52 protein-coding genes (1 of these 52 cut by a window edge) are annotated in these 56951 nt (G+C 59.0%); 26 read left to right on the forward strand and 26 right to left on the reverse strand.

Features of this window, described 5'->3' with window-relative positions; genetic code table 11:
• The 3 genes in view from zwf to QQF73_RS07735 are tightly spaced (at most 30 nt apart) and all read left to right on the forward strand, a layout consistent with a single transcriptional unit that may run on beyond the window.
• Positions 1–99, forward strand: the 3' end of a protein-coding gene (gene zwf, locus QQF73_RS07725) for a glucose-6-phosphate dehydrogenase (protein ID WP_219866068.1). 1377 nt of this gene lie to the left of the window's left edge; the window shows 99 of its 1476 coding nt (coding positions 1378–1476); its start codon lies off the left edge, out of view; its stop codon occupies positions 97–99.
• Positions 86–805 carry a 6-phosphogluconolactonase gene (gene pgl, locus QQF73_RS07730; protein WP_219866067.1) on the forward strand — a complete coding sequence of 240 codons (720 nt, stop codon included), beginning with the start codon at positions 86–88 and terminating at the stop codon, positions 803–805. Before zwf ends, pgl begins: the two co-directional genes overlap by 14 nt.
• 30 nt (positions 806–835) lie before the next feature.
• Entirely contained in the window at positions 836–1483 is a 648-nt protein-coding gene (locus QQF73_RS07735) for a bifunctional 4-hydroxy-2-oxoglutarate aldolase/2-dehydro-3-deoxy-phosphogluconate aldolase (protein ID WP_219866066.1), read from the forward strand.
• A gap of 4 nt (positions 1484–1487) precedes the next feature.
• On the opposite strand, the gene pyk is transcribed toward QQF73_RS07735, so the two are convergent.
• Together pyk and gap are read right to left on the reverse strand one after the other, a co-directional pair.
• Positions 1488–2936 (reverse strand): pyruvate kinase, encoded by a 1449-nt coding sequence (gene pyk, locus QQF73_RS07740; protein WP_219866065.1) that lies wholly within the window; start codon positions 2934–2936, stop codon positions 1488–1490.
• 68 nt (positions 2937–3004) lie between these two features.
• Positions 3005–4009, reverse strand: a complete 1005-nt coding sequence (gene gap, locus QQF73_RS07745) for a type I glyceraldehyde-3-phosphate dehydrogenase (RefSeq protein WP_285367804.1) — start codon at positions 4007–4009, stop codon at positions 3005–3007.
• A gap of 161 nt (positions 4010–4170) precedes the next feature.
• Between gap and edd the strand changes: the two genes are divergently transcribed.
• Both edd and QQF73_RS07755 read left to right on the forward strand, forming a co-directional pair.
• Positions 4171–5991 (forward strand): phosphogluconate dehydratase, encoded by a 1821-nt coding sequence (gene edd, locus QQF73_RS07750; protein ID WP_285367805.1) that lies wholly within the window; start codon positions 4171–4173, stop codon positions 5989–5991.
• Entirely contained in the window at positions 5988–6962 is a 975-nt protein-coding gene (locus QQF73_RS07755) for a glucokinase (RefSeq protein WP_219866062.1), read from the forward strand. Before edd ends, QQF73_RS07755 begins: the two co-directional genes overlap by 4 nt.
• 17 nt (positions 6963–6979) lie before the next feature.
• On the opposite strand, the gene QQF73_RS07760 is transcribed toward QQF73_RS07755, so the two are convergent.
• On the reverse strand, positions 6980–7714 hold the full coding sequence (locus tag QQF73_RS07760) for a nitroreductase family protein (RefSeq protein WP_285367806.1): 735 nt from the start codon (positions 7712–7714) through the stop codon (positions 6980–6982).
• Positions 7715–7794: 80 nt separating this feature from the next.
• Here QQF73_RS07760 and QQF73_RS07765 point away from each other — a divergent pair, with 80 nt between their 5' ends.
• Positions 7795–8397, forward strand: coding sequence for a uracil-DNA glycosylase family protein (locus QQF73_RS07765; protein WP_285367807.1), 603 nt, complete (start codon positions 7795–7797; stop codon positions 8395–8397).
• A 3-nt stretch (positions 8398–8400) separates the two neighbouring features.
• Here QQF73_RS07765 and glpD read toward each other — a convergent pair whose 3' ends face one another.
• Together glpD and QQF73_RS07775 are read right to left on the reverse strand one after the other, a co-directional pair.
• Complete coding sequence (glpD, locus tag QQF73_RS07770; protein ID WP_285367808.1) at positions 8401–9930, reverse strand: glycerol-3-phosphate dehydrogenase; 1530 nt, start codon at positions 9928–9930, stop codon at positions 8401–8403.
• A gap of 165 nt (positions 9931–10095) precedes the next feature.
• The gene (locus QQF73_RS07775) at positions 10096–10854 is read right to left on the reverse strand and encodes a DeoR/GlpR family transcriptional regulator (RefSeq protein WP_285367809.1); all 759 of its coding nucleotides are present in this window, start codon (positions 10852–10854) and stop codon (positions 10096–10098) included.
• Positions 10855–11060: 206 nt separating this feature from the next.
• Between QQF73_RS07775 and glpK the strand changes: the two genes are divergently transcribed.
• Positions 11061–12533 (forward strand): glycerol kinase GlpK, encoded by a 1473-nt coding sequence (gene glpK / locus QQF73_RS07780; protein ID WP_219866057.1) that lies wholly within the window; start codon positions 11061–11063, stop codon positions 12531–12533.
• Between the two features lie 267 nt (positions 12534–12800).
• Here glpK and QQF73_RS07785 read toward each other — a convergent pair whose 3' ends face one another.
• Positions 12801–14051, reverse strand: a complete 1251-nt coding sequence (locus tag QQF73_RS07785) for an ABC transporter substrate-binding protein (protein ID WP_219866056.1) — start codon at positions 14049–14051, stop codon at positions 12801–12803.
• Positions 14052–14224: 173 nt separating this feature from the next.
• Entirely contained in the window at positions 14225–15256 is a 1032-nt protein-coding gene (locus QQF73_RS07790) for a hypothetical protein (protein WP_285367810.1), read from the reverse strand.
• Between the two features lie 342 nt (positions 15257–15598).
• Here QQF73_RS07790 and QQF73_RS07795 point away from each other — a divergent pair, with 342 nt between their 5' ends.
• The gene (locus QQF73_RS07795; RefSeq protein ID WP_219866054.1) at positions 15599–16723 is read left to right on the forward strand and encodes an esterase/lipase family protein; all 1125 of its coding nucleotides are present in this window, start codon (positions 15599–15601) and stop codon (positions 16721–16723) included.
• Positions 16724–16821: 98 nt separating this feature from the next.
• On the opposite strand, the gene QQF73_RS07800 is transcribed toward QQF73_RS07795, so the two are convergent.
• The 3 genes from QQF73_RS07800 to QQF73_RS07810 all read right to left on the reverse strand — a co-directional run bounded on the left by QQF73_RS07800 (position 16822) and on the right by QQF73_RS07810 (position 20521).
• On the reverse strand, positions 16822–18195 hold the full coding sequence (locus QQF73_RS07800) for a sodium:solute symporter family transporter (RefSeq protein ID WP_285367811.1): 1374 nt from the start codon (positions 18193–18195) through the stop codon (positions 16822–16824).
• A gap of 88 nt (positions 18196–18283) precedes the next feature.
• On the reverse strand, positions 18284–20086 hold the full coding sequence (locus QQF73_RS07805) for a PHA/PHB synthase family protein (protein WP_285367812.1): 1803 nt from the start codon (positions 20084–20086) through the stop codon (positions 18284–18286).
• A gap of 75 nt (positions 20087–20161) precedes the next feature.
• Entirely contained in the window at positions 20162–20521 is a 360-nt protein-coding gene (locus QQF73_RS07810) for a phasin family protein (protein WP_219866051.1), read from the reverse strand.
• A gap of 157 nt (positions 20522–20678) precedes the next feature.
• Between QQF73_RS07810 and QQF73_RS07815 the strand changes: the two genes are divergently transcribed.
• From QQF73_RS07815 to QQF73_RS07865, 11 genes are all read left to right on the forward strand, one after another.
• Positions 20679–20999 carry a TraR/DksA family transcriptional regulator gene (locus QQF73_RS07815; protein ID WP_219866050.1) on the forward strand — a complete coding sequence of 107 codons (321 nt, stop codon included), beginning with the start codon at positions 20679–20681 and terminating at the stop codon, positions 20997–20999.
• A 27-nt stretch (positions 21000–21026) separates the two neighbouring features.
• Positions 21027–21737 (forward strand): ABC transporter ATP-binding protein, encoded by a 711-nt coding sequence (locus QQF73_RS07820; protein ID WP_219866049.1) that lies wholly within the window; start codon positions 21027–21029, stop codon positions 21735–21737.
• 4 nt (positions 21738–21741) lie between these two features.
• Positions 21742–24108, forward strand: a complete 2367-nt coding sequence (locus QQF73_RS07825; protein WP_219866048.1) for an ABC transporter permease — start codon at positions 21742–21744, stop codon at positions 24106–24108.
• A 51-nt stretch (positions 24109–24159) separates the two neighbouring features.
• The gene (locus QQF73_RS07830) at positions 24160–25365 is read left to right on the forward strand and encodes an efflux RND transporter periplasmic adaptor subunit (protein WP_285367814.1); all 1206 of its coding nucleotides are present in this window, start codon (positions 24160–24162) and stop codon (positions 25363–25365) included.
• Between the two features lie 87 nt (positions 25366–25452).
• Positions 25453–27198: an N-acyl-D-amino-acid deacylase family protein gene (locus QQF73_RS07835; RefSeq protein ID WP_219866046.1), complete on the forward strand. Its 1746-nt coding sequence runs from the start codon at positions 25453–25455 to the stop codon at positions 27196–27198.
• A gap of 64 nt (positions 27199–27262) precedes the next feature.
• The gene (locus QQF73_RS07840) at positions 27263–27880 is read left to right on the forward strand and encodes a DUF2238 domain-containing protein (protein WP_219866045.1); all 618 of its coding nucleotides are present in this window, start codon (positions 27263–27265) and stop codon (positions 27878–27880) included.
• A 32-nt stretch (positions 27881–27912) separates the two neighbouring features.
• Positions 27913–29376 carry an SLC13 family permease gene (locus tag QQF73_RS07845; RefSeq protein ID WP_219866044.1) on the forward strand — a complete coding sequence of 488 codons (1464 nt, stop codon included), beginning with the start codon at positions 27913–27915 and terminating at the stop codon, positions 29374–29376.
• A 218-nt stretch (positions 29377–29594) separates the two neighbouring features.
• Positions 29595–30395, forward strand: coding sequence for a C39 family peptidase (locus QQF73_RS07850; RefSeq protein WP_219866043.1), 801 nt, complete (start codon positions 29595–29597; stop codon positions 30393–30395).
• 53 nt (positions 30396–30448) lie between these two features.
• A complete protein-coding gene (locus QQF73_RS07855) occupies positions 30449–31459 on the forward strand; it encodes a transporter (RefSeq protein WP_219866042.1) in 1011 nt (336 codons plus the stop codon).
• A gap of 38 nt (positions 31460–31497) precedes the next feature.
• Complete coding sequence (locus QQF73_RS07860) at positions 31498–33123, forward strand: OmpP1/FadL family transporter (protein ID WP_219866041.1); 1626 nt, start codon at positions 31498–31500, stop codon at positions 33121–33123.
• 36 nt (positions 33124–33159) lie between these two features.
• A complete protein-coding gene (locus QQF73_RS07865; protein WP_285367815.1) occupies positions 33160–34221 on the forward strand; it encodes a MalM family protein in 1062 nt (353 codons plus the stop codon).
• A 10-nt stretch (positions 34222–34231) separates the two neighbouring features.
• Here the strand turns inward: QQF73_RS07865 and QQF73_RS07870 are convergent, their stop codons facing one another.
• The 3 genes from QQF73_RS07870 to QQF73_RS07880 are packed head-to-tail and all read right to left on the reverse strand — an operon-like array spanning position 34232 to position 36644.
• Positions 34232–35263 carry a polysaccharide deacetylase family protein gene (locus QQF73_RS07870; protein ID WP_219866039.1) on the reverse strand — a complete coding sequence of 344 codons (1032 nt, stop codon included), beginning with the start codon at positions 35261–35263 and terminating at the stop codon, positions 34232–34234.
• Positions 35264–35306: 43 nt separating this feature from the next.
• Positions 35307–35972: a DNA-J related domain-containing protein gene (locus QQF73_RS07875; RefSeq protein WP_219866038.1), complete on the reverse strand. Its 666-nt coding sequence runs from the start codon at positions 35970–35972 to the stop codon at positions 35307–35309.
• Between the two features lie 27 nt (positions 35973–35999).
• Positions 36000–36644 carry a TetR/AcrR family transcriptional regulator gene (locus QQF73_RS07880; RefSeq protein ID WP_285367816.1) on the reverse strand — a complete coding sequence of 215 codons (645 nt, stop codon included), beginning with the start codon at positions 36642–36644 and terminating at the stop codon, positions 36000–36002.
• 72 nt (positions 36645–36716) lie between these two features.
• Here QQF73_RS07880 and ttcA point away from each other — a divergent pair, with 72 nt between their 5' ends.
• Positions 36717–37631: a tRNA 2-thiocytidine(32) synthetase TtcA gene (ttcA, locus tag QQF73_RS07885; RefSeq protein WP_228743302.1), complete on the forward strand. Its 915-nt coding sequence runs from the start codon at positions 36717–36719 to the stop codon at positions 37629–37631.
• Between the two features lie 40 nt (positions 37632–37671).
• On the opposite strand, the gene QQF73_RS07890 is transcribed toward ttcA, so the two are convergent.
• The 9 genes from QQF73_RS07890 to ccoN all read right to left on the reverse strand — a co-directional run bounded on the left by QQF73_RS07890 (position 37672) and on the right by ccoN (position 46351).
• Positions 37672–38361, reverse strand: a complete 690-nt coding sequence (locus QQF73_RS07890) for a sulfite exporter TauE/SafE family protein (protein ID WP_219866036.1) — start codon at positions 38359–38361, stop codon at positions 37672–37674.
• On the reverse strand, positions 38361–38609 hold the full coding sequence (gene ccoS / locus QQF73_RS07895; RefSeq protein ID WP_416383192.1) for a cbb3-type cytochrome oxidase assembly protein CcoS: 249 nt from the start codon (positions 38607–38609) through the stop codon (positions 38361–38363). Before ccoS ends, QQF73_RS07890 begins: the two co-directional genes overlap by 1 nt.
• Before the next feature lie 36 nt (positions 38610–38645).
• Positions 38646–41096, reverse strand: coding sequence for a heavy metal translocating P-type ATPase (locus QQF73_RS07900; RefSeq protein ID WP_219866035.1), 2451 nt, complete (start codon positions 41094–41096; stop codon positions 38646–38648).
• Positions 41093–41608, reverse strand: a complete 516-nt coding sequence (locus QQF73_RS07905; RefSeq protein ID WP_219866034.1) for a FixH family protein — start codon at positions 41606–41608, stop codon at positions 41093–41095. Before QQF73_RS07905 ends, QQF73_RS07900 begins: the two co-directional genes overlap by 4 nt.
• Positions 41609–41655: 47 nt before the next feature.
• A complete protein-coding gene (ccoG, locus tag QQF73_RS07910; RefSeq protein WP_219866033.1) occupies positions 41656–43086 on the reverse strand; it encodes a cytochrome c oxidase accessory protein CcoG in 1431 nt (476 codons plus the stop codon).
• Between the two features lie 133 nt (positions 43087–43219).
• Positions 43220–44110 carry a cytochrome-c oxidase, cbb3-type subunit III gene (gene ccoP, locus QQF73_RS07915; protein ID WP_219866032.1) on the reverse strand — a complete coding sequence of 297 codons (891 nt, stop codon included), beginning with the start codon at positions 44108–44110 and terminating at the stop codon, positions 43220–43222.
• Positions 44107–44292, reverse strand: a complete 186-nt coding sequence (locus QQF73_RS07920) for a cbb3-type cytochrome oxidase subunit 3 (RefSeq protein WP_218634708.1) — start codon at positions 44290–44292, stop codon at positions 44107–44109. The genes ccoP and QQF73_RS07920 overlap by 4 nt, the downstream gene beginning before the upstream one ends.
• Positions 44293–44296: 4 nt before the next feature.
• Entirely contained in the window at positions 44297–44905 is a 609-nt protein-coding gene (ccoO, locus tag QQF73_RS07925) for a cytochrome-c oxidase, cbb3-type subunit II (protein ID WP_219866031.1), read from the reverse strand.
• A gap of 15 nt (positions 44906–44920) precedes the next feature.
• A complete protein-coding gene (ccoN, locus tag QQF73_RS07930; protein WP_219866030.1) occupies positions 44921–46351 on the reverse strand; it encodes a cytochrome-c oxidase, cbb3-type subunit I in 1431 nt (476 codons plus the stop codon).
• A 269-nt stretch (positions 46352–46620) separates the two neighbouring features.
• On the opposite strand from ccoN, the gene QQF73_RS07935 reads away from it, so the two are divergent.
• Positions 46621–47241 (forward strand): alpha/beta family hydrolase, encoded by a 621-nt coding sequence (locus QQF73_RS07935; protein WP_345782958.1) that lies wholly within the window; start codon positions 46621–46623, stop codon positions 47239–47241.
• On the opposite strand, the gene QQF73_RS07940 is transcribed toward QQF73_RS07935, so the two are convergent.
• The gene (locus tag QQF73_RS07940) at positions 47217–49064 is read right to left on the reverse strand and encodes a sensor domain-containing diguanylate cyclase (protein WP_219866028.1); all 1848 of its coding nucleotides are present in this window, start codon (positions 49062–49064) and stop codon (positions 47217–47219) included. The two genes, QQF73_RS07935 and QQF73_RS07940, sit on opposite strands and share 25 nt — an antisense overlap.
• A gap of 114 nt (positions 49065–49178) precedes the next feature.
• Between QQF73_RS07940 and rlmM the strand changes: the two genes are divergently transcribed.
• Positions 49179–50255, forward strand: coding sequence for a 23S rRNA (cytidine(2498)-2'-O)-methyltransferase RlmM (gene rlmM, locus QQF73_RS07945; protein ID WP_219866027.1), 1077 nt, complete (start codon positions 49179–49181; stop codon positions 50253–50255).
• On the opposite strand, the gene QQF73_RS07950 is transcribed toward rlmM, so the two are convergent.
• Entirely contained in the window at positions 50252–50542 is a 291-nt protein-coding gene (locus QQF73_RS07950) for an antibiotic biosynthesis monooxygenase family protein (protein WP_218634703.1), read from the reverse strand. The genes rlmM and QQF73_RS07950 overlap by 4 nt on opposite strands.
• A gap of 83 nt (positions 50543–50625) precedes the next feature.
• Here QQF73_RS07950 and tusA point away from each other — a divergent pair, with 83 nt between their 5' ends.
• A complete protein-coding gene (gene tusA, locus QQF73_RS07955; RefSeq protein ID WP_219866026.1) occupies positions 50626–50868 on the forward strand; it encodes a sulfurtransferase TusA in 243 nt (80 codons plus the stop codon).
• 5 nt (positions 50869–50873) lie between these two features.
• Here tusA and dsbD read toward each other — a convergent pair whose 3' ends face one another.
• On the reverse strand, positions 50874–52781 hold the full coding sequence (gene dsbD, locus QQF73_RS07960; RefSeq protein ID WP_285367818.1) for a protein-disulfide reductase DsbD: 1908 nt from the start codon (positions 52779–52781) through the stop codon (positions 50874–50876).
• Positions 52782–52939: 158 nt separating this feature from the next.
• Here dsbD and QQF73_RS07965 point away from each other — a divergent pair, with 158 nt between their 5' ends.
• The 3 genes from QQF73_RS07965 to pdxB are packed head-to-tail and all read left to right on the forward strand — an operon-like array spanning position 52940 to position 55979.
• On the forward strand, positions 52940–53530 hold the full coding sequence (locus tag QQF73_RS07965; RefSeq protein ID WP_219866024.1) for an elongation factor P hydroxylase: 591 nt from the start codon (positions 52940–52942) through the stop codon (positions 53528–53530).
• Positions 53527–54807: a DEAD/DEAH box helicase gene (locus tag QQF73_RS07970; protein WP_219866023.1), complete on the forward strand. Its 1281-nt coding sequence runs from the start codon at positions 53527–53529 to the stop codon at positions 54805–54807. The genes QQF73_RS07965 and QQF73_RS07970 overlap by 4 nt, the downstream gene beginning before the upstream one ends.
• A gap of 17 nt (positions 54808–54824) precedes the next feature.
• Positions 54825–55979 (forward strand): 4-phosphoerythronate dehydrogenase PdxB, encoded by a 1155-nt coding sequence (pdxB, locus tag QQF73_RS07975; RefSeq protein ID WP_219866022.1) that lies wholly within the window; start codon positions 54825–54827, stop codon positions 55977–55979.
• Positions 55980–56027: 48 nt separating this feature from the next.
• Here the strand turns inward: pdxB and htpX are convergent, their stop codons facing one another.
• Complete coding sequence (htpX, locus tag QQF73_RS07980) at positions 56028–56909, reverse strand: protease HtpX (protein ID WP_219866021.1); 882 nt, start codon at positions 56907–56909, stop codon at positions 56028–56030.
• Positions 56910–56951 lie beyond the last annotated feature (42 nt).

A 56951-nucleotide genomic window follows, 5' to 3' on the forward strand; every position in this document is an offset into this window, starting at 1 on the left:
GGCGAGCCGCCCAAGCGCTACGCGGCAGGCACCTGGGGGCCGGTGGCGTCAATTGCCATGATCACCCGTGACGGGAGGAGCTGGTATGAAGACGCCTGAAATTGACTTGCCTGAAGGCTTTCATGCGCACTTTGGGGACGATCCGGAACAGGTGGCGCTGGATCTGGCCAAAGCCGTGGCCGGATTTCTCCGGGAACGGCTTGCGGAAGCGCCGAGGGCCAGTCTGGTGGTGTCGGGTGGTTCAACGCCACTGCCGTTTTTCAGGGCGCTGTCGAGGGCGGACCTTGATTGGCGCCGGGTCGACCTCCTGCTCGCCGATGAGCGCTGGGTGCCGGAAGATGATCCAGCCAGCAATACGCGTCTGGTGAGGGAAAACCTGCTTCAGGGGCACGCTTCCGATGCGCACTTTCTCTCGCTCAAACAGCCGGGAGCCACTCCGCTGGAGGGGCTGGAGGCGGTTAAAGAGGAGCTGTCCTGTCTGACGTTGCCTCTCGATGTGGTGATCCTGGGGATGGGAAATGATGGCCACACGGCCTCGCTGTTTCCGGATGCGCCGGAATTGCCCAGGGCCATGGACCCTGATTGCCCGGATTTGGTTGCCGCGGCCACGCCGCCATCCCAACCTCATCAACGCATCAGCCTGACCCGGCCGCCACTGCGGGATGCCCGTTTTACTGCACTCCACCTCAAGGGCGGCGATAAGCTCGAGACGCTCAGGCGGGCGCTGGTGACGCCGGACGATGTGATGTCGATGCCGGTTCGTGGCTTTCTCAAGCCCGGCCTGAATGTGTTCTGGAGTCCCTGAATCCGTCGCAAATGTTCTCTGGAGAAGATCATGACCCAGCTTTCTGAATTCCATCGCGAGCGCGTCCAATCGGTGCTGCAGGCGTCGCCTCTGGTACCGGTAATCGCGATCAATCGCCTAGAGGACGCTGTGCCACTGTGCCAGGCTCTGGTGGATGGTGGTATCCCTGTACTGGAGATTACCCTGCGGACGGAGTTTGGCGTCGACGCGATCAAGGCGGTCCGTGCTGCCATTCCCGAAGCATGGGTCGGGGCGGGCACCGTTTCCAGTATTGCCCAGTACCGTCAGGTGGAGGCGGCCGGTGCCCAGTTCGTGATTACGCCCGGGGTAACCGAAGCCATTCTCGAGTTTGGATTAACGTCCGAAGCGCCACTGTTGCCCGGTATTGCTACCGTTTCGGAGTTGATGACGGGGTATGCTCTCGGCTACCGGGAGTTCAAGTTCTTCCCGGCAGAAGTCGCCGGCGGTGTGCCGGCATTGAAAGCCTTTAGCGGCCCATTTGGTGACGTCACTTTCTGCCCGACTGGCGGGATTCGCCGTGATACGGCCAGCAAGTACCTGGCGCTGAAGAATGTTCAGGCCGTAGGAGGCTCCTGGCTGACCCCGGACGACGTGGTTGCCGCCCGGGACTGGGCCCGGATTACAGAAATCGCGCGCGGGAGCCTGGCCGATCTGTGAGGCTTCAGCGAATGTCCGAGCCGACCCGGACTATTTTCATGGTGTTGGTGCCGCCCTGGGCGTTCACGTAATCGCCCTTGGTGATAATGACCAGATCTTCCTCGCTGACCACGCCCCGATTCACCAGCTCCGAAACCGCGAGGGCATTGGTGCGTTCGTTCGGGATCTTGGCGGAATCAAACGGGATGGTCTGAACGCCCCGGAACAGAACCACGCGATGCTGGGTCGAGTGGTGCCGGGAGAACGCGAAGATCGGCAGGCTCGACTTGATGCGGGACATCAGCCGGGGCGTCGCGCCGGTTTCGGTCATGCAGATGATTGCGGACACTCCTTCAAGGTGGTTTGCCGCATACATGGCCGACAGGGCAATGGCCTCATCCACTCGTTCCATGCTCTCGTGAATCCGGTGCTTTGACTGGTGCATCGATGGATGCTTTTCGGCCCCCAGGCAGATGCGAACCATTGCCTCCACGGCCTCTTTCGGGTAATCGCCCACGGCGGTTTCCGCCGACAGCATTACCGCGTCGGTGTAATCCATCACGGCATTGGCCACGTCCGAGACTTCGGCCCGGGTTGGCATGGGGCTGGTGATCATCGACTCCATCATCTGGGTGGCGGTAATCACCGCCCGGTTCAGAACCCGTGCCCGGTTGATGATATGCTTCTGAACGCCTACCAGTTCGGCGTCACCGATCTCCACCGCCAGGTCGCCCCGGGCAACCATTACGGCGTCGGAAGCCTCGATGACGGCATCAAGGGCGGCCTCGTCGTGAGCAAGCTCGGCCCGCTCGATCTTGGCCACAAGCCCGGCATCCGAACCGGCATCCTTCAGGAGTCGGCGGGCCGTGTGCATGTCCTCTGCGGTTCGCACGAAGGATACCGCCACGTAGTCGGCGCCCAGGCGGGCGGCAGTGACAATGTCCTGTTTGTCCTTTTCCGTGAGGGCGTCCGCTGAAAGGCCGCCGCCGCGCTTGTTGAGTCCCTTGTTGTTCGAAAGTGGTCCGCCTATGAGAACTGTCGAGGTGATGCTGTGATCGTTGATCGAGGTCACCTCCATCTCGATGCGGCCATCGTCCAGTACCAGAATGTCGCCTGGTTCGACGTCCTCAATAAGCTGTTCGTAATCGATTCCGACCTTCTCCTTGGTACCGGCCTCCTTGTCCATGGACGCGTCCAGAATAAAGGTCTGGCCGGCGACCAGGGTGACCTTGTTGTCAGTAAATCGTGCGATGCGAAGCTTCGGGCCTTGAAGGTCCGCCAGCAGGGCCACAAAACGGCCCTGGGCAGCGGCGGTTTCGCGGACCTGGCGTGCCCGGCCGATGTGTTCTTCGGCACTGCCATGGGAGAAGTTCAGTCGCGTTACGTCGACACCGGCACCGATGATGGCGGCGAGGGATTCGGGGGTGTCGGTCGCGGGACCGAGAGTGGCGACAATCTTGGTGCGCCTGAGCATGTGTGGTGTCCTTTGGTTGGTCGGGAGTGTTTCTCTAAGAATAGTGGAATACCTTGTGCCGGCCAGGATTACTGGCCGGCCTGGATAAGGGCTTTGGCGTTATCCAGCATTCGGTTCGAAAAACCCCATTCATTATCATACCAGGCCATTACCTTAACGTGACGGCCCAGCACGCGGGTGTGATTGGCATCGAACACGCTGGACAGCGCGTTATGGTTAAAGTCCACGCTGACCAGTTTCTCTGTGTTATAGCCAAGAACGGGGCTGGCTTTGGCGGCGGCCCTGACCGCATCGTTGATCTCGTCAACGGTGGTGTCCCGGCCCGCGATGAAGCCGAAGTCCACCAGCGAGACGTTGATGGTAGGAACCCGGACCGCCAGTCCGTCGAGCTTGCCGTCGAGTTCCGGGAGCACCTTGCCAATGGCGGCGGCTGCCCCGGTTTTGGTCGGAATCATGGACTGGGTAGCTGAGCGGGCGCGGTAAAGATCCGAGTGATAGACGTCGCTGAGTTTCTGATCATTGGTGTAGGAGTGAATGGTGGTCATCAGGCCGCTTTCGATACCTACGGCCCTGTGCAGGGCTTCAGCGACAGGGGCCAGACAGTTGGTAGTACAGGAGGCGTTCGAGATCACGTCATGCTCCCGGGACAGGGTATGATGATTGACGCCGTAAACCACAGTAGCGTCGGCGTCCGGGGAGGGCGCAGAGATGATCACTTTACGGGCGCCGGCCGACAGGTGGGCGCCCGCCGCGTCGCGGCTGGTGAAAAGGCCGGTGCATTCGAACACCACGTCGACATGAAAATCCCGCCAGGGCAGATCTTCCGGGTTGCGGACGGCCGAAATGGCAATGCGGTCACCATTAACTGTCAGGGATTCCGCATCGTGGCCGACCACACCTTCAAAACGACCGTGGACGCTATCATACTTGAGCAGGTGCGCATTGGTTTCAGCATCGCCCAGGTCATTGATGGCAACAACCTGAATCTGCTTTCGGTAGTCATTTTCGTAAAGTGCCCGGAGAACATTGCGGCCGATCCGGCCAAAGCCGTTGATTGCAATACGGATAGTCATCGTCCGACTCCTCGGTTGTTTGTTCGTTTGCTCTCTTGTGATGTAGTAAATATAACAACAAGAAAGCGATTTTTACACGTAATCCGGGTGAAAAACCCGAAAAAAGAAAGTAAAGTTACATCTATATAGGCATCCAACCAGTCAGTTTAATGGAGCTCATCATGCACCCGATCGTTGACAGGGTTACACGGCGAATCATTGAGCGCAGTCGATCCAGCCGACAGGACTACCTCAGCCGGATTAACGAGCTGAAGACCCAATCCCCCCATCGCAGCAGCCTTTCATGCGGCAACCTGGCGCATGGTTTTGCGGCTTGCGCTCCCGGTGACAAGGACACGCTTAAGTTCATGAACAAGGCCAACGTCGCCATCGTGTCTGCCTACAACGATATGCTTTCGGCCCATCAGCCCTATGAAAAGTTCCCGGATATTATTCGGGAAGCGGCCCACAGCATGGGGTCAGTGGCACAGTTTGCGGGTGGTACGCCGGCCATGTGCGATGGCGTGACCCAGGGGCAGCCGGGCATGGAGCTGAGCCTGTTTTCCCGTGACACCATTGCCATGAGCACCGCCGTGGCACTCAGCCACAATATGTTTGACGCCACCTTGCTGCTGGGCATCTGCGACAAGATCGTGCCCGGGCTGCTGATTGGTTCACTGAGCTTCGGCTATCTGCCGACCATCCTGGTTCCGGCCGGGCCCATGCCCTCGGGACTGCCGAATAAAGAGAAGCAGCGCATCCGACAGCTATACGCCGAAGGCAAGGTCGGCAGGGAGGAATTGCTGGAGGCCGAGAGCAAGTCCTACCACAGCCCCGGTACCTGTACCTTCTATGGCACAGCCAACAGCAATCAATTGCTGGTTGAGGTTATGGGCCTGCATTTGCCCGGTGCCGCCTTCGTGAATCCCGGAACCCCGCTGCGGGATAAACTGACCCGGGAGGCGACCGAGCAGGTTATTCGCTTGTCCAAACCCCACGGCGGCGAGCTCGGCCTGGGCGATATGGTTGACGAGAAAAGCATAGTCAATGCGCTGGTTGCTCTGCTGGTGACCGGAGGATCGACCAATCACACCATTCACTGGATCGCCATTGCACGGGCCGCGGGAATCATCATCGACTGGAACGACTACGCGGAGCTGTCCTCGGTGGTGCCCTCCATGACCCGTATCTACCCGAACGGCGAGGAAGATGTGAATGCCTTTCATGAGGCTGGCGGCACACCCTTTCTGATCCGTGAGCTGCTGGACGGCGGGTATCTGCACAACGACGTCGAGACTGTCACGGGGCATGGTCTTGACCGGTACACCCGGCACCCCGTTCTGGAGGGTGACAAGCTGGCGTGGCAGCCGGCACCGGCAAAAAGTCTGCGTCCCGAAGTGCTCAGTTCGGCAGCCGAGCCCTTTGCCCCGGACGGCGGGCTGCGTGTTCTGGATGGCAATCTGGGGCGGGGCGTTATCAAGGTGTCGGCGGTGGCGGAGGAGCACCGCAGAGTGGAAGCTCCCGCGGTGGTTTTCAATGATCAGAACGAACTGAAAGCAGCGTTCGATGCCGGCGATCTGGATAAGGACTGCATCGTGGTTGTGCGCTTCCAGGGGCCAAAGGCCAACGGCATGCCGGAGTTACATAAACTGACGCCGTATCTGGGTGTGCTTCAGGATCGGGGCTACAAGGTCGGGTTGGTGACCGACGGCAGGATGTCCGGCGCTTCAGGCAAGGTGCCCGCAGCGATTCATGTATACCCGGAGGCGCTTGACGGCGGTCCGTTGGCCCGGGTCAGGGACGGGGATCTGATCTGCCTCGATGCGCTGGCTGGGCGTCTCAGCATTGAGGTCGACCATCACGAATTTTCCGAACGTGGCTCGGAACAAGTCAACTTGAAGGGCTATCATACTGGCTACGGTCGGGAGTTGTTTGGCTGGATGCGCCGATCTGCGAGCACGCCCGAGGAAGGTGCCAGCTTTTTCTGGAATCACAACGCATGACAGCAAGTCAGTACGCCCTGGTCGGCGATATTGGTGGAACCAACGCCCGATTTGCTCTGGTCGAGCCCGGTCGAGTCCGGCCCGAGGCAATTGAGATCCTGCCGTGCGGCGACTACGGCAATCTCGATGACGCCGTGGTGAGCTACCTCGAACGCACCGGTGTGGCTGCGGTTTCCGAAGCCTGCCTGGCCGTTGCTTCGCCGGTGAGTGGTACGCGGGTGCGGATGACCAATAATCACTGGTGCTTCGATACCGACGAGATCCGTTCCCGATTTGGCTGGCAGTCGTTCAAGGTCATCAATGACTATACGGCGATGGCGCTGGGGGTGCTCCACGTTGGCTCCGAGCAGTTGGTCCATGTTTGTGGCGGCCCGGGCGATAAGCGACGGCCGCGTCTGGTGATGGGGCCAGGTACCGGCCTTGGTGTGTCGGGACTTGTGCCGCTAACCCAAGGGTGGGTTCCATTGATCACCGAGGGTGGGCACGTGGATTTTGCGCCCACGGATGATATCGAAATGGATATCCTGCGCATCCTGCAAGCCCGCTTTGGTCGAGTGTCTGTGGAGCGGATTCTGTGCGGTCAGGGGTTGTTGAATCTTTACCAGGCTCACGGGCAAATTCAGGGGGTTGCCACACCGCTGGATGCGCCGGAAAAAGTTACTGCAGCGGCACTGGCGCAAGCGGACGCCCTGGCGCGCCACGCACTGCGTCACTTCTGCGAAATCCTCGGCCGCGTTGCCGGTAATGCCGTGCTGACCTTGGGCAGCACCGGCGGCGTATACCTTTGCGGGGGTATCCTGCCGCGTATTCTGGATTTCTTTCTGGAGAGCCCGTTCAGGACCGGGTTTGAGGACAAGGGGCGCATGCGCCCACTGGTCGAGCGCACCCCGGTTTATGTGGTGACCGAGCCCTACACAGGTCTTCTGGGCGCGGCCGAGGCCCTGCGTAATCCGGAGGTCCAGGCCCTTTGACCGGACCACGGTTCTGATTACAGGTAATGAATCAGTTGCGCCCGGTCGAACCGGTACTGCTGGTTGTAAACGCCATTTTCCGCCCGTTTGCCGGCGGCCAGTACCATGGTGACCAGGCCTTTTCTCGGAATCTTCAGTAGTTTTTTCACCCGGCATTCATCGAAGCCTTCCATCGGGCAGGAGTCGTAGCCGTGTGCCCGGAGGGCCAGCATCAGGTTCTCTGCGGCCAACGCCGTCGATTTGGTGGCCCAGACTTTCATTTCATTCGCTGAATAGGGGCCCCGCGGAACAGGGCGGGACAGCCCAACCACGTACCCGGCCGCTTTCTTGGCAACGCCCAGTAAACCGAGTGGTCCCTGGTTGTAATGGATTGGGGCAATCCGGCGGTAGTATTTTTCGACAATTGGCGGGAGTTTTTCTTCGGGCCATTCCTCGACCGCACGGCGGGCGTGGTTTCGCCAGGTGTCGGTGCGGGCAACGATGGCGATCAGGACCGGAGCCGTTTTCGCCGCGTTCTGGCCCAGGCAGGCCTCGGCCAGACGGGTTTTCAGTTCCGGTGTGCGCACCACATAAAACTCCCAGGGCTGCAGGTTACTCGAGTTGGGAGCGAGTGTGGCGAGCTCGAGGCAGTCAGCCAGGACGTCGTCCGGCACCGGTTCGTTCTTGAACCGACGTATCGAGCGTCGGGTGCGTACCACCTTGCGAAACTCTTCCACATCGATATCCGGGAGAGCGCCTGCCTTAGCGTTCATAATGGTTCCTTTTGTGTTTATGTCGCACTATGGTTACGGGAAACCGAGAGCTATGCAATTGCCGGGATGATGTTTGACCGATGACTGACAATCTTGCCGACTTACCGTTCCAGGAGCTGGTCCGACGGGTGCGAGCCTGCACCCTCTGCAGCGACGTTCTGCCCTGCGGCCCCCGGCCGGTTGTGCAGCTCTCGGAGTCGTCGCGCATTCTGGTGGTCGGGCAGGCGCCCGGTCGCCGCGTTCACGACACGGGACTGCCGTTCAATGATTCCAGTGGAGACCGGTTGCGCGACTGGATGGGGGTGACGCGGGACACCTTTTACGATGAGCAGAAACTGGCTATCTTGCCCATGGGGTTCTGTTACCCGGGAACCGGAAAGTCCGGTGATCTGCCCCCGCGCCCGGAATGCGCACCGGCCTGGCGACAGGTGCTGCTCGATCGTTTACCGGATATTGCATTGACGCTGGTGATTGGTCGTTACGCCCATGCCTGGCACCTTCCGGACGGAGAGTCCTCGGTGACCGGCAATGTGAAGAACTGGAAACGCTACTGGCCGGAGGTTGTGCCAATGCCGCACCCCAGTCCCCGCAACAATTTGTGGTTACGTCGGAATCCCTGGTTTGAAGCGGTCACTGTCCCTGCACTGAGGGAGCGGGTTGCCGCGATCCTTGTAGAAGCCTGATCGTCAGGCGCTGTGATAAACGAACGTCTCGTTCGGACTCGCTGACTGTTGCCCTTGAAGGAAGCTGTTCAGGGTATCCACATCCCGCTCCGTCGCATAGAGCCCCTGCTTGGTCCGGCGCCACAGAATGTCATCGGCATCCATGGCCCATTCGGCTTCCATGAGATAGCGAACCTCGGCAGCATAGAGCGTGCCTGCGAAGTGCTGGCCGAGATCTTCCACTGAGGAGCAGTCGCGTAGGAAGGTGTAGGCGCAGGTCCCGTAGGTTCGAACATACCGGCTGATCAGGTTTTCCGGTAACCAGGGAAAGTCGTGATGTAACTGCGCCGACAGGTTTTCCTGGTTGTCGAAATCTCCTCCCGGCAAAACGGCGTTTTTGGTCCAGCGGCCGCCCGCGTTGGGAAAGAACTGGCACAGCTTGTCAGTGGCAGCTTCCGCCAGTTTCCGGTAGGTCGTAATCTTGCCTCCGAACACCGAAATCAACGGTGCCTTACCCGGTTCACTGTCGATTTCAAAGGAATAGTCCCGAGACGCTTTCTGCGCGTTCTCCTCCTCGCCGTCCATGAGCGGGCGCACCCCGGAATAGGACCAGACAACGTCATCGGCGTTGAGTTGCCGCTTGAAATGGGCGTTTACGATGTCCAGCAGGTATTCGGTTTCCTCCGGGGAAATTCGCGCCTGCTTTGGATCGCCCTCGTAATCGACGTCCGTGGTGCCCACCAGTGAAAACTGGTCTTCGTAGGGAATCACAAACACGATGCGTTCATCTTCGTTTTGCAGGATGTAGGCTTCAGTGCCCTTGTTCAGTCGCGGTAAAACGATGTGGCTGCCCTTGACCATCCGTATCATCTTTGGCGCCGGCATGGAGAGGGTTTCTCCGAAAAGCTGGCTCACCCAGGGGCCAGTTGCGTTGACGATGGTTCGGGTAGTGACGGTGGTTTCGGAGCCGTCGCGCATGTCCTTGAGCGTTACGGTCCAGTCGTTGGCGCCCCTGTCGGCCTTTACGCATTTGGTCCGGGTCATGATCCTGGCGCCGGATTGCTGTGCTTTTTTTGCCGTCAGTACGACCAGCCGGGCGTCGTCCACCCAGCCATCGGAATATTCGAATCCCTTGGTGAGCTCCGGTTTCAACGGATCGGAGCTGTCGAATCTGATCGAGCGGGAGCCCGGCAGCAGTTCACGTTTTGCCAGATGGTCGTAGAGAAAAAGACCGGTCCGTATCATCCAGGCCGGTCGCAGGTGAGGGCGGTGAGGCAGCCGGAAGCGCATGGGCCACATGATATGCGGGGAATTCCGGAGCAGTGATTCGCGCTCGGCAAGCGCCTCGCGAACGAGCCGGAACTCGTAATGCTCCAGGTAGCGCAACCCACCGTGGATCAGTTTGCTGCTGCTGGACGACGTGGCCGAGGCCAAATCGTTCATCTCACACAGAAGAACCCTGAGACCGCGCCCTGCTGCGTCCATGGCGATACCCGTACCGTTGACGCCGCCACCGACGACAACCACGTCAAAAGTGTCCTGTTCCTTAGTCATGGCTCGTCTGTCTCTCCCTCTGTGGCAAAAGTGCGGCCTCGAGTTACACACTTTTTGTTCGACTTCGAGCATTATGCGAAAGTCTAAAATATTCGTAAAGGAAAATTAAGAAAAAAAACGAAAATTCCAGGGCGGATTTCAGGGCGGTGCGAAGCCGATGGCCGATCAGACGATGTGGAGTTTCACGTTGTGTTCGGTCAACAGTTGCCGGATGTCCAGTGGGGGCTGGGCATCGGTAAAAACGTGGTTGGCCTGGGTGATGTTGCCCAGTCGGACCATGGCGTTCCGGCCAAACTTGGTGTGGTCTGCGGCGAGAAGCACCTGGTCGGAGTTGGCAATAATTGCCTGGGCCACGCGGACTTCACGGTAGTCAAAGTCAAGCAGGGAACCGTCGTCGTGGATGCCGCTGATGCCGATGATGCCGAAATCCATTTTGAACTGGTTGATGAAATCGCGGGTCGCCTCACCGACAATACCGCCGTCGCGATTGCGAACCTCGCCACCGGCAATGATGACGTGGAAATCTTCCTTCGCGGAGAGGATGGAGGCGACGTGCAGATTGTTGGTCACGATCTGGAGGTTGTTCCTGACCAGCAGGGCCTTGGCGATGGTTTCGGTGGTGGTGCCGATATTGATAAACATGGAGGCGTTGTCGGGGATCATTTCCACGAGAGCCTCAGCAATCCGTTCCTTCGCTTCCAGATCCATGATCTTGCGGGCCTGGTAAGCGGTATTGACCGTGCTCGAGTCGATGCCGGCACCGCCGTGGTGGCGGCGAAGTTTCTGTTCCTTGGCCAGTTCGTTGAGGTCCCTGCGAATGGTTTGAGGCGTTACCTTGAACTGATCGACCAGCTGCTCCGTGGTTACAAAGCCCTTCTGTTGAATCAGCTCCATAATCAGGTCCTGTCGGCGACGCTGTGCCATTCACATTACCTCAGCATTGTTAGTTGTTCTCATACGAAAATCGTGCCGCTTTCGAACATGCCCCGAGTTTAGTGTTTTTCAGGAGGTTATGCAGCTTTTGTGGCTGTCTGACCAGGCCCGGTTTGCGGATTCTTGCGATCCCGGTTGGCATTTATGTTCAAAAAGGTAAAAATACGAACAAATAAGAAAGCAAGGACGACCAGAACATGCGCCAGTACATACTTTCGATTGATCAGGGCACCACCAGTTCCAGGGCCATTCTGTTTGATCTGCAAGGCAACCCCCGTCATTCGCAGCAGGAAGAGTTCCCCCAGCATTTTCCAGCCAGCGGCTGGGTTGAGCACGACCCCGAGGATATCTGGAGTTCTGTTCAACGAACGATTGCCCGTGTTCTGGCAGACGGTTGTGAGCCCAGCGATCAGGTACTCGCCGCAGGCATTACCAATCAGCGGGAAACCACCCTGTTGTGGGACCGGCAGACCGGGGAGCCGGTGTATCGGGCCATAGTCTGGCAGGATCGGCGAACAGCCGCGTACTGTGAAATCCTCAAGAAACAGGGTGCAGAGCCTTGGGTGAATGACAAAACCGGTCTGCTGATCGACCCCTATTTCTCGGCCACGAAGATTCGCTGGATTCTGGACAATGTGCCGGGGACCCGCGAACGGGCGGAGCGCGGGGAGCTTGCGTTCGGCACCATCGACAGCTTTCTGCTCTGGCGCCTGACCGGCGGCCGGGAACACCGAACCGATGCCACTAATGCCAGCCGCACCCTGTTGTTCAATATCCATTCCCAGACCTGGGATCCCGAGTTACTGGAACTGTTCGGAATACCGGCGTCTCTGTTGCCAGAGGTTATGGACTCGGCCGATGAGTTTGGACAGGTGACCGAGGGGGGAGCTCTGAACGGTGTTTCGGTGCTGGGGATCGCCGGGGACCAGCAGGCGGCGCTGTTCGGACAGACCTGTTTTAACAAGGGGATGGCAAAGAGCACCTATGGCACCGGGTGCTTCCTCATGCTGAATACCGGCGACAAAGCATTGAGGTCGGAACACCGGTTGCTGACGACGGTGGCGTATCGGGTAAAGGGTAAACCGACCTATGCGCTCGAAGGCAGCATCTTTGTTGCGGGGGCCGCTATCCAGTGGTTGCGCGACGGGCTCCGGCTAATTGGCGATGCCTGTGAGACCGAGCCGCTGGCGGAGGGCACTCCGGTGGACCACGGCGTGTACCTTGTACCGGCGTTCACCGGGCTCGGGGCGCCGTATTGGGATCCCAACGCACGCGGTGCGATTTTTGGACTGACCCGAGATACTGGCATCCGGGAGATCGTAACGGCCGGGCTGCAATCGGTCTGCTATCAGACCAAGGATCTCCAGAAGGCAATGGAACGGGACGGTATACGTCCGGTGACGCTCCGAGTGGATGGCGGCATGGTGGCCAATAGCTGGGTGCTGCAGTTTCTCGCGGACGTTCTGGGTGCGCGGGTAGATCGGCCATCGTTGGTCGAGACCACGGCCTTGGGCGCCGCTTACCTTGCCGGTCTGCAGGCGGGGGTATACGGCTCGCTGGAGGAGCTGGCCGGGCTCTGGCGCTGTGATCGGAGCTTCGAGCCGGAGATGAGCAAAGGTGATCGCGACCGGCTCTACGAGGGGTGGACCCGGGCCGTGGAAAAGCTCTGAACGGTCCAGCCTGGCCCGGGTCCCGTGGTCGCCAACCGGCACCAATGTTCCCGACTATCCAAAGCTGGCCCAGCTGTGGTGGCAGTATATCGCCCAGGCTGCCGAACGAGAAACATCAAGGCAAATCGGTTCCCCGCCGGGAGCTCCTGAAAACCTGGGAAGCCGCTCGCCAGAGCTGATGCCCTGACTGATAGCCCGCCGCCTGTGGGACTTCCCGGGCGGCGGGTTGCCTGCCTTCTCTCTTTGGCACCAGAACCGGTGCCGTCCTCAGAGTGTCAATGGCTTGCCGGCCTGGGCACGCCGCTCTTCCCATTCGGCACGGGTCTGAGCTGCCTCGTTACCCGGCATGGAATCAATGATACTGAAGTAATCGGAACTGTACTGGTCCGCGACAACGGTGTTGCGAGGCTTGACCCTGACCACATACACGGTCTGCTCGTTCTGGTGGTCGAAATCGCGCCAGTGCTGTTCATCCTTCAGGAAAGTGTAACGGTGTCCCTCCAATGCGGCGCGGACCCGGGCCGTGTTGGTGGTACCGGCACGTTCCACTGCGTCCTTGTACTGGTAGACGATGCTGTAGGCCGATGCTGCGGCAGACGATGGCCGCATCTCGTAGCGACTCGAAAAGGCCTCGACGAATTCCTTGCCCCGAGGGTAGTTTTTCTCATACGGCGCATTCCACACCCAGGGGGCACCACCCACGATGCCTTCCATGATGGTCGGACCGACCTGGCGGGCCATCCCGAGGGTCAGGTTTGGCACCACAATCTGGACTTTGTCTTTCAGGCCCATTTCGTAGGCGACATTGAGAGCACGAACCATGTCATCGCCGAACAGCACCAGCATCAATACCTTGGCGTCGCTCGCGGCGGCTTGTTCCAGCGCCTGGCGGAAATCAGTGATCAAGGCTCGTGGGAACGGCGTCTTTACACCCGGGTGATCGCTGGTGTCCTCGGTCTCGGAGAACTTGCGCACCGATTCCTCAACGGACCAGCCCCAGGTGTAGTCGGCAGTGATGTAGAAGTACTTTTCGCCGGCGTGGTTGCGTTTGAGGTACTGACTCAGTGCCTTGGCGGTCATCCAGGCGTTGTAGGGCTCCCGGAACATGTGGCTGTGGCCCTCGCTGCCGGTGGTGGCGTTGGAGTAGGTGAGGGTGCCGAAGTAGAGCCGGTCGCGTTCCCGCGCCGCCTTACCGGATGCAATGGCCACGGCGCTGGAGACTCCACCGAAGACCATCTCCGCACCTTCCCGGTCGATCAGTTCGGCGGTATTCTTTGCGCCCTGTGCCGGCTCGCCGCGGGTGTTGCGGATCACCAGTTCCAGTTGCCGTCCCAGCACACCCCCGGCCTTGTTGATCTCATCCACCGCAAGGAAAGTGCCGAGCCGTTGTTGCAGGCCCTGGTCCTTGTAACGGCCGGTCTGGGGGTAGTTCAATCCAATCTTGAGGGTTTCTGCTGTTACCGTGGTACCTGCAAGCAACAGCAGGCAGACAGAAAAGAGTGCTTTTCTGAAGGTCATCGATGTTAGCCTCCGGCTTACCGTTCCTGTAGTCGGCGGAACGGCGGGTTATTTTTGTTCGATTGTTAACCGGAAGCTAGTGTCGGCGTTGATCCACAAGCCAACAATGGGACCAAGGTGGAAGTTTTGGTAACAAATTGTAGATCCGCAAAAAGGCCCTGAATGCCTCGCTGTCAGTTTTGGCCAAAAACCCGTTCCTCCTTGAACCGGTAGTAACCGGCGGCTTCCTCGGACCGGATAACCTCTGCCATGTCCTTGCCGAAAACGTCCTCTGTGAGTTGATCCAGCGCTTCCTGGCGTTCGGGCCCCTGATCGTACTTGTCCAGAATGGCTTCCCGTTTGGCCTGGTAACGGTCGCCCTTGCTCCAGCGTTCGTCCCGGGTGCGGTCGAGGTTGCCCCAGCGGTCGAGGGCCTCCTCGTCCATGCCCAGCTCCGACCGAATGCCGCGAAGGGTCGCGTAGCGTTCTGAGACTGGCTGCTGGTGCAGGGAAGACTGCACCGAAGGCAAGCTGAGGAACCGGTCGGTCAGTTCCTGCCGCCGGTTTTCAAGTACGCGGTTGGCTTGCTCCCCATAGGTCTGTTCGATGGCGTCGGTGTACGCCCGGGCCTTGTTGAGGGGGGTGCCTTCGACCGACTCAATACTCTGGAGCGACTGCGACAATGCCTGATTCTGCAGTTCTGCCTGCCAGATCAGCTCCGCGTCCTCTCCGAACAGTTCCCGGCGTTTGGCCCAGATGAAGTCTCGCCGCTCTCCGGGAGCCATTGCCCTCAAGGCATATCGCTCCTGTTCCATGAAGGACTGGTAGGCAAGCAGGGCGGTCAACCGTTCCCTAAGTGCCCCATGGCGGTCCGGAAACCACGTTTGCAGAAGCGCCAACAGGTTCTCATGCCAGTGTTCCGGATCAATGGTGGAGAGGTAACGGATCATCTCCTCCAGCATGCGGATCTGGGATTTCGGCTGATCCAGGTGACTGCCATAGGTCGCGAGCAACTGGTCGTGGACCTGTTCAAGTTCGGTGTTGTCGGCGTCGACCGGCATCTCCGGTGCGGGTTCGGGTGCATCCGCAATAACTGGCTGGGATTCTGGCTTGGCCGGGGAAGCGTCGGGTGTCGGTGTGCCAGCACTGGTCGCGTACCAGGCGAACGCGGCAATGCCCAACACCAGACTTGTCAGGGCCAGACCCTGGACTTTGGTCGGTTTCACGTTGACCACCTTTCGTTGTTGTTCTGTGGATCGGTTGTGTCCTTACCAGACTGCCGTGAGTTTTCGCGCGTGCCAACCTCAACCCGGAGCCTGATCCGATCAATTCTGCAGGTCGTGACTGCAGTCACACAAAGACAGCGGCAGATCAGATAGAAATGGAGTGTCTGTGGTCGCAGACGCCTCGGTATTCTGGACGGTGACGTTTTGCCGTTCGTGCCGCGAGGATTCAGGGAGAGATTCAAGGTAGATGGAAACCTACCCGTGGGGATGTCGATGACAAGGCAGCCCCCAGGCAGCAAGTACCGTGGTTAGGCTCACAACAAAAACAAGAGACTAACAACAATGAAGAACCCAAGTGCCCTGAAAAAAATCGGTGCCGTCGCGGTGTGTGCAGCCGGCATCATCTTCTCATCCCCGGTTCTGGCCCGTGACGCCAACAAGACCCAGTTTCCCGTCGTGTTTGCCCACGGTATGTCGGGCTTCGATGACATCCTCGGTTACGACTACTGGGGTGATGACTACGGCACCTTCGTGCTCGATCCCTGTGACAAGTTGTTCGAAACCAATTGCAACGGCGACATCAACGACAACCAGCGCAGTTTCGTGTCGTCGGTGACCCCGTTCCAGAGCTCGGAAGTCCGTGGCTACCAGCTGGCAAACAACATCGAAAGTTACATGGCGACGTCGGGCGCCAGTCAGGTCAACATCGTGTCGCACTCACAGGGTGGTATCGATGCCCGCAAGGCGGCCCGACTGCTGCGTGAGCGCAAGGGTTACCGGGTCGTGCAAACTCACGTCAGTATCTCCTCTCCGCATCGCGGCTCGTCTGCAGCAAAATTCATTCTGGATTATTACGCCAACTCGGTGACCGAGACACTCGCGAACTACTTCGGTGATGTGATCTACGGCAGCGGCAACGACGCAATCGCGGGCGCAAAGCAACTGGTCTATAACGATTACGACCCCAATGACGGTGTCATCACCGGCATGAAGGCGTTCAATCAGAAATATCCGTCCAGCACCAGCTACGTGGCCAACTCGGTGTCGCTGATGACCGCCCAGGATGGCAGTAGCGTAAACCCGGCGCTATGGCTCTTGTCGGAGCTGATCTATGACATTGATGGCGACGGCTATTGCTACGACGATTGCAATAACGACGGTGCCGCGGGCCAGGGCGATGGCAATCCCAATGAACGGGATGATGACGGGCTGGTAGGAATCAACAGCCAGCAGCAGGGCTATCGCATGGAGTACGCCGAATGTTGGGGCTGCCTGGATTACGTCTGGGAGCGGACCAGCCTGGGCTATGTGTCTGACATCAACCATCCCAACAGCACCCAGATGACCTCATCGGCCTATGTGATTAACCAGGATCACCTGGACGTCGTGGGTGTGGGTCCGGACACCTTCGATGAAATGGAGTTCTACGCCGCCATCACGGATTACATCGCCGATCGTGGAAACTGACATCGGTCCCAATGCCAGTTGGGGCCGGTACCATGCCGGCCTCAGCCTGGTGTGTCTTCAGCTCAAAAAGTAGACGCGACACCTTTGTGTGGGCCGGTTCAGGTCCGGCTGGAAACCGGTCGAGCCAGTGCGAGACCGATACTGGCCAGGCCGGAGCCCGCGAGCGCACCGACAAACGGCATCAGGGTGGGAATGCTGCCCGGAAAACTGGCCGCCTCGAGTCCTGCCATGACCGAACCGCCGGTAATCCAGCCGGGGAGTATGGCCCCGAGCAGGCCCGCCAGGCCGCCAAAGATGGCTGCTGTCGTGGTCATCCGGGACCACAGGCCCAACAGCACCGGCAATACGGCGGTTGCACACAGCAAATCGGCAATCAGGAACAGCCTGAGCACTGAGATACCCTGCAACGCCACCAGCACCACCGGGATCATCAGTGCGACGGTGATCCAGCGAGCGGAGGTTATGGAGAGCCCGCGTTTTTCGGTTACCGCCAGAGAGGCCAGCGCGTTCTGCAGTGTGTCCACCGAGGAAGCCACCAGGGTTATGGCGAGAATCAGGGCCGGGAGGGTCAGCCAGGCTGGCGCCTCGCCCAGCAGGGCAAAGAATGGGATCGGCGGGCTGCCAAGGTCGGCACCGCTGAGAGAGGCCAGGATGCCCAGCCCACCGACGACCGCCACCACGATAACGGTGATCAGTCCGCCCAGGGCCGCACCGCGACTCAGGCTGCCGGTATCGCGGGCCGACCAGAGTCTCTGCCAGTACCCCTGGTGAAACAGGTTTGCGGCTGTCACCGCAATGATGAGGGTGAGCGCGACGCTGAGCGCGCTGGTTGCAGGCACCTCGGGCAGTCGGGAGGTGGATAGCTCGGGGAGCTGTCCGAGGCCGATAAAGCCGACAATGGCCAGCAGGCCAATCAGCAGGAAGGCCTGCCACTGGTCGGTTACGATGCTGGCGCGCAACCCGCCCCAGGCGGTATAGATCAGGGTGGTCAGCGCGACGCCGAGCAACACAAGATTGCCGTTGATGCCGGAAAGCAGGGAGGTTATCGCCCCGATCGCCGTCAGTTCTGCAGTAAGGAAACACAGCATGTACAGCACGGAGATCAGCGAAACATAGTGGCGCACGCCGCGACCGTAACAGGCCTGGGCAAACTCTCCGATGCTGCGGCCTTCCGGCAGAAGTTGTCGGATTGCGGGCCCGCAATAGGCAAACACGATGAACGGCAATGCCGCACCGATGGCGTAGCCTGCAAGCGCCAGGGGACCGACCAGGGCGCCAACTTCCGGGGGCGCAAACAGAATCCAGCCACCCATGCCGGACGCCAGGAAAGACAGGCCCAGTGCTCTTGCACCCTGGGTATTGCGTGCGGTTACGTAGTCGTCCAGGCCGCCATCGGCGAGTCGGGCTCTCAGGCCCAGCCAGGTAAAAACGAGCAGCGCAGCGGTCAGCGCTGCCACGGTGGTATAGAGCATCCCAAATCTCCGCCGGTCACAGGGCAGGCAATAGTGCCATATCCCGCTGTCAGCGGCGAGCCCGGGGTGCTCTGAGTGATGCCACCTGTCAGGTTTTGGCGGCTTCCGCGGCCTTTATCCGAACGTAACTGCCGGGCGCCTCCTCAAGAACCTCCAGATTTCCATCCCCCGGAAACCGTGCGGTGACAGTCTCCCCGGCATACTGACCGAGCCACTCGAACCAGTGCGGCCACCAGGAACCAGGGTGGTGGTCTGCCCCGGCAAACCAGGTGTCTGCATCGGCCGGCAGGGAGTCGTTGGTCCAATAACCGTATTTCTCGCGGTACGGCGGATTCACCACCCCGGCGATATGCCCGGAGCCGGAGAGTACGAAGCGAACCTGTCCGCCATGCACCAGGGCGCCCCGGTAGGTGGCCTTCCATTTGGCGATATGATCCTGTCGGGCGGAAAGGAAGAAGGAAGGCACGTCAATCTCCCGCAGGTTGATCGATTCGCCATTCAGGGTCAGGGAGTCCGGCTCGATCAGGCGATTGTTCAGGTACATCTCCCGCAGATAAAAGCTGTGCATTCGGGCCGGAAGGTTGGTGCCGTCGGTGTTCCAGTACAGGATGTCGAACGCCGCCGGCTTTTCACCTTTCAGGTAATGGTTGGTCCAGAATGACCAGAATAGTTCGTTTTCCCGCAACAGATTGAAGGTGAAGGCCATGGCCCGGCCATCCAGGTAGCCTTTGCGCTCCAGCATCCGCTCGATTCCACGGATCGAATGGTCGTTAATAAAAACGCCGATCCCGCCCGGATCCGAGAAATCCAGAAGTGTGGTGAAGTAGGTGGCGCTGATGATGGGTTTCCGACGCTTCTTTTTCAGCCAGGCCAGTGTCGAGCCGAGCAGAGTTCCGCCGACGCAGTAACCAATGGCATTCATACGGTCCTCGCCCGTGGCCTCGGTTACCGCAGCCATGGCCTCCAGTGGGCCCTGTCGCATGTAGTCATCCCAGCCCTTGTCCCGAAGTGACGGGCCGGGGTTGCGCCATGAAATCACAAACACCGTCTGGCCCTGGTTGACCAGCCACTGAATGAACGAGTTCCGGGCGGTCAGGTCGAGGATGTAATACTTGTTGATCCACGGGGGCACGATCAGCAGAGGCTGTTTGCTCACCGTCTCTGTTGCGGGCATGTACTGGATCAGCTGCATCAGCTCATTCTGGTAGACAACCTTGCCCGGTGTCGTTGCCAGATTCCGACCCACCTCAAAGGCCGAGCGGTCGGTCATTCCGACATTGAACAGTGACGGATTCTGGCGCAGGTCCTCGAACAGCTGGCGCCCACCGTCAACGAGGTTCAGGCCCTTGCGCTCCCACGTGATTCTGAGCACCTCGGGATTGGTGACGGGGTAGTTCGAGGGCGACAGCGCGCTGGTGAGTTGGCGGGCGTAGAAGAGCATCTGATCCCGTCCACTGGGGGGGAGTCCTTCCATCTGTTCCACCCACTTGAGAAAGGCGCGGCTATTGATCAGGTAGGCCTGATGCAGGACATCAAAAGGCAAATGCCTGTGCCAGTCGTCGGCCTGGAATCGGCGGTCGTCCTTCTCCGCCTCTATCACCGGCTGCTTTTCCCTGCCGGTCAGTCGGGCCAGGGTGTAGTAGCCCAAAGCGAGATGCTTGCGGCCAAGGTCGAGTTCGGCGCTGGCGAACCGCAGCGGGTGCAGCAGGAGGTCCTCGGCCATGGTGCGGTAGGCGTCCGACATTTCCGTCAGCGTGGAAAGTGAGGCGTCGTCCATCACGCCACTGTCGCCAAGCCATTTCTCCAGCTGTTGCTGGCCTTGTCGAAAATTGGTTTCAAAACCGTTGATCAGATGGCTGGTGGTTTTGCTGAGCAGATCCAGACCGAACATAGCAGCACTCTCATTACCAAAGGCAGAACAGCCGGAGCGGGCAAACCCCGGACCGGCTGCGTTTTTAACACTGGGTCAGGCCGCGGTCTTGCCGCTGGAACCAGACTTGGATGCCGCCGGTTTGGCTTTAGCCGTTTCGGCCTTTGGGGTGTCGAAGGCTTGCTGGATCTGTTCCCGGGCCTCGGTGAAATAGTCCTGCCATGCTTTCCAGTCGGCCGTGAACTGCTCGCTCAGGGATTTCAGGGTTTCCGCCTGATCTCCGGTCAGGGTTTTCAGTCCGTCGAGATCTCGTACTTCCGAGACTTTCTTCGCCTGTTCCGTGGCGACATCCGCGTAGCGTCGGAATGCGTCCATCTGCATTTCCGCGGCCTTGCTGAACTGCTCGATCAGGGTTTCGTTGAAGCGGCTGGCTTTTTCAAACATCTCATTATTCATGCTGACAACTCCTTTGTTGGCATAACGGTTGAGTGGCTATTCTGCCCGAGCTCGCCGCGAACAAATTTGACAGGCGTCAAGCCCGTGTTCGGCTTATGCTTTAGGGTGTGGCATTAACGGTTGAATGCCTGATTTTCCCGCTGGCAGGAGGCGCCTGATGAGTAATCGGAAAGCAGAACTTGAAACACTGCGGGCTGACCTGAAGGTCCGGTTGTCCCGTTTTGAAGCTCACCAACACCGGGAAGACGGAGCTCTGGACAAGGATTTCGAGGAGCAGGCGAGTCAGACCCAGAACGATGAGGTGGTGGATTCGCTTGAGGTGGAAACCCGCGAGGAGCTTGCCCAGATTGAACGCGCGCTCGAGCGCATCGAGAACGGGATTGGTGATGAGTGTGAGTCCTGCGGTGAGCCGATTGATCCTCGTCGTCTGCAGGTGCTGCCGTATACCACCCTTTGCGTTGATTGTGCTGAAGACTGACCGACATCGGGACCAGGGACGGTACTGATGGATCCGCAACCTGTATTTCACACCCGGGGCCTGACCAAATCCTATGATCTGGGCGAGGTTCAGGTCCATGCCTTGCGCGGGGTTGATCTGGATCTCTACGCCGGGGAACTGGTCGTTATGCTGGGGGCATCGGGTTCGGGTAAATCCACGCTGGTCAACATTCTCGGTGGCCTGGATGTGCCGACCTCTGGGGAGGTCCGGTACCGGGACGTTGATCTGAACAACGCCGGGGATCGTGAACTCACACATTACCGGCGTGACCACGTTGGTTTCGTATTCCAGTTCTATAATCTCATTCCCAGTCTCACAGCGTGGGAGAATGTCGCCGTCGTCACTGAGATTGCGACACGGCCCATGACCCCCGAGGCTGCATTGGATCTCGTGGGCCTGCGGGACCGAATGCATCATTTTCCCGCCCAGCTGTCCGGCGGGGAACAACAACGGGTCGCCATTGCCCGGGCCGTTGCCAAGCGCCCGGACGTACTTCTGTGTGATGAGCCAACCGGAGCCCTGGACTCGCAGACCGGCATTCTCGTGCTGGAGGCGCTGGAAAGTGCCAACCGGGAAACCGGGACCACGACCGTCATTATCACCCACAATGCGTCGATTGCCGGTATGGCGGACCGGGTGATTACCCTGTCCGATGGCAACATCAGTGGTGAACGGCGGAACAGTGAACGCCAGCCACCACACACCCTGAGCTGGTAGGGCGATGACTTCCGCGTTGGCGACCAAGGTACGCCGGGAACTCTGGCAGATGAGGGGGCAGGTATTTGCCATCGCTCTGGTGATTGCCGGTGGCGTCGCCGTGTGCGTGATGTCGCTGGTGGCCTATTCCTCACTGTCTGCCACTCGCGGCCAGTACTACGAGCAGTTCCAGTTTGCCGAGGTGTTCGCCTCGGTGAAGCGCGCCCCGGAGCATGTGCTGACGCAGGTGGCGGCGATTCCCGGAGTCAGCCGGCTCACGGGTCGGGTTGAGGGGGCGGCGAAGCTGGAAATGCCCGGGTTCACTGACCCGGTTTCTGCCCGGGTGTTGTCCCTGCCCGTCGAAGGGCAACCCGAGGTCAATCGTCTGTTTGTCCGGGAAGGCCGTTTACCGGCCCCCGGCAGGACCGGAGAGGTCGCTACCGTGGGTGCATTTGCCGAGGCCCACGGTCTGTTACCCGGTGATCGGTTCTCGGCCATCATCAATGGGCGCCAGCAGACGCTGACACTCACCGGTATCGTGGAGTCGCCGGAATTCATTTATGTGATTCCACCGGGCGCTATGCTTCCGGATTTTGAACGCTATGGCGTACTCTGGTTGAGTTCGGAATCACTGGCGGCGGCAATGGACATGCGGGGCGCTCTCAACAGCGTGGTGGTCAGGGTCGAACCCGGCTACCCGGTGGCGTCGGTGATCGACGCACTTGACCGGTTGCTGGACCGGTACGGGGCCACCGGGGCTTACGCCCGGGAAGATCAGTTCTCACACCGATTTCTCAGTGATGAACTGGACCAGCTCAAGATCATGGCGACAGTCTTCCCCCTGATCTTCATGAGCGTTGCCATGTTTCTTCTCAACGTAGTCATAAGTCGCCTGGTGAGCACCCAGAGAGACATCATTGCGGTGCTGAAAGCCTTCGGTTACGACAACCGCCAAATAGCCTGGCATTACAGCCAGCTCGTGTTGACCATAGCCGCCATGGGCCTTGTACTCGGTATTGGCTTTGGAGTCTGGCTGGGGAGGGGCCTGGGTGAGCTGTACATGGAATTCTACCGGTTTCCGGGGCTATTGTTCCGGCTCGATCCGGCCTGGCTTGTGATGCTGGCCATGATCACCGTCGTGGTCGCCTGGCTGGGAGGCTGGCGTGCCATCCGTTCGGCGGCCTCGATGGCGCCAGCGGAAGCCATGCGACCGGAAGGGCCCGCGAAATTCCGGATCACTCGGGCGGAAAAGTGGCTGTCCGCAATACGGTTTAGCCAACCCTCCCGAATGATTGTCCGGCAGACGACCCGGCGACCTCTCCGCGCCTTCCTGTCGATGATCGGGGTGGCGATGTCCACGGCGATCATCATGGTTGGAAACTTTCAGTTCGATTCGGTCCAGCTCATGGTGCAGACCGAGTTTGCGAGGGTGCAGCAACAGGACCTGACGGCTACCCTGATCGAGCCGGTCAACGCCGCGGCTCTGTTCGGGTTGCAGCGCCAGCCAGGGGTCCGTTTTGTCGAAGGGCGTCGCTCGGTCGCCGCAAGGTTGGTCAACGGGCACCGGGAGTGGCGCAGTGCTTTGATCGGAATCCCCGGGGACGCCGCGCTTCAGTTTGTTGTCGACAAGGATCTGGAGACTGTGAGCCTGCCCGCCGACGGCCTTCTTCTGACGGACTTTCTTGCCAGCGAGCTTGGGGTGTCTGCAGGCGAGAACCTCACGGTTGAGATTCTCGAAGGCGACCGCCGAACCCTGTCTGTGCCGGTGGCCGGAACCACCAGCGAGTTCCTCGGCGTGGGCGCCTACATGAGGCTCGATGCCCTGAATCGGGTCTTGGGAGATGGGCCACTGATCAACCAGGCCCTATTGAATGTGGATCCTGCTCTTGAAGATACCGTGTATCGGCAACTCCGGGAAACGCCGGGCGTGCTCGGTATAGGCATCCGGCAGGCCATGCTCGACAGTTTCTACGAGACGATGGCGCAAACCTTTCTCACCTTTACGTTTTTCAACAGCCTGTTGGGTGCAATCATCGCATTCGGCGTGATCTACAACACGATCCGCATATCGCTGGCGGAAAAAGGCCGGGAATTGGCTAGTCTTCGGGTATTGGGGTACACCCATAACGAGATTGCCCACATCCTCTTTGGCGAAATGGCGCTGCTGTTGGTAACCGGCATCGTGTTCGGCTGGCTGATCGGGCATGTACTGGCGTTTCTGCTTATTACCGCGCTGCAGACTGAGCTGTACCGGGTGCCTCTGACCATCACGACCCAGACTCTGGCGATGTCAGCGTCGGTCGTGCTGTTGTCGGCCCTGGCATCGGGCATGGTTGCCTGGTGGCGTCTCAAGAAACTGGATCTGGTGGCGGTGTTGAAAACCAGGGAGTGATGAAGCTCGCCGGTCCGGATTCTCGGATCGGAGCGAATCGGGAAACGGGTTATGACAGAAAAGCGTTCTGCAGGTAAGTGGATTTTCTGGGGGCTGTTCTCCGTCCTGGTCGTTGGGGCGGTGTACTTCACCCTGCGGCCGGATCCGGTCTGGGTTGATCTGGCGCCGACAGAACGGGGTGAAATGGAAGTCTCGATCACCGAGGAAGGTAAGACCCGGGTGAAGGACCGCTACCTGGTTTCCTCTCCGGTTGCTGGTTATCTGCATCGGGTGTCGCTCGACGTGGGCGATCCCGTGACGCCCGGCCAACTGTTGACCGAGGTGGATCCGATGCCGGCCAGTGTCCTGGATGCGCGCAGCAGGGCGGAGGCCGAGGCCCGGGTCGGAGCCGCGCGATCTGCCCTCAATTCAGCCCGCCAGAAAGTGGCGGCCGCTGAGGCCGAGGCGGTCTTTGCCGCCAGGGAATTGACAAGATTGCAGGCGCTCAGCAGCAATCATTTTGTCTCGGAGGATCGGCTTCAACAGGCCGAAGCGGCTGACGAGCGCGCCCAGGCGATTCTAAGGTCCGCCCGGTTTGACGAGGAGGTCATGGCCCACGAGCTGAGCGCGGCACGCACACGGCTTGAGGTGTCCGCTGCCCGAAAAACCGGGAATGGCGTCATTGAACGTGTTGAGGTCAGATCACCGGTCAACGGTGCCATTCTGGATATTGTCCGCAAGAGTGAAGGCGTGATACAGGCGGGCGAGGCAATCCTGGAAGTGGGAGATCCGGGCGCGTTGGAAGTGGTGGTGGACGTTCTGAGTTTCGATGCGGTCAAATTGACACCCGGGGTCAGGACCAGGCTGACCGGTTGGGGTGGAACGACACTTGACGCCACGGTGATAAGGGTTGAACCGGTTGGGTTTGAGGATATTTCGGCCCTGGGTGTCGAAGAGCAGAGGGTTCAGGTGGTGGCGGATATTGTAAGCCCGGTGGACGAGTGGAAGATGCTCGGTGACGGGTATCGGGTGGACGCCACGTTTATTCTCTGGGAGGCCGATGACGTGTTGCGGATTCCTGCTTCGGCCATCTTCGACCATGAGGGGGGGCGTCACGTTTTCCAGGCGGTCGAGGACAGGGCCAGGCTGACACCGATCGTTACCGGCCGTAGCAACGGCCTTTACACCGTTGTGAAGGAGGGTCTGGCTGAGGGTGACGAGGTGGTTCGTCATCCGGACCGGCAACTGGAGGATGGCGGGCGGATTCGGATTCGGTAGCTGTTGGCGATGGTAAAACGAAGCAATGTCGGGCGGGTCTGGCTAGACTGTTTCCGCAGAAGAACAACATGACAGGAGTCAGTCTCCATGAACCGGTATGACACGCTTATCATCGGTGGCCGCTATTTTGATGGGACCGGCGGGCCATCCCGCATCGCCCATGTGGCCGTTCGCGACGGGCAAATCGAGCGGGTCTTCAATTCCGAACCCGACACCAGCCTGGCGGATCGGGTGATCAACGCCGAGGGGTGTTGGGTTACACCGGGATTCCTTGATACCCACACCCACTATGATGCGGAACTGATTGTCGCCCCCTCGCTGTCCGAATCCGTGCGTCACGGGGTCACCACGGTATTGATCGGCAGCTGTTCCCTGAGCATGGTGTGCTCGGATGCCGAAGATGCCTCGGACATTTTCACCCGCGTGGAGACGGTGCCGCGGGAGAAAGTCCTCCCGATTCTGCAACAGCATAAGAGCTGGCGTACGCCCTCCGGTTGGCTGAGCTTTCTTCGCGACCATCCGCTGGGGCCCAATGTCATCAGTTTTCTCGGACACAGCGATCTGCGTGTCGGTGTCATGGGGCTTCACCGCGCGACGGATCGACGCATCAAGCCAACCCCGGAGGAACTGGGGCGTATGGAGCAGCTGCTGGAGGAGGCGTTACAGGTGGGGTTCCTGGGTCTGTCGACCATGTGCCTGAAATGGGACAAGGTGGATGGCGACCGGGAATGGTCCAAGAGCCTGCCCAGCACCTATGCGCGCTGGCGTGAGGTCAGCCGCCTGAACCGGCTGCTGCGCCGCTACGGACGCGTGCACCAGGGAGCGCCCAACGCTGCGAATCCGCTTCAGGTAACCCAGTATCTCAAGGAAACCCTGGGCTGGTTCCGGAAACCCTTGAAAACCACCCTGATCGCGATGATCGATCTCAAGGGAAATCCCACGGTTCGGCCCATGGCCAATCTTGTGGGCTGGCTCGCCAATGCCTTCCGAGGCAATTTCCGCTGGCAGCTTCTGCCAACGCCCTTTGCAATCTATGCTGACGGCATGGACATCGTGTTGTTCGAAGAATTCGGGGCCGGAGAAATGGCACTGGATGTCCGTGACCAGCTTGAACGCAATGAGTTGCTGAAAGACGAGGAGTACCGGCGCACCTTTCGCAAGTTTTACAAGGAGAAGCTGTCGCCCCGGGTCTGGCAGAGAGACTTCGGAGACGCCATTGTCCTGGGGTGCCCGGATCCCTCCCTGATCGGTCGGAACTTCGCCGAACTGGCGGACGAACGCGGAATCCATGTGGTCGACTTTTTCCTGGATATGGTCGTCGCCCACGGTCGGGCATTGCGATGGTTTACGGTGGTGGGCAATCATCGCGAGGACCGGCTTCGGCAAATGGTGAAAAATCCCCACGCCCTGATTACGTTCTCTGACGCCGGTGCCCACATCCGCAACATGGCTTTCTACAACCTGCCTCTGCGGTTCCTGAAACTCGTTCAGAAAAGCCATCAACAGGGCCAGCCGGTAATGTCTCTGGAACGCGCCGTGCACCGGCTGACCGGGGAGCAGGCCGATTGGCTGGGCATTGAGGCCGGCCATATCCGGGAGGGGGACCGCGCCGACATTACCATCCTTGACCCCGAGGGCCTGAGTCAGGATCTGGAGCAGGTCAGTTGGGCGGAGATGGAGAGTTTCGGGCTGGAACGGATGGTCAACCGGGTGCCGGGGTGCGTGAAGCATGTGCTGATCAATGGTCGCCCCGCGGTCACGGATGAACAGATCGAGCCGGCCCTGGGCAGGGAAACCGGTTTTGGCAGGTTCCTGCCCACCACGACGGACTGATTGTGATAATGGCGCCTTTGCTATGAACCAAGAAACCGAATGGACAGACAACAGGAAGGATGGAATGGCACGAATACCGGTAGCAGCTCTGGTCTGGACCCTGGTGTTTCTGGCAGTCCTGATCTGGTCCGGGATCGGGCCCAGGGACCGCGCCACGTGGGTTCTTGAGGTGCTCCCGGCGGTCATTGGTTTGTTACTGGTGGCCTGGTGCGTTGTCCGTTTTCCGCTTACGCCAATGCTGTACTGGTTGATTCTGGTTCACGCGGTCATTCTCATGGTGGGAGGGCACTACACCTATGCCGAGGTGCCCCTGTTCGACTGGTTTGGTGACTGGTTTGGTTGGGAGCGGAACAACTATGACAAGTTGGGGCATTTCGCTCAGGGATTCGTCCCGGCCCTGGTTGCCCGGGAGCTGGTTATCCGGCTGGAGGTGTTCGCCAGGAGTGGCTGGCGGGCTTTCTTTGTAGTCTGTTTTTGCCTGGCGTTCAGTGCATTCTATGAACTGATCGAGTGGTGGGTTGCGCTGGCAAGCGAGGAAGCGGCCGAATCCTTTCTCGGGACTCAGGGCTACGTGTGGGACACCCAGTCCGACATGGCCTGGGCACTGGCTGGCGCCATCCTTGCCTTATTGACACTGGGAAAGCTTCAGGACCGTCAGATCGCGGCGCTTGGCCGGCGCTGATCCGGCCTGTTCGCTCGATTGGTCCGTTTGCCATGACTGACGCAACAGATTCCACGAAGGGGGCACCGGGGCTGCCCAAAATCCAGCTCATCGGGTTGGCGCTTGGCGCGCTCTTCCTGATAGCAACACAGCTTTTGCCGCCACCTCAAACCATGGGGCCCGATGCCTGGGCGGCCCTTGGTCTGATGCTATTGATGGCGACCTGGTGGTCGACCGAAGCCATCCCGATTCCTGCAACAGCATTACTCCCCATTGTTCTGGTTCCGGCACTGGGACTGGGGTCGATCAGTGAAGCGACTTCCCCATACGCCCATCCGATCATCTTCCTGTTTCTGGGAGGGTTCACCCTCGGCCTGGCGATGCAGCGCTGGAACTTGCATCGGCGCATTGCGCTGCTGACGCTCAAGGCCATGGGCGACGAGCCCAGGCGTCAGATTGGTGGCTTTATGCTCGCCACGGCTTTTCTTAGCATGTGGGTGAGCAACACCGCTACGTCAATCATGATGTTGCCGATCGGTCTGTCGGTGATTGCCATGATGGATACTGATAACCCGGACGGCGTTCGCCGGTATGCCATCGCGTTGCTGCTTGCTATCGCCTATTCGGCAAGCATCGGCGGCATTGCGACGCTCATAGGTACGCCGCCCAATGCTTTGCTGGCGGCCTATCTGAGTGAGAGCCAGGGGGTGTCCGTGGGGTTTGCACAATGGATGCTGCTTGGCGTTCCGATAACGGTCGTAATGTTGATGGTCGCCTGGTGGTGGCTGACCCGTCGGGATTTCGGGATTGGCCGAAAGGGCGACAGTGGCCGGATGATTCGGGACGAACTGGCAGCTCTGGGTCCGTTAACGAAGGGGGAAAAGCTGGTCGGGCTGGTGTTTGTGGTGACTGCGAGCGCCTGGATTTTCCGCCCGTTGCTCTCCCACGGGCTGATGCCCTGGCTCAGTGACACGGGGATTGCCATCGCCGCAGCCGTCGTGATGTTTATTCTGCCGGTCGATTCACGGCGACGGGTATTTGTGCTGGACTGGGATACCGCCCGGGGAATTCCCTGGGGCGTTCTGCTGTTATTTGGTGGCGGGCTGGCTATGGCCGGAGTCATTGGCAGTTCGGGGTTGGCGCAGTGGATCGCCGGGAGCCTGGGGGTGGCCGGTGTACTGCCACCCGTGGTCATCATTGCCCTGGTGGTGGGGGTGATTATTTTCCTCACCGAAGTGACCAGCAATACCGCTACGGCCGCGGCATTTTTGCCTCTCCTGGGAGCGCTGGCAGTGTCTCAGGGGGTGTCGCCACTGTTGTTGACCGTTCCGGCCGCGGTTGCGGCAAGCTGCGCTTTCATGATGCCTGTGGCGACACCGCCTAACGCCATTGTATTTTCTTCCGGACACTTGAAGATCGGTGACATGATCAGCGCGGGTTTTGTACTAAACCTGATCGGTGTCGGGGTGGTCACCGTGCTTTGCTACGTTCTCCTCGGTTTCGTGTTTACGAGCTGAAGCTGCTTCCCATCGACTCCCTTCCGAACAGAGCTTTGACTGCCTGCCTCTCAGGAAAAGCCTTGAACCAGTTCTCAAATCCGTTTCCGGAGGCCTCTTCTGCAGCGACAGATTTGAGGCACAGTTATCTTTAAGGGCTCAGGCTTTTCGGTATCTTACCGTAACAACATGTAACCCGATAAATGTCATGGCTAACAAGAACAGGGATCTCCTCTGACATGCTGCTGGTGCTCGCCGGATCCATTCTCACATTCACCATGGTGCAGGAAGCGACCGTGGTCGAGCCGTTCGAAAAAGGCACCGTTGTCATCGAGCAGGATGTTGATTCCGGGCCGGTGCGGCTGCGGTCCGATATCCGGGTGGAGCCGCTGGTCGAGCAGAAGTATCGGAACATCGTGCGCCAGGCCTATGACTACAGTTGCGGGAGCGCGGCACTGACAACGGTGCTGAATTTCTATCTGGGGCGGACCCTGTCGGAACGTCAGGTGATGGAAGGCCTGCTTCATTACGGTGAGAGTGAGCGGATCGTCGAGCGCCGGGCCTTCTCCATGCTGGACATGAAGCGTCTGGTGACCGCACTTGGATACCCCTCCGGCGGGTTCCGGGCAACGATCGACGATCTCAAGGATCTCGACCACCCGGCCATTGTTCCGATCCACCATGCCGGCTTCAAACACTTCGTTGTTCTTCGGACCATTCGGGATGGACGTGTGTACCTGGCGGATCCGTCGGTCGGGAATATCTCCTTTCCGCTGGCGGAGTTTGAAGACAAATGGGACGACAACGTTCTGTTTATCGTGTTTCCAGGCAGTGATAAGCCCCTGGACAACCTGGAGTTAAAAGAGGAAGACCTGCGGTTTGTAGACGACCAGACCATGACTTTGCTGGCACTGGAACGGATTCCGGAATTCCACGAGGCGACCGAAAGGCGAATCGAGAACCTCCTGGAACGCCAGAAGAATAACCCCGACGGCAGCGTAGAGAACACCAGAAAGCAACTGCATTACCGTCGCAACTAATTCCCGGGTAGTTATCCGGATCAGGACATTACAAATAAAATAAGGGAGTCAGGATGAATCGTTGGTTTGTGCGAGGCTTTATCCTTGTTTCCACGGCAGGACTGCTTCCGGGCATGGCCCTGGCGCAGGAAGGCAATGTTGACCAGGCGAGGGAAGCCCTGGCCAAGCAAGAGGGAGACGAGGACTCTTCACGCCAGCTGGAAGAAGTTTTCCAGGCTGCGGAGAAGAATTACTCGCTACAGAAAAAAGGCACTCACGCCCTCAATTACTCGTTTGATTATTCCTATACGGCCGACCAACGTCTGGATCTGGCCATCACCGACGGCTCGGTCAGGAATCTGGACGTGGTCCCCTCGGCCACCCATAACTTCACCAATGCCTTTTCCTACGACTACGGCCTGTTGGACAACCTGACCGTCGGTACACGGATTCCGTTGGTTGTGAAGTACGATTCCCAGGACGAACTCACTGTCTACGATTTCGGCGACATTTCCTTCACAGGTCGGTGGCAGCCGTTTGCCTATGTACCCGGCAAGATGTCGACGACTCTGTTCGGAACCTTCACCACAAAAACCGGCGTGAGTCCGTACGAGATCGACATCAACGAGCAGCTCTCGACCGGCAGTGGCTATTACTCTCTGGCCGGTGGAACCAGCCTCTCCAAGGTTCTTGATCCCGTGGTGGTGTTCGGTTCGGTCAGCCTGACCTACAACCTGCCCGCCGAGGATCTGAATCAGGTCAGGGGGGCCCGTTTGCTGACCGAGGTTGATCCTGGATTTGGACTGTCGGGCTCTGCCGGCTTTGCCTACTCCCTGTCCTACGACATCTCCCTGAGTATTTCCGCACAGCTCAGTTACAGCGACGAAACCGTGCTTACCTTCAGCAACGGTGATCAGGCCGTTGCCCAGGACCAGATGACCGGCTTCCTGAGCATGTCACTTGGTACCCGGGTCAGCGACACCACCATCGTGAATACCAGTCTTGGTATTGGTTTGACCGAGGATGCCCCGGACTTCTCCCTGGGTGTATCCCTGCCCATTAATTTCTCCGGCCTCAAAGAGTGATTGGTGCCGCCGACGTTTTACGGGAAGGGAAGGAATTCATGGGACACTACAGCCACAAGCGGCAGATTCTCGCGGCTCTGATTGCCTCGACCATCTCGTGTGGTGCCGAGGCCCAGCTCGCGCAGAACCTTACTATCCATCCGAAAGCGCTGGCCTTGGGTAACGCAGTGACGGCAGATCCTCCGGGAATCATGGCGATCCATTACAATCCCGCCGGTCTCACCAAGCTGGACGATCGCCAGCTTGAAGTGAATCTGATGAGCGTCTATCTGGATATCGACGCCGATTTCACGGCACCCGAAGGCTATGAAATCTTCGGTATCGATGGCCTCGAGACGGACCCTCTGACGGGCAAGCAGAAAGACCCGGTGGCCAACTCCCATAGCCACACCAATAACGTAGCGCTCTACGTTCCGGGGTACGGCATACTGAGGACACCGCCAGGGCCTGCGGTGGCGCCGTCGGCCGGTATAAGCATCAACCCGCCCGGTTCAAAGCTGACGTTCGCCAATGCCTTCTATCTGCCATTGGCAGCCGGGTTCTATCGCGACAAGGACGATCCCGGTCGCTATCAACCCCAGGCAACGGCGCTTCAGCGCACAACCTACCTGTCGCCCACCGTTGGGTACGAAATCAACGACGAGTGGTCCGTGGGTGCGGGTATCCATCTCTCCCACATGGGGATTGCCGCCGATCAGTATATGAGAGCGCCCAACTTGCTGTTGGGGGTCGCCGAGATCCTGCAGGATGCTTTCAACTGTGAAAGCGGCGACGAACCGCTCCAGCCCTGGTTGGCCCTGTGTGGTGGTAACGTCGGTCCGTGGGATGACATCGGGGCTCTGAGTATCAACGTTCAGGAGACCTTGTCGCCGACCTATTCATTCGGCGTCATGTGGGAACCCACCGACTGGTTCACCTGGGGCGCGAGCTACACCTCAGAAGCCGAGATGAACCTGAAGGGCACTTACGAAATCCAGTACACGGATGACTGGTCCGGTTTCTGGCAAAGTGTGAACAGTTCGGTCCTCGGTGCCATCACTTCGGCCATTCTCAGCCTGCCATCCGGTGCGCCCCGTGAGGCCGGCAACGTGAGCATGGATCTGGTGTATCCGCAGCACTTCCAGACCGGGATCAGTGTCGACGTGCATCCGAAACTCACGTTGAATGCCGATATCGGATGGACCGATTACGCCCAGTGGGATGCCTTTGAATTCCGGTTTGACCGTAACCTGGAATTCCTGAATGCCGCCAAGATCCTTTCTCCTGACAACGCCACGTCCGATACCCTGCGTTTGCCCCTTGGGTTCAAGAGTCAGTGGAACTGGGCATTTGGCGCCGAGTTTCATGCCTCGTCGCGCTTGGACCTGAGGGCGGGTGTCGAGATCCGGGACTCGGTCATCCCGGACGACCAGCGCTCCATCATGGCCCCGTTTGGCGGCGCCAATCTCTACAGTGTTGGAATGGGGTACAAGTGGGACAAGGATACCCAGATCGACATGAACCTGAGTTACCTGCAATCGATTGAAACCATTCCGGCAGACACCAGTTGTAACGTAAACTGCGACAACATCACCAATATCATCTACAACCCCTATGCGGGGCTGGATATTAAAACCTCGCTCCGGGTGGTCATGGCCGGTCTCAGTTTCCGTACCAAATTCTGACCGGCTGGCTACCCAATGACGCTGTGGACTCCTGCCATGACGATACACGCTCTGGTAAAGGCAGCAGTTGTTGCCACAATCGCCGGTCTGGTTGTTGGATGCCAGGTTGGCGGTGCTCCGGTATCCGAACGGGAGGGGTATTTCACGTGGGTCGACGAGCAGGGCAGAGTCCGCTATTCACCCATTGTTAAGACCCCTGCCGAAGGGTCCGGGGGGGAGGTCGAATCTGCAGGCACTCCGCCGGAAACGAAATCCGGTAGCGCCGGTTCCGATGGCCGCAAAATGTCGCAGACTCTGGAAGAGGAAACCGAATACACCCTCGAAAACTACCCGGATGCGACTCAGCTCGCGAAGGACGGTTACGTCCGTCCCGGCGAACGCCAGCCCTATTTCACCTGGCGCGATGCCGAGGGGAATGTGCGGGTCAGCTATTTCCAGCCGGACACCCGTAGCGAAGCGGAGAAAGGTCGGATTCCGCCGCCCATCGAATTGACCCCCGCGAGTATTTACCATGCCGGTCCTGACATTGAACCGGAGGTCCCCGTTGCCGGAAGTGATCCTGACGCCTTTGCGGTCCTGGGAATCGAATCCCGCAATGACGACTATTTTGCCCGTTTCAGGGAGTTCTGTTGCCGTGGTCTGGACACCAGCAATCACGAGGAATGGCAGCGGGGGCGGGAATTCGGTGTCGATATCACCAGCCAATCCCCGGTCCATAACTTTCTCACCGGGACCAGCCCATTCCAGCTGATTGCCCTTGCCGGCGTCGCCGACCGGTCGGATTTCATCGTACGTATTCGGTCCTACGACCAGGACGGCGTTTTTGTGCCATCCCTGGTCTTCCTGGACGGGGAGTTTGAGCCGGTGCGCCTGGTAACTGACCTCGTCAGCTCCTACGAACCGGAGACCTGGAGTCGACGGGGGTTTCTGGAAGCGTGGGTCCCGGTGTTTCCGGCCGAGGGGGAGCGCTGGCTGGTCCTTTTTACCCGAAATGAGGATCTGCAGGGGCAGACCGTCATTGAGACTGGTAAGGGACCAAAGGCCATTCCCCATGTCGCACATGGGGAAATCGGGCTGATGATGGCCGAGCAGGAGTGAGGCTGGCGAGTCAGTCTTCGGGCTGGGTCAAATCCAGCCACTGTTTCGAGAGCCAGAAATAGCTTCCGTCTCCGGCCGGATAGGTGCAGTTGTATCGGAAGCGCCGGCTATCGAACGCCCCCGGTGCCTGAACCGTGACGTCCCGCCCATCCAGGTCGAAATCGATACGTCCCATCCCTGAAGCGAAGCAGGTCAGACCGGAGGCGTCCATTGATGCGGGCAGACGGAAGGTCAGTCTGGGCGGATTGGTGGAGATCACACCGTCGGGCAGGCTGGCGGCGTCGATCGGAAATGTCTTGCTCCGCAGTTTGTTCTCGAGGCCGTTAATCTGGCCATAGGCGTTTGCCATCGGAAATCGGGGCAGTCGGGTTTCGCCTGAGGTCTGGGCAATGGCACCGGAGTGCTGGCCATATCCGTACCATCCCCGCTCGGCCAATTTTGCCTCCACTGCGGAATCGAACTCGCCATAAGGGTAGGCAAACAGGGGTGACAGGCTTCCGAGTTTCTCCCGTAGAGTCGTTTGGGCGGAATCCAGACTGTACTCGACTCGCCGTGCCCACTGGGTCTCGCTCTCGCCCGGTTTGCGGACCAGGTGCTTATGGTCGGCGCTATGGTTGGCAAGGGTGACGTCCCCCCTCTGGGCAAGTTCCCGCAGCTGTTCCCACGTCATGTATCCCTCGCGCCCGACAGCTTCCGTGTTTACAAAAATGGTGTACGGAAAGTTCTTGGCTGAAAGTATCGGCGCGGCCGTGGAATAGACCGAATCGTACGCATCGTCGAAGGTGATGGCCAAACGGTTTTCCGTTCCGGGCTCACTGGCAAGGGCTTCTTCGGTTCCGCTTTTCAATGGTACGACCGGTAGCTTCAGGTCCGAGATCAGGTCCATCTGAGCCTCGAACAGAGAGACTGACGTGCTGGTGGACGGTGGTGTGGAATCACTGACGTGATGGTATTGAAGCACGACAAGGTCTGCCCGGACCTGGAGAGACAGAGTGAACAGAGCCAGCAACAGAAGTGGTTTCATACGAGTTCGTTGTGCCATGTAATATCCTTTCAAATGCTCGGGAATGCCGGGTTGCTGAACTTCAGTTGGCCAGTTGAAAGTGGGCCTTGAGCACGGCGAACGCCTGATTGAGTGCCTGAATGCTCCTGGTGTCGCCTCCCCGGTCGGGATGGGCCAGCATGACGGCTCGCCGGAAACGCTGTTTCACTTCCGGAAAACTGTCGGGGACCCCGTCGAATCCAAGGCTCTCGGCAGCCGCGAGCGTCTCGGAAGCCTCCGGTCGGGCGCCTGGCCTGCCGGCCCAGAAATCGTCCATCATCCGATGGATAGCGTCCTCAGGGAGACTGTACTGAGACAGATCCAGATAGAATTCCCGGAGTTTGTCCTGCTCGTCCGGCAGCCCGGAACCACCAACTACGTCCTGCGGGCGAAGTCGGATGTTCAGTGGCGATATGTGCAGGATTTCACCGGATTCTGCGAGCAGGTCTCTCAGCCTGTAAAGCGCATGAAACAGCAGAAAATGCACCGGGTACAACTTCTCCGGGTCGTGGAAGCGGACGTCGCCTATCAGTTCCCAGGGTGCATGTTGCAGTGCCTTGATCAGTGACAGTTCACTGACACCATCGGGTGCCCGGCGAAGCTCGTGCTCCACCGCCACCAGCAGATGTTGAATCTGCGGTTCCAGTGTGCCGTCGTTGTTACCGGCCGCGACATCCGATGGTTGGCGGATTGAAGTGGAATTGGTCATGGGCCAATGGTAGGGCAGAGTAGGGCGTCAGGAAAGGCCGGAAAGCTTCGGTATGCCGCCAAGGAACAGGGCCGTGGAAAACCGGGTCGCCCGCAGCGCCTCCTGGTCCGCCGTTTCGGGCTCACGATGGGCCCGTTGGGCCACTCTCAGGCTCATTTCATAGGCCACCCCGAAGAAGGCCGCGCAGAGGTACTCGTGATCAAGTTTTGGCAACAGGCCGCGAGTCATTGCTTCCCGGACGTCTTCCTCGAGAGACAGCATCGTGAGCCCCAGAATGTCGGAGCCGAACAGTTTCCGCAGAGCCCGGTCGTTTCGGTGAGCCAGTTCATAGACCAGCGGGTCACGGGCGGTCGCGGTGTAGAGGGCGAGATAAGCCGAGTGAATGAAATCCTGCGTGGTGTCTGCTGAGCGGCGATTTCGGGTAAGGTTGTTGTTCAGTCGGGTCAGGAAATCGGTCAGCAGTGCCGCGAAGATATCCTGTTTGCTGGAGAAATAGTTGTAGAAGGTGCCGGCAGCCAGTTCCGTGCGCCTGACGATGTCGCGGATGGTCGAGTTGTCGTAGCCGTGCTCCCGAAAGCATTCCCGGGCTGCATCGAGGATCGCCTTGCGATTGCGGATTCGGTTGAGCTCTCGTTTTCCTGTGATCTGGCGGTGTGTTTGCAACATATCCATGTCGGTATCCTGTCCCTGAATCCATGTGACGCGTATAATCCGACGCTCATTAACCTTATGAACGTAGTTGGTATGTCCGAAGCAATGATCGTGAGTCCCGAACCGTCTCAGCGCGCCGAGCTTGAGCGCCGCCAGAAACTGGAGCTGAACAAACTGCAGAAGCGTCTGCGCCGTGATGTCGGGCAGGCGATTGCCGATTTCTCGATGATTGAAGCCGGGGACAAGGTAATGTGCTGTCTTTCCGGCGGCAAAGACTCCTACGCCATGCTCGACATTCTGCTCAACCTGCAGAAGAGTGCACCGGTTTCCTTTGAGCTGATTGCGGTCAACCTTGACCAGAAACAACCCGGGTTTCCGGAAGAGGTGCTGCCAGAATACCTGAAAACCATGGGTATCGAGTATCACATCATCGAGAAGGACACCTACAGTATTGTTAAGGAAAAAGTTCCGGAAGGGAAGACCACCTGCGGTCTGTGTTCCCGGCTACGGCGCGGAATTCTCTATAATTTCGCAGAAGAACACGGCGTGACCAAGATCGCCCTCGGCCATCACCGCGATGACCTTCTGGAAACCCTTTTCCTGAATATGTTCTACGGCGGCAAACTGAAGTCCATGCCACCGGTACTGCACAGTGACGATGGCCGCAACACCGTCATCCGGCCGCTGGCATACAGTCGCGAGAAAGATATTGCCCGATATGCGGCGCTCAGGGAATTTCCAATCATTCCCTGCAACCTCTGTGGTTCCCAGGAAAATCTCCAGCGTCAGGTCATCAAGGACATGTTCCAGTCCTGGGACAAACAGCACCCCGGTCGTCTGGAAACCATGTTCCGCGCCCTGTGCAACGTGGAACCGTCCCACCTTGCCGACACCAACCTCTATAATTTCCGGGACGGGGAGCGCCTGGGCGGGAAGCGTCAGGCTGTAGACACAGCCGAACCCGAGGAGGCCAGCAGTTTCGGTCGCCTGGACGTCCTGAATATCTAGCACTGGTGGGCCGGAGCCGGATGACCGGGGATCCGTCCGGTCAATGGGCGAGGCCGCCGGTCAGGGGCAGGGTCCAGACGCCGAACACGATCAGCAGGCCACCGGTCACTTTCCGGAACAGGCGTTGACCCTGCAACCTTCGGATCCAGCCTGCCGCGTAGCCCGTTGCCAACATGGAGGGGAGTGTGCCAAGGCCGAAGAACAACATGGTCAGTGCCGCGGAGCCGACGGTCGGTTGCAGTGCCGCCCAGCCCAACGTGGTGTAGATCAGGCCACACGGCAACCACCCCCAGAGTGCTCCCAGGGCCAAGGCCTGCCCGACATGATTGACCGGTAGAAAGCGCCGTGTCAGCGGAGACAGGCGCTGCCAGACCGGCGCACCTATCTTCTCGATGTAGCGTATTCCCTGCCACCATTGCCCCATCGACAGACCCATGGCAATCAGGAGCAGACCGGCGACGGTGCGAAGCACTCCGCCCAGTTCTGACCACTGGCTTGCCGCCGAGGTGCTCAGCAGTGCTACCAGCGCAGCAATCAGTGTGTAGCTGGAAATCCTGCCCGCGTTGAACGCCAGCAACATCATGGTCTGGCGTAATCGGAAGCCCTTCCCGACTGGCAGCGCCATGGACAGCGAGGCGCTGATTCCACCGCACATGCCGAGGCAGTGAGAACTCCCGAGGAGGCCGATCAGAAAGGCGCTGGGATAACTGAGATAGAGTTCAGGGGCCATCAGGGTTTAGGGGCATCCTCGTCGGAGTCAGGCTCGGGGGACTCCCCGGCCTCCTCCTCAGGGCGAGAGGTTGGCTTGTCCGTCCGTGCGTCGTCCGGGATCATATCCTTGTCATCGTCGTACAGAATCCGGTGGGCCGGCCCCTCCAGATCATCATACTGGCCACTTTTGACCGCCCACGAGAACAGGAAAATACCCAGGGCCACCACAATCAATACCAGCGGGACCAGGATCATAACGATTTGCACGGCAGAACCTCGCGGAAAAAGTATCGGGATACGGTATCAGGACACAGCTTGGGCGCCAACCGTAGTCCCGGCCCGGTTCGTCGGTCGGGCGGCTGTCCTGCCCAGGCGAAGGGCATTCAGGACGACGACCAGTGAGCTCAAGGACATGCCTATGGCCGCAAGCCAGGGCGGAACCATGCCGGCCGCAGCCAGGGGCAGGGCGCAGACGTTGTACACGAGCGCCCACATCAGGTTCTGGCGGATCACCCGGCGGGTCAGGCGACTGGTTTTAAGGGCTTCAACCAACTGAATAAGCTGGCCGTTGAGCAGCACAGCATCGGCGTGGAGCTGGGTCAGGTCTGCCGCGGATCCCATGGCGACGGATATGCCGGCCCCCGCCATGGAGGGCAGGTCGTTGAGCCCGTCTCCCACCATCATGACCTTGTGTCCCTCACCCGTGAGTTGTTTCAGAACTTCGAGTTTTTGCTCCGGTGATGCCTGGCCAATGGCTTCTTCAATGCCCACTGCCCGAGCGACCTGTGAGACGTGATCCGAGCGATCGCCGCTGAGCAGGAGGGTACGGATGCCCAGGCCCTCAAGGGAATGAATGGCGCTGGCAGCATCGTGCCTCGGTTGATCGTCGAGAGAGAAGCAGGCGAGCCATTCGCGTTCCGATGCGAGCCAGATCTCCATGCCCTGATAGCCCGGCGAGGCCGGCGCAGGCAGGTTAACGCAGGACTCGACAAAGTCCTTGTGACCGATGTAGAGCTGCTGGTCTCCGAGTTTTCCGGAAAGCCCGCCGCCGAGGTGATTGGTTACCTGCCCGACAGCCGACGAGGCCCGGTTGTGGAACACCCGGGCGATCGGGTGTTCCGAGTGTTGCTCCAGGCCTGCTGCCAGCTTCAGGCAGGCGCTTTCGTCCATGTGACCCACGACTTTTACGCCCACCAGGCTCAGTTCGCCCCGGGTCAGGGTACCGGTCTTGTCGAAAACCACGGTATCAATGGTATTCATGGATTCCAGGGTATGGCCTCGCGTTGGCAGGAAACCCAGTCGCCGAAGTTTGACTGTGGCTGCGGTAATGGCGGTGGGCGTGGCCAGGGATAGTGCACACGGACAGGTGACCACAAGCACCGACAGGGTAATATCGAAAGCGTTGTCAGCCCCTGCGAGCCACCAGCCAAGCCAGACCACAGGTGCCAGGATCAGCACCCGCGCCACGAACTTTCCGGCTATCCGGTCGGCCATCAGTGCCACCGGGGGTTTCTCGGCCTGAACCCGGTCCAGTACCCGCATGATGCCGGAAAGTCTGGTTTGTGAGCCCGCCCTGACGACCCGGACATCGAGCGGATTCTCGCCGTTGATGCTGCCAGCGTGCACGGTATCCCCGGGCATTCGGGTTTCAGGCAGGTATTCACCCGTCAGGGCCGCCTCATTGAGGGTGGACTGGCCGTGGACGATCTCACCATCGATGGGCAGGGTCTCGCCTGGGCGGATCCGAATCACGTCACCGGGTTTGATTGCGTGCGCCGGAACCACCTCCACCTGTTCACCCTGAACCCGGGTGGCAACCGTTGGCTGGAAGCCTGCAAGGGCGTTCCCGGTCAGACCGGCCCGGAACCGGGCCTGAACTTCGATGTAGCGGCCCAGGAGCAGGAAAAAGGTGAACATGCACACCGACTCAAAGTACACTTCCTCGCCGCCAAATGCGGTAACCCAGGCACTGGCAGCGTAAGCAAGGCCAATGGCAATGGCGACCGGGACGTCCATGGTCAGGTGTCGGGACTTCAGGTCACGCCAGGCATTACTGAAAAAGGGGCGCGCGCTGTAAAACACCACCGGCGTTGCGATCAGCAGGCTGAACCAGCGGAAGAAGCTGACGAACTCCGGTGACAGGTCGTTCACCATTTCAAAATACAGCGGAAATGCGAGCATCATGCTCTGAAACGAGCCAATACCGGCGAGTACGAGCCGGATCAGCATGGATCGGTGCTCCGATCTCAGGGCCTGTTCTGCTTCGTCTGGCTGGTAGGGGCGCGCGGTATACCCGAGCTCGTGGATGGCAATCAGCAGGTCACTGAGCCGGCTCTGGTCCTGAGCCCAGACCAGTCGGGCTCGCTGGGTGGTGTGGTTGACCGTGAAGGACAGCACCCCGGGCTGCTTTTTCATGTGGTTTTCCAGCAGCCAGATACAGGCAGCGCAAGTAATGCCACCTATCAGGAGCTGAGCCTCCTCGCCCCCTTTGACCGGAGACACGAAAGCCTGCTGGACCAGGGGGTGGTCCAGTTCGCGGATGCGATCAAGTTCCGAGCCAGACAATTGGCGGGGGGTAACGGCGGATTCGGTGCGAATGTCGTAGAACCCGCTTAGTCCCTCGCCACGGATGGTTTCACAGACGGCCTGGCAGCCACGGCAACAGAAATGCTGGGTCCGTCCGTCCAGCTCCAGGGTAATCTGCGGCTCACCATCCGCTGGCTCACCGCAATGAAAGCACTTCAGGGCAGTCACCCTTTAGCAGCGCCTTCTGAGCTGACGGTGATTCCGTTTTCCGCCGGCAGCCAGGCTTCGCCTTTCAATCGCCACCGGTTCTCTGGTCCCCGCAGGTCGTAATACCAGCGACCATCAATGTCTTCAAGCATTTGGCCACGGTATTCGCCGGTGTCTGTTTTCTGGAACTGAATGGTCCGGTCGCGATCTGCCAGGGTCGGATGGAACAGGTTCAGAATCAGGTAAGGGAAGTCAGTTGGGCCCTGGTCTGTGCTGAGAGTCAGGGCGATAGTGCGGTCGTTGAAGCGCATTTCAGCGACCATGCCAAGGTCTTTGGCCTTTTTATCGCGCGCTATTTCCATGTTGATACCGCGGCCTTCCTTGGAGTAATCATCGGTGACCATCGTGTCTTCCAGATTGGTGGCAATGATGATCATGAAAATACACCAGATGATGGCAGCCAGCGGAAAAATGGTCAGAAACCAGAACCAGGGCTGGCGATACCAGGGTGCTATTGGAGCTTGTTCGGTCATATCACTCGTTCTCGTTTAAACGGGGTGGTCGGCGCGCGTTCCGGGGATCAGCGCGTTGGACCAACAAATCGGCTTTCAGTTTCCAGCTTCAATGAAGTGTCTGTTTGAGACTGTGCCTGAAAGAAAATCTCGTTGTTGGACTGTGTGATGGATTCAGGCGGCACATCAACCACTGTCGGCAGCGAACGGTTTTCACCGCTCTCAACGGTCACCGATGTCTCGGTCAGAATCTGGATATCCTCCAGGCCTCGCACTGAAACCGCGAACGTTTGGGGCACTTCCGTCATGTTGGCAATTTTCAGGGTGTAGGAGTTCTCAATCCTGCCCTGGCCGTTGAAGCTGTACAGCGCGCCGCGATCCCGGAGCGCATCCATCTGCGCCGGCACCCGCGTTGCAATGGTTACGACGATGGCCGCGATCATCATGGCCAGCACTGCGCCATAGCCGAAGGTCCTTGGGCGCAGCAGCTTGGAGCTCTTGCCCTCGAGTTCGTTCTCCGTGGTGTAGCGAATCAGGCCCCTGGGGTATTCCATCTTGTCCATGATTTCATCGCAGGCATCAATGCAAAGCGCACACCCGATGCACTCGTATTGCAGACCGTCCCGGATATCGATGCCGGTCGGGCACACCTGAACGCACTGGCCGCAGTCGATGCAATCGCCAAGGCCCGCCTCGGCCGGATCCACACCCTTCTTGCGGCCGCCACGAGGTTCCCCCCGGTTGGGGTCATAAGACACAACGCGGGTATTGGGGTCGAACATGACCGACTGGAAGCGGGCATACGGGCACATGTACAGGCACACCTGCTCGCGCATCCAGCCGGCATTGAGGTAGGTGGCAACGGTAAAGAAGGCTACCCAGAAGTAGGCCCAGCCGTTCGCCTGAAAGGTAAAGAGGTCGGCGATGAGCTCCCGGATAGGGTAGAAATAGCCAACGAAGGTCAGCCCGGTGGCCAGGGCGATCAGCAGCCATGCCGCGTGTTTGGCCGACTTTTTCGCGATCTTCTCTGCGGAACTGGGGGCCTTGTCGAGTTTCATCCGTTTGTTGCGGCTACCTTCAATACGTTCCTCCACCCACATGAAGATAAACGTCCACACCGTCTGGGGGCACGTATAGCCGCACCACACCCGTCCAAAGAGGGTGGTGATGAAGAACAGGCCGAAGGCACAGATGATGAGCATCCCGGACAGCAGGATGAAATCCTTCGGATAGAAGGTCAGGCCGTAGAGATGGAACTCCCGGGCCGGGAGGTCGAAATGAATCAGCGGCTGGCCGTCCAGCGTGATCCAGACGAACAGGAAATACATGCCCATCAACAGCATCAGGCTGACATTCCGGATGCGCTGGAAGAAGCCTTTGACTTCCTTTACATAGATTTTCTTGCGGCTGGCGTAGAGTTCGACACTTCCGGATTTTTTGTTGTTATCGGAGGGGTCAGAGGACGGGTCAACCTGTTTGACCGGAATCTCACTGCTCATCGAAACCTCCCGATTAAAGGGTAAAGCGCTAAGCGGGCCCGGAGGGTCTGCTGATCTGTTCCAGACTGTGTCCGGAGGGGCAGGGCACAGTCTGGAAAAGACCAGGCCGGGGCGCGAGCCCCGGCCGGCTGACTCAGTTCGACAGGCTGTAAACGTAGGCTGCGAGAATCTGAATCTGGTCCTCAGACAGGCGACCACTCTGGGCAGGCATCTGGTTCTGACGACCGTTGACGACCGTTTCCTTGATCCACTCGTAGGTGGAACCGTACAGCCAGGTGTTGTCAGTCAGGTTGGGCGCGCCCACCGACTGCATACCCTTGCCGTCCGCGCCATGACATGCGGCGCAGCCCTGGGCAAACACGGCTTTGCCGGCTTCGGCCGCTTCAGCATCTTTTTCACGACCACTGAAACTCAGTACGTAGTTGACCACCTGATCAACCTGCTCATTGGTCATGTTTGGCATGACACCCTTGGCTGGCATGTTACCCATGCGACCGTTGTGCAGGGTTTCCAGGATGGCGTCCGGGGTGCCACCGTAGAGCCAGTCGTCGTCGGTCAGGTTCGGGAAACCAACCTGGCCCCGAGCCGCAGAGCCGTGACAGACGGCGCAATTGTTGGCAAACAGACGCTGACCGATCTTCAGGGCGTCTTCGTTGTTCGCCAGTTCGGCGACCGGCGTGCTGCCATACTGCGCGTAGATCTCGCCGTACTTCTCTTCCGCTTCGGCAACTTCAGCCTCCCACTGGTTGGCCGAGGTCCAGCCCAGCACTCCCTGGAAGCTGCCCAGGCCGGGGTAGAGGACCAGGTAGCCGAGCGAGAAAATGCACGTGGCGATAAACAGGTAGAACCACCACTTCGGAAGCGGATTGTCGTATTCCTCAATGCCGTCGAAGGAATGGCCGGTGGTGCGATCGGTCTCAGTATCGGATGTCTGGTTCTTACGGGTCGCCCACAGAAGCCACATACAGCCGAAAATAGTACCGAGCACGATCACACTGATCCAGAGGCTCCAAAAGGTACTCATTGTTTCTTCTCCGTTTTTTCCTGTTCGAGAGTACGCTTTTCCACTTCGTCATCATCGAAGGGCAGATGCGCTGCCTCGTCGTTGGCCTTTTTGCGGTGGGCGCTGTACGCCCACCAGACGATTCCGAAAAAAACCGCCATGACCAGAAGGGTTTGAATGCCGCGTAACTCGTTCAAATCCATGGGATCACCGTTTCTCTGAAATCACGGTACCGAGTTGTTGCAGGTACGCGACCAGAGCTTCGATTTCGAATTTGCCCTCGACCTGCGCAGATGCTTCGGCAATCTGTTCGTCGCTGTAAGGCACGCCAAGTGACTGCAGAGTCTCCAGCTTCGCTGCCGTCGCGGTGTGGTCTACCCGGTTTTCAAACAGCCAGGGGAAAGCGGGCATGTTGGATTCCGGAACCACGCTGCGCGGGTCGTAAAGATGCTGACGCTGCCAGGCATCCGAGTAACGACCGCCGACGCGGGCCAGATCGGGACCGGTACGCTTGGAGCCCCACAGGAACGGCCGATCGTAGACGAACTCGCCGGCTACGGAGTAGTGGCCGTAGCGCTCGGTTTCTGCCCGGAACGGACGGATCTGCTGGGTGTGGCACACGTGACAGCCTTCGCGGATGTAGATATCCCGGCCTTCCAGTTCGAGAGCGGTGTAGGGCTCAAGACCCTCCACCGGCTCGTTCGTCTCTTTCAGGAAGAACAGGGGCACGATTTCAACCAGAAAGCCGCCGCTGATAGTCAGGATGATCAGAACGATCATCAGACCAATATTTTTTTCAACAATATCGTGGTTCATCTGACCTCTCTCCGTTTACGCCGTTTGGGCCGCTGCGCTTTCTTCCGCAACCGCATCTTTCTGGCGAATGGTCATGTACACGTTGTAAGCCATGATGAGCATGCCGCTCAGGAAAATGACGCCACCAAGGAAGCGGACGAAATATCCCGGGTAAGAGGCTTCCAGAGACTCAACGAAGCTGTAGGTCAGGGTGCCGTCGGCGTTAACCGCGCGCCACATGAGGCCCTGCATGATGCCGTTGACCCACATGGCAACGATGTAAAGTACGGTGCCAACGGTAGCCAGCCAGAAGTGGACATTGATGAGGCTGGTGCTGTACATCGCCTGCAGTCCCCACAGTTTGGGGATCAGGTGGTAGATGGCGCCGATGCTGATCATGGCTACCCAGCCCAGTGCACCGGAGTGTACGTGGCCGATGGTCCAGTCGGTGTTGTGAGACAGTGCGTTGACCGTCTTGATGGCCATCATCGGACCTTCGAACGTGGACATGCCGTAGAAGGACAGGGATACCACCAGGAAGCGCAGGATCGGATCGGTCCGCAGTTTGTGCCAGGCGCCGGACAGGGTCATCATCCCGTTGATCATGCCGCCCCAGGACGGAGCCAGGAGAATCAGGGACATTATCATGCCTGCGGTCTGTGCCCAGTCTGGCAGGGCGGAGTAGTGCAGGTGGTGGCCGCCAGCCCATACGTAGGTCGCAATCAGTGCCCAGAAGTGAACGATAGACAGACGGTAGGAGTAAACCGGGCGATCAGCCTGCTTTGGCACGAAATAGTACATCATGCCGAGGAAGCCCGCGGTCAGGAAGAAACCTACCGCATTGTGGCCCCACCACCACTGCATCATGGCGTCGGTCACACCGGCATACGCAGAGTAGGATTTGAACGCGCTGGCCGGAAGGGCCAGGTTGTTACCAATGTGCAGGAACGCCACGGTGATGATGAAGGCACCGTAGAACCAGTTGGCAACATAGATGTGCGGAGTGCTGCGCTTCATGATGGTGCCGAAGAACACCAGGGCGAACGCTACCCAGACCACGGCGATGGCGATATCAATTGGCCATTCGAGCTCAGCGTATTCTTTTGACGAGGTAAGGCCCATGGGCAAGGTAATGGCGGCGGCCACGATAATCGCTTGCCAGCCCCAGAAAGTAAACGCAGCGAGGCCGTCCGAAATCAGGCGAGCCTGACACGTCCGTTGAACTACGTAATAACAGGTGGCGAACAGGGCGCTTCCACCGAAGCCGAAGATGACGGCGTTGGTATGCAGCGGCCGTAAACGACCGAAGTGCGTCCAGGGCATATCCAGATTCATCGCTGGCCACACAAGCTGGGACGCGATCAACACGCCCATACCCATGCCAACAATGCCCCAGACCAACGTCATGATGGCAAATTGTCTTACCACCTTATAGTTGTAAGTCAGGTTTGCATTTACTGTGCTCATAGCCTTACCAATGGGTTTAGAGTGAGAAATTATGCGGGCGCAAGTATGGAGAAAGCATTAGTGCTTTGCAATGACTCAGGTCAACTCCAGAACCCTGTCAAATGCGCCGAAATCAGCAACATGGCATCCTTGCACCGGTCACTATAAGAGACGTTTTGGGTGTGGTCATATGCGATGCCTGACCTCTAATGATAGTCCCTAAAAAAACTCAGGTGAATGAAGTGGAATTGATTAAGACTAAAAGCTATGAGAAGCGGCCTGAAGTCGTAATGATTTTTGCGCACGGAGCCGGCGCCCCAGCAGATTCGCCCTTCATGAACATTCTGGCGGCTGAACTTGAAGCGAATGGTATCCCAAACGTTCGTTTCGAATTTCCCTACATGCAAAAGCGGCGTCAGGACGGCAGGAAGCGGCCCCCCGACCGTCAGCCCCGGTTGCTCGAGTGTTTTGCCGAGGTGGTTGAGCAGGTTCGTCAGGATGTGGGCGATGAATGCGCGCTGATCGTGGGCGGGAAATCCATGGGTGGGCGAATGGCCAGCCTGTTTGCCAGCGAATGCGCGGGCATCGACGGCGTGGTTGGTTTCGGTTACCCCTTCCACGCCCCGGGCAAGCCTGATAATTGGCGAACCGGACATTTTGCCTCTCTGCGCTGCCCGATGCTCATCGTGCAGGGAACCCGGGATCCGTTCGGCAAGCCCGATGAGATGGTGGGGCGCGAATCAGAGCTCGAAGGGGTGAGTCTGCACTGGTTGGAGGGGGGCAATCACGATTTTCAGCCGCTGGCACGCCAGAACACCAGTCAGGAGGCGCTCATTGCCGAGGCGGCCCGGCAAACCCGGGTGTTCGTCGAGACGTGTCCGAAGCCTCAGGCTTTGTCAACGAACGAGTGATCGGACACAACGACCCGGTTTCGCCCTCTGCTCTTGGCCCGGTACAGGGCTTCGTCAGCGCGGTCGAACAGGCTCGTTCGGTCTTCGCCGTGAGCCAGGGAGGCAACACCGGCGCTCAGGGTAATTTTGGCGGCGTGCCCGTCCGGACTGGTCAGCGACGTGGTTGCTATATCGTGGAGTATGGCTTCGCAAACTTTGCGCGCGCCGGGAATATCGGTGCCAGGAAGCAGCAAGGCGAATTCCTCTCCACCAAAGCGGACTGCGACATCGCGGGGACGCTTGACGTGCCGGGTCAGGATGTCAGCGATCAATTGCAGGAAGGTGTCACCAAAGGCGTGCCCCCAGGTATCATTGACCGTCTTGAAGTGGTCGGCGTCGACCAGCGCGAGGGTCAGGGGTTGCCTGGTGCGCCGGGCCTCGGCACAGAGTTCAGGCAGGATGTTGTCCATGTGCCGCCGGTTGTGAAGCCCGGTCAGTGAATCGTTCAGGCTCAGCGTCGCCAATTGCCGGTTGGCCTTCTCCAGCTCCCTCATGGTATTGCGCAGCTGGGCCGTGCGCTCGTGAACCTTGAATTCAAGTTCGGTTCGGGCGTTGTGTTCCACTTCCAGAAGTTTTTCGTTGAGTAGTCGCCAGCGCTGGACCATGGCGTAGTTAAGCAGGACCACCTGGCCTCCCACTGCAACCTGCATCAGCGCCTCGCGGGCGAGGAAATCCGCCAGGTAACCAAAGGCTGCCAGAGCATAGATCAATCCGCCCAGCAGCATGACCAGCCACGCCAGCACATACCACATCGCTGGCTGGTAGCCGTGGCGCCATCGGACCACCGCAATGACAAACAGGCTGCCAATGACGGAGAGTGCGAGGACTGTGTTGAGCAGAATGGTCTTGCTGTAGGGCAGCAACAGAGTGAGGGCAAGGAAACCGATACAGAACCAAGCCAGTGCCGTCATGGCGGTTCCGGCCATTGTCTTCCGTTCTACCTCCAGGAAGGAACGGCCGAACAGTGTCATCGACAGTGCGCAGAGTGCCAGGCTGAGTGGAATGGACGTGTTGGCAAATCCGGTGCTGTCGGGCCAGAAATACTGGTTGGCAAACCCTCCCATCGCAAACATGAAGAGCCCCATGGCTGCCATGTAAAAGGCGTTGTAGAAGTAATAAGCGGTACCCGAGCTGAAGAACAACAGCAGGTTGAACACCGCGAAAACAAGAAGGGCGCCGTAGAATAGTCCGTGAGTCAGGGTAAGGTGATTGCTTTTTGCGATGACTTCTTCCGGGGTTTCGAAGGTCAGGGGAACATTCAGGGCGCCGCTGCTCCGAACCCGCAGGGTGATCGAGCGGGTTTCGCCCTCGGCCAGCGTGACTGGAAGGAGGAAATACCGGTAGTCTATGCCCCGTGCATCGAATGGTCGCTGATCTCCCGTGACCAGATGGGTATTTGGGCCGTCGCCTGTCTGCCAGAACGTCACCTCGTCAAGCAGCGGATAGTTGAGCTTCAGGTACCAGAGTGCCTGGCGGCTCCCGGTGTTTTCGACATTGAGGCGAACCCAATAGACGGATTTGGTGTGGCTGAACACCAGGTCGTGCCCGCTTGCGAGCCTCCAGTTGAGGTTTTCCGGGAGGTCGTCGGGGGAGTGCGCATCGTGCGCCGGGTCACCGGGTGCTGCGCTGTAAAAGCAGACGAAGTGCATCAGGGACTGCCGGGATTCAGGATCTGTGGCCTCAAGAATCGGGCATCCGGCCTCGGGCACCGGGCCATAGGGCAGGGCTATGGCCGGTAGAAGGCTGAGGCTCAGGATGGCGAACAGGCGCAGAACAGGCGACATCTGGGGATTCCCGAAAGCAGTAGAGCGAAGAGTGTAGTCAAAGCACACAATATTTGATGTTAAACAGTTTCAAATTTACAGGGTTGCGTTGACGCCCCTTATAACAGGTATCGAATGGAACAGGTTCTTGCATTTTGTCGACCGGGCTTTGAAGCCGAAGCCGGTCGGGAATTGACCGATCAGGCCGCCGAACGTGGTTTTTTCGGCTTTTTTGAGCCCGAGAAGGGGGCTGGCCTGGTCTGGTATTCACTGGGCGGGCCGGAGACGGCAGAGGAGCTCCTGTCTCGGCTGGATCTGGCAGATCTGGTGTTTGTCCGGGACTGGTTCGTGGTGCTTGGTCGTATGCCGCTCCCCGAGCATGATCGGGTGGGTGCCGTCATCGAGGGACTGCGAAATCTGGAGCGTAGCTACCCGGGTTGTGCCCGGCTCGAGGTCAGACTGCCCGAAAACAATGCCGACGGCGATCTTGGTAATTTTTCCCGTAAATGGGTTTCTCCACTGTCTCGTGGATTGCGGGGAGCAGGCCTGCTCAAGGCCGATCAGAACGCCTCTGCGCCGGCCCGGCTCGAGGTTCTGTTACTGGCCTTCTCCGAGGCGGTGATTGGCTTCAGTCTTCAGGAAAACAGGGCCCGTTATGTGGGGGGGATTCCCCGGCTTCGCCTGCCCGCATCGGCGCCAAGCCGGTCTGCGCTCAAGCTGGAGGAAGCCTGGAAGATTTTTCTGCCGCCGGAACAGGAACTGGATTATCTGGGCGGCGGTAAAAAGGCCGCTGACCTGGGCGCGGCGCCTGGTGGATGGACCTGGCAACTGGTGCGCCAGGGCATGCTGGTTACGGCGGTTGATAACGGTCCAATGAATCCCGATCTAATGGCTACCGGTCAGGTGGAGCACGTTGAGGCCGATGGCTACAGTTGGCGGCCCAAGCGGCGAATCGACTGGATGGTCTGTGACATTGTGGACCAGCCTCGTAAAACTGCCCGACTGGCGGTCGATTGGATTGCCGGCGGATTTTGCCGTTACACGGTCTTTAATCTCAAACTGCCGATGAAGAAACGCTACGATGAATGGCTGATTTGCCGTGATATCATTGAAAAAGGTCTGGCAGAAGCGGGCGTTGGCTTCAACCTGAAAGCCCGCCACCTCTACCATGATCGGGAAGAAATTACTTGTTTTATCGAGCGAACCGGCTAGAAAACGCTCTGTTCGAGGACGGTGATGGTTTCGTCCTGGTCCATCATGGGAACCAGTTCCGACATGAGTTCCCTGCGCTCCGGGGACCGATACCACCGGTCCCAGTCGGCTTCGGAGCGCCAGTTGGCGAGCGTGATACGGTGGTTGGGGTCATGGCTGTCGGCCAGGGTTTCGCCGGAAATGAAGCCCGGCGCACTGACGGCTTGTTGCAGGACTTTTCGGGCGCGTTGCTCGTAGGCATCTTCCAGGGTTTCAGCGATATGGCGTTCAATCAGCACCCGGATCATGGTTTACCTCCATTATTTAGCTGTTATAAACAATAAATTAGCAGGTTTTTCAGAAATATCAGGTTATTGATCAGGAGAAGGTTTTGGCAGCTTCAGAGTACGATGCAGAGCTGGATGCCCGAGGGCTTTTCTGCCCGGAGCCGGTCATGATGTTGCATAATCGCATCAATGATGTAGCGCCCGGACGTGTGCTCCGGGTGCGCGCCACGGATCCCTCGACCACCCGGGACATTCCACGGTTCTGTCAGTTCCTCGGCCACGAGCTGGTCTGTGATGAAGAGCAGGGCGACGAATTCGTGTTCCTGATTCGACGAGGCGAAGCCTGACCGTATCAGGCTCCGGACCTGAGTCCGTTCAGGTGGCGAATGAAATCATCGCGATCCATTTCTCCCAGTACCCGCTGCGCCGGCATCTCCTCGCCGTCTCGGCTGTAGAACAGGATTGCTGGCGGGCCAAACAGGCCGAGCTCATCGAGCAGGGCCTGTTGCGCCGGCGTGTTGTCAGTCACGTCAATTTGCAACAACGTATAGGGAGAGAGCGCCTGGACAACCTGCGGGTCCCTGAATACATTGCGCTCCATCACCTTGCATGAGATGCACCAGTCGGCATAGAAATCCAGAACGACGGGGCGGTTCTGCGCCGCCGCTTCGTCCAGCCTGGCGCGAATCTGTCTGGGTGCGGCGACCCGCTCGAAGCCTGCATGATCGGGCGGTGTCAGGGCCGGGTTCGGGCTCGACGCCACGGTAAAGGGTGTAAGTGGCCGAAGGGGGTCACTGGCACCGCCAACAGCCCCGGCAAGTAATGCCAGACCGTAGGCGAAAAGCACCAGGCCCAGGCCCTTGCGGGTTCGTGCCCAACCCGCCTTTGCCGCATCGAACGCACCAAGCTGAACCCCGGTGATCGCGATGAGGAGACCCCAGAGGGTCAGCGCCAGCCAGGCCGGGACCAGTCGCTCCACCAGCCAGATTGCCACGGCCAGCAACATCACGCCGTAGAAGTGCTTCACTGTAGTCATCCAGTGCCCACTGCTTGGCAGAAGCCTGCGTCCGCCCACCGCCACCAATATCAGTGGAAGTCCCATTCCAAGACCAAGCGCAAAAAGGGCAATACCGCCGACCAGGGCATCCTGGGTGGTTGAGATATAAAGCAGGCTGCCAGCCAGTGGCGCGGAGACGCAGGGTGACACAATCAATGCCGACAAAGCCCCAATCCCGAATATGCTCAGCACCCGGCTGCCGGTCATTCGGTGGCTGGCATCATTCAATGGTTCCCGGATAAATCGCGGCAGTTGGATCTCAAACAAATCGAACATGGACAGGGCGAATACCACAAAGAGTGTGGCAAACACGCCCAGCACCCACGGCGACTGCAATTGTGCCTGAAGGTTGAAGCTGGCACCCAATAACCCTGTCAGCACACCAGCGGAGGCATAGGTCAGCGCCATGCCGAGGACATAGCTGACAGACAGCATCAGTGCGTGGCCGGAGGTGCGGGTGTTGTGGCTGGAAACCAGTGTCGAGATGATCGGCACCATGGGAAGTACACAGGGGGTGAATGTCAGCCCGAGCCCTAGGAGGAAGAACACCCCGACAATCACCAGTGAGGACTGGCGGGAGAGAAAGCCCGCAAGGCCAGTGGCTGATGACGTGTCTATGGAGGTTTCAGGCGAGCCATTGCTCAGGCGGGCAGTTTCGGTCCCGGTCCCTTCGGAGCCCGCCGGGGCCTGGCTTGTGGAGCTGCCGGGGAAGTAAAGCACATCGCGGGTCTGGGGGGGATAGCACAGTCCTGCCTCGGCGCATCCCTGGTAGGTGACCTGCAGTTGGGCTTCCTGCACCCCTTCGGGCAGGGAAACCGGAACCCGCACGTCGACCGGATCATAAAAAACGGTGACTTCGCCGAAGAACTCATCCTGCACAACCTCACCGCTCCGGGCGAACTTCGGCTCACCAATCTGGACGCCCTCGGTTACCGAAACGACACTGACCCGTTCCCGGTACAGGTAGTGTCCCGGGGTAATGTTCCAGGACAGGATCACGAAACCGCTGTCAGAGCTGTAATTGAAGGGGAGTGCCTCATCAACCGGCAGGAAGCCGTTGTTCTCACCCCCAAAGAGGGATTTCCCGCCGGTGCCCAGGGCGGAAGCGGTTCCGGTCACCAGCATGAGGCAGATCAGCGTCAGCAGGTGGGTAAATGCACGGGCGCGTCGACAGTTCTGAAAGACCGCAGCGGATACTGTCATGGATTGGTCTGGTTCCTGTTTGCTATTGGTTTTACTTGAGTCCTGTACGGCCGCGGACGATTCCGTTCTTTCAGCGGCGTTCGAAGCCAGTGGACATAGTCGGGGCGTCAAAGTTCCCTCTGGTATTGATCGCTGTAAAGTCGCACAATAGCGAGCCAATGAATCACAGTCCAAATGATCTTATCATGCTGTTTAATGACCTGTTCCGGGAAAAATACCGGACCATTCTGGTCAAAGGCAGTGATGAACCCGAGTACCTTCCTGCCAACGAGCCGGATGGGGTTGCGCAAGTTGTCTTTGCGCACGGCTATTACGCCAGTGCCTTGCATGAAATCAGCCACTGGTGTATCGCCGGTGAGCGTCGGCGCGCACTCCACGATTACGGTTACTGGTACTGTCCGGATGGTCGGTCGCCAGAACAGCAGCGGGCGTTCGAACAGGTAGAGGTTAAACCCCAGGCGCTGGAGTGGCTATTCTCCATGGCGGCCGGGTTCCGTTTTCACATCAGTTTGGACAACCTCTCCGGAGATGGCGCGGCAGATGAGTCGGGCTTCAGGAGTAAGGTCCGTGAACAGGCCGGGCTTTACCTGTCTACTGGTTTGCCGCGACGAGCCGGACAATTTTTTGATGCACTGACAACCTTTTATGGGACCACTGATACGGTGCTCGAATCCTGGCAACAGGATGCCCGACGCATTGCTCCGGTGAGTTCCGCACTGAACACCCTGAGGAAAATTGAGACTGTATGACATCTGACCCAAAGCACACTGGCGACCTTCGATTCCAGGATCTGAATCTGGACAAACGTCTGCAGGATGCCATTACGGCGATTGGATTTGAATACTGCACGCCGATTCAGGCGGAAACCCTGCCCTGGACATTGGCGTGTGAGGACCTGATTGGCCAGGCACAGACGGGCACCGGTAAAACCGCAGCGTTCCTGATTACCGCCATTCAGTCCCTGCTGGAAACCCCGATCCCGGAAAAGGACCGGTTTGCCTCTGAACCCAGGGTTCTGGCCCTCGCACCCACGCGGGAGCTTGCGATGCAGATTGCCAAGGATGCCGAGCAGCTATGCCAGCACACGGGTCACAACGTCGTGACCGTCGTCGGTGGCATGAACTACGACAAACAGCGGGACCAGTTGCAGAACGAAATCGTGGATATTCTGGTGGCAACGCCGGGACGGCTCATTGATTTTCTGGGTTCCCAGGACGTCTTCCTCGATCAGCTGGATATTCTGATTCTGGATGAGGCGGATCGCATGCTGGACATGGGGTTCATTCCCGATGTGAAACGGATCATCCGCAAATGTACAGCCAAGGAAGATCGTCAGACCCTCCTGTTCAGTGCCACATTCAACCAGGATGTGCTTAACCTGGCGTCCATGTGGACCAAGAATGCCGAGTTCGTGGAAATCGAGCCGGAGCAAAAGACAGCGGAGCGGGTCGAACAGACGGTATATCTGGTCGGTGATGATGAGAAACTGCCGGTTCTGGTGAACTACCTCAAACGTCCGGAAGTGGAGAAGGCCCTCGTCTTCGCCAATCGCCGCGATCAGTGTCGGGATCTTGAGGAGGACTTGCGTAACCAGGGGGTCAAGGTTTCCCTGATGTCCGGAGAGATTGCCCAGAACAAACGTCTGAAGACGCTGGAACAGTTCAAGAAAGGTTCCATCCAGGTGCTGGTCGCCACTGACGTCGCGGGCCGTGGTATTCACGTCAACGGCGTAACCCACGTTTTCAACTACAATCTTCCCGATAATGCAGAAGATTACGTGCATCGCATCGGCCGTACCGGTCGGGCGGGCAAGCATGGGGTGTCGGTCAGCTTTGCGGGTGAGGATGATTCCTTCGCGCTGCCGGCCATCGAGGCGTACATCAGCCAGAAACTGAAAACGGCGGTGCCGGATGAGGCGTTGATGGTGGCAATGGAAAATCCACCGATCACCCGCAAGCGCGGTCGCCGCCCCCAGGGTGGTCGCGGTGGCTCCGGCGGCCGTAATCAGCGCCAGCGCAGGAACTGAAAGGGCCGTACAGCATCATGTTGATCGTAGCAGACGAAAACATCCCGCTACTGGACTCTTTCTTCGGAGATTTCGGGGAAATACGTCAGGTATCGGGTCGGACGATGACCGCCAGTGACGTCAGGGACGCCGATGTGGTTCTGGTTCGGTCCGTCACCCGGGTCGGTCCGGAACTTTTGGAGGGCAGCCGGGTACGGTTCGTGGGGACGGCCACAATTGGCACGGACCACGTCGATCGGGATTGGCTCGAACAGAAGGGAATCCGTTTCTCCGCAGCGCCGGGCTGTAACGCCAACAGCGTAGCCGAGTATGTGCTTGGAGTGCTTTCCCTCCACGCAGAGCGGCGCGCCCTGGAAGACTGGACGCGGTTGAGCGTGGGCATCGTCGGCGTTGGGAATGTGGGCGGCGAGCTTGCCCATAAGCTTGAACGCCTCGGTTTTGAGGTCCGGTTGTGCGATCCGCCGAGAGCCGAACGCGAGGAAGACGGCGATCAGGAGTTCGTCTCCCTGGATGAGGCCCTGCAATGCGATGTGATCACGCTGCATACGCCGCTTACCCGGGACCAGGCGCACGCCACCTACCATTTGGTGGGTGAACGTCAGCTGGCTTCATTGACCGAGGATCAGCTGCTGATCAACGCTGGCCGTGGTGAAGTGATCGACACCGGCGCATTGCGTGCGCGGCTGGCACAGGCGAATGCACCGGTTGTGGCCCTGGATGTCTGGGAGCGAGAGCCCCGCATTGATCCGGAGCTGGTTGATCAGGTCTGGTTGGCCACCCCCCACATTGCCGGCTACAGCCTTGAGGGTAAGGTTCAGGGCACGGAAATGATCTATCAGGCGCTCAGTGGCTATTTGGGGTTGCCTGTGCGCAAGAAAACGGGGCAGTTCCTGCCGGAACCCGCGCTGAGCAAAGTATCGTTCACCAGCGCCGCCGACGAGGACGATGCCATCAGAATTTCACTGCGAGCCTGTTATGACCCCAGGCAGGATGATGCCCGCCTGCGCGTTGCCATGCGGGGCTCGGCTGAGGAGAGAGCGGCGGCTTTTGACCGGTTGCGGCGAGACTATCCGGTGCGCCGGGAATGTTCCAGCCTGAAGGTCCAGTTGAAGGGGACTAGTAAATCCCTGCAGGACAGCTTCCGGGCGATCGGGTTCAAGCTGAAAATCTGACCATCCGTCCGAACTGAAAAACCGGGGCTTGTGCCCCGGTTTTTTTGTTTAGAAAGAGGCCTGTTCCAGGGCCCGAATCCGGTCTTCGAGCGGCGGGTGTGTCATAAACAGAGCGCTGAGGCCGCCGCGAGCCCCTCGATTGATGCCAAACGCCTGAAGTGTATCGGGCATCTGGTCAGGGATCTCACTTTCCTGTTTAAGGCGTGCCAGCGCGCCGATCATGGCGGACCGGCCTGCCAACTGGGCGCCGGCGATATCAGCCCGGAATTCCCGACGACGGGAGAACCAGAACACAATGGTGCTCGCAAGAATGCCCAGCACCAGTTCCGCGGCAATACTGACTACAAAGAAGCCGATTCCGTGACCACTTTCGTTCTTGAAAATAACGCGGTCAACAAAGGAGCCTATGACCCGGGAGGCAAAAATAACGAAGGTGTTGACGACGCCCTGGATCAAGGCAAGTGTGATCATGTCCCCATTGGCCACGTGGCCAATCTCATGGCCCAAAACCGCCCGGATCTCGTCCTTGTTGAAGCGATGCAGAAGGCCCTCGCTAACTGCAACCAGGGCATCGTTCTTATTCCAGCCTGTGGCAAAAGCGTTGGACTGGGAAGCTGGGAAGATGGCAACCTCGGGCATTCCTATGCCGGCGTTTTTGGCGAGAACCGCTACCGTGTCCACTAGCCAGCGTTCAGCCGGAGTGCGCGGGGATTCGATTACCTTTGCCCGGGTGCTCCACTTCGCCATTGGCTTGGATATCAGCAGTGAAATGATGGCTCCGGCGAACCCAAAGACCGCGGCAAACGCCAGCAGCGGACCATACTGAATGCCGTATTGGGAGAGGTAGCTGTCGACGCCCAGAAGTCTCAGCGTAAAGCTTGCTACCAGGATGACCGCAAGGTTGGTGGCCAGAAACAACAGAATCCGCATGTTAATTCCCTGAATGATGAGTCAAACACGTAAAAGCTGCGC

Origin of the sequence: Marinobacter albus, assembly GCF_030238305.1 — a bacterium.
In the GTDB taxonomy this organism is placed as follows: Bacteria; Pseudomonadota; Gammaproteobacteria; order Pseudomonadales; family Oleiphilaceae; genus Marinobacter; species Marinobacter albus.

Coding starts and splice junctions, on each gene's coding strand:
- QQF73_RS07890 (WP_219866036.1), bottom strand. CDS start 38,361: ATGGCCCCTGAACTCTATCTCAGTTATCCCAGCGCCTTTCTGATCGGC.
- QQF73_RS07735 (WP_219866066.1), top strand. CDS start 836: ATGACCCAGCTTTCTGAATTCCATCGCGAGCGCGTCCAATCGGTGCTG.
- QQF73_RS07760 (WP_285367806.1), bottom strand. CDS start 7,714: ATGAACGCTAAGGCAGGCGCTCTCCCGGATATCGATGTGGAAGAGTTT.
- QQF73_RS07880 (WP_285367816.1), bottom strand. CDS start 36,644: ATGGATATGTTGCAAACACACCGCCAGATCACAGGAAAACGAGAGCTC.
- pdxB (WP_219866022.1), top strand. CDS start 54,825: ATGTTGATCGTAGCAGACGAAAACATCCCGCTACTGGACTCTTTCTTC.
- QQF73_RS07920 (WP_218634708.1), bottom strand. CDS start 44,292: ATGGATTTGAACGAGTTACGCGGCATTCAAACCCTTCTGGTCATGGCG.
- QQF73_RS07835 (WP_219866046.1), top strand. CDS start 25,453: ATGAACCGGTATGACACGCTTATCATCGGTGGCCGCTATTTTGATGGG.
- ccoO (WP_219866031.1), bottom strand. CDS start 44,905: ATGAACCACGATATTGTTGAAAAAAATATTGGTCTGATGATCGTTCTG.
- edd (WP_285367805.1), top strand. CDS start 4,171: ATGCACCCGATCGTTGACAGGGTTACACGGCGAATCATTGAGCGCAGT.
- gap (WP_285367804.1), bottom strand. CDS start 4,009: ATGACTATCCGTATTGCAATCAACGGCTTTGGCCGGATCGGCCGCAAT.
- QQF73_RS07775 (WP_285367809.1), bottom strand. CDS start 10,854: ATGGCACAGCGTCGCCGACAGGACCTGATTATGGAGCTGATTCAACAG.
- QQF73_RS07820 (WP_219866049.1), top strand. CDS start 21,027: ATGGATCCGCAACCTGTATTTCACACCCGGGGCCTGACCAAATCCTAT.
- dsbD (WP_285367818.1), bottom strand. CDS start 52,781: ATGACAGTATCCGCTGCGGTCTTTCAGAACTGTCGACGCGCCCGTGCA.
- rlmM (WP_219866027.1), top strand. CDS start 49,179: ATGGAACAGGTTCTTGCATTTTGTCGACCGGGCTTTGAAGCCGAAGCC.
- QQF73_RS07940 (WP_219866028.1), bottom strand. CDS start 49,064: ATGTCGCCTGTTCTGCGCCTGTTCGCCATCCTGAGCCTCAGCCTTCTA.
- QQF73_RS07805 (WP_285367812.1), bottom strand. CDS start 20,086: ATGTTCGGTCTGGATCTGCTCAGCAAAACCACCAGCCATCTGATCAAC.
- QQF73_RS07800 (WP_285367811.1), bottom strand. CDS start 18,195: ATGCTCTATACCACCGTGGCAGCGCTGACCGCTGCGCTGCTCGTTTTT.
- QQF73_RS07765 (WP_285367807.1), top strand. CDS start 7,795: ATGACTGACAATCTTGCCGACTTACCGTTCCAGGAGCTGGTCCGACGG.
- QQF73_RS07845 (WP_219866044.1), top strand. CDS start 27,913: ATGACTGACGCAACAGATTCCACGAAGGGGGCACCGGGGCTGCCCAAA.
- QQF73_RS07785 (WP_219866056.1), bottom strand. CDS start 14,051: ATGACCTTCAGAAAAGCACTCTTTTCTGTCTGCCTGCTGTTGCTTGCA.
- QQF73_RS07795 (WP_219866054.1), top strand. CDS start 15,599: ATGAAGAACCCAAGTGCCCTGAAAAAAATCGGTGCCGTCGCGGTGTGT.
- QQF73_RS07815 (WP_219866050.1), top strand. CDS start 20,679: ATGAGTAATCGGAAAGCAGAACTTGAAACACTGCGGGCTGACCTGAAG.
- QQF73_RS07855 (WP_219866042.1), top strand. CDS start 30,449: ATGAATCGTTGGTTTGTGCGAGGCTTTATCCTTGTTTCCACGGCAGGA.
- QQF73_RS07865 (WP_285367815.1), top strand. CDS start 33,160: ATGACGATACACGCTCTGGTAAAGGCAGCAGTTGTTGCCACAATCGCC.
- QQF73_RS07870 (WP_219866039.1), bottom strand. CDS start 35,263: ATGGCACAACGAACTCGTATGAAACCACTTCTGTTGCTGGCTCTGTTC.
- QQF73_RS07755 (WP_219866062.1), top strand. CDS start 5,988: ATGACAGCAAGTCAGTACGCCCTGGTCGGCGATATTGGTGGAACCAAC.
- QQF73_RS07935 (WP_345782958.1), top strand. CDS start 46,621: ATGATTTTTGCGCACGGAGCCGGCGCCCCAGCAGATTCGCCCTTCATG.
- QQF73_RS07840 (WP_219866045.1), top strand. CDS start 27,263: ATGGCACGAATACCGGTAGCAGCTCTGGTCTGGACCCTGGTGTTTCTG.
- QQF73_RS07860 (WP_219866041.1), top strand. CDS start 31,498: ATGGGACACTACAGCCACAAGCGGCAGATTCTCGCGGCTCTGATTGCC.
- QQF73_RS07970 (WP_219866023.1), top strand. CDS start 53,527: ATGACATCTGACCCAAAGCACACTGGCGACCTTCGATTCCAGGATCTG.
- QQF73_RS07905 (WP_219866034.1), bottom strand. CDS start 41,608: ATGACCGAACAAGCTCCAATAGCACCCTGGTATCGCCAGCCCTGGTTC.
- ccoN (WP_219866030.1), bottom strand. CDS start 46,351: ATGAGCACAGTAAATGCAAACCTGACTTACAACTATAAGGTGGTAAGA.
- ttcA (WP_228743302.1), top strand. CDS start 36,717: ATGTCCGAAGCAATGATCGTGAGTCCCGAACCGTCTCAGCGCGCCGAG.
- glpD (WP_285367808.1), bottom strand. CDS start 9,930: ATGACTAAGGAACAGGACACTTTTGACGTGGTTGTCGTCGGTGGCGGC.
- glpK (WP_219866057.1), top strand. CDS start 11,061: ATGCGCCAGTACATACTTTCGATTGATCAGGGCACCACCAGTTCCAGG.
- QQF73_RS07825 (WP_219866048.1), top strand. CDS start 21,742: ATGACTTCCGCGTTGGCGACCAAGGTACGCCGGGAACTCTGGCAGATG.
- QQF73_RS07810 (WP_219866051.1), bottom strand. CDS start 20,521: ATGAATAATGAGATGTTTGAAAAAGCCAGCCGCTTCAACGAAACCCTG.
- QQF73_RS07950 (WP_218634703.1), bottom strand. CDS start 50,542: ATGATCCGGGTGCTGATTGAACGCCATATCGCTGAAACCCTGGAAGAT.
- ccoG (WP_219866033.1), bottom strand. CDS start 43,086: ATGAGCAGTGAGATTCCGGTCAAACAGGTTGACCCGTCCTCTGACCCC.
- pyk (WP_219866065.1), bottom strand. CDS start 2,936: ATGCTCAGGCGCACCAAGATTGTCGCCACTCTCGGTCCCGCGACCGAC.
- htpX (WP_219866021.1), bottom strand. CDS start 56,909: ATGCGGATTCTGTTGTTTCTGGCCACCAACCTTGCGGTCATCCTGGTA.
- QQF73_RS07850 (WP_219866043.1), top strand. CDS start 29,595: ATGCTGCTGGTGCTCGCCGGATCCATTCTCACATTCACCATGGTGCAG.
- QQF73_RS07830 (WP_285367814.1), top strand. CDS start 24,160: ATGACAGAAAAGCGTTCTGCAGGTAAGTGGATTTTCTGGGGGCTGTTC.
- QQF73_RS07875 (WP_219866038.1), bottom strand. CDS start 35,972: ATGACCAATTCCACTTCAATCCGCCAACCATCGGATGTCGCGGCCGGT.
- ccoP (WP_219866032.1), bottom strand. CDS start 44,110: ATGAGTACCTTTTGGAGCCTCTGGATCAGTGTGATCGTGCTCGGTACT.
- pgl (WP_219866067.1), top strand. CDS start 86: ATGAAGACGCCTGAAATTGACTTGCCTGAAGGCTTTCATGCGCACTTT.
- QQF73_RS07965 (WP_219866024.1), top strand. CDS start 52,940: ATGAATCACAGTCCAAATGATCTTATCATGCTGTTTAATGACCTGTTC.